The organism is Burkholderia lata (assembly GCF_902499335.1).
In the GTDB taxonomy this organism is placed as follows: Bacteria; Pseudomonadota; Gammaproteobacteria; order Burkholderiales; family Burkholderiaceae; genus Burkholderia; species Burkholderia lata_B.
Genome location: NZ_CABVQK010000004.1, coordinates 397,204 through 454,874 on the forward strand (window position 1 = coordinate 397,204; position 57,671 = coordinate 454,874).

Below are 57,671 nucleotides of genomic sequence, written 5' to 3' on the forward strand. Positions count from 1 at the left end.
GCGCAACGCGTGAACCGCTTCATCGGAAAACAATCCGCGAAGATGGCACACCGCGTTGAGCGCATCCGAGCGCGTGCCGCGCATCGGCACACCGCGATAGCCGAGATCGTCGAGGTTGCGCCGGTATCGCACTTCGTAGCCGTCGCGCAGGCAGGCGCTGGTCCAGCGCATCGGTTCCGTCGCGGCGTCCAGCGAGCCGTCGACATTCGCGCCGCCGGACAGCGACGTCTGCAGCGCAAGCCTCACCCGATCGAACCCTCGCGCAAACACCGGCAATGCATTTCCCTTGTTCATCGCGTGCCTCGTTGTCGTGGTTGCGGCATTCAGCCCTTGAACTGGGCGATCTGGTACACGACGCTGCCGTCGCCGCTGTGCAGCTCGTCGATCACGCGGCAATTGGCGTGGCTGTGGCGTACATGGCGGAATTGCTCCGGCGTGTATTTCAGGCAGACGTTGGTGATCAGATGCCCGTCGGCCCCGGCTTTCGAGACGGGTTGCAGCGTCACCGCCACGTGGAACTGGTCGCCGAGCAGATTGAGCCGGACGATCGACACATGGTGCTCGCCTAGCGGCTCGAAGCCCTGCTGCCGGCTGACGACTTCGGAAAACCGCACCATGTTCTCGTTCTGGTAGAAGTTGTAGATGGGCTCCTCTCTCCCCTCGACCAGCAACTGCATTTCCGACACGACGTAGGTCGACTTGCCGCCGAGATTGCGAATGAGCCGGCCGATCGTCACGGGCAGTTCGTTGCCCTCCTGGAAGCCGAGCATCGTGATGAACGTCACGTCCTGGCCCACGTCGATGTGGTTCCACTGCACGTTCCGGTAATCGTCGGCGATGTAGTTGAAACAGCCGGGCGTTTTCAGGAACGGCATGATCGCGTGCCGCATCGCGTCTTCCGACGACTCGTTGATGTCGACGGCCGTGTAGCGCAGATGATCCGGGCCGCCACCGCTGACGGCCTTCATGAGTTCGGTCGTCTTGACCGGCTCCGGCCCGAGCTCGATGTAATGCACATGGCGGCCGCGCGACAACGTCGCGAGCCGCTCGCTCAACTTGCCGATCGCTTCGCGCAACGAACCGTTGCCGTCGCGGTCCGCGCACAGCGCGGGACTCCGCACGCCCAGCTCGTTCAGGTTGCGCATCAGCGAAAACACCTCGCGCCCTGCTTCCTTTCTCCTCGCATCATCGTCGCTGCGCTTGAGCGTCGAATATTTTTCGTGATTCTCGACCGTCCATACCGATTCGGCCTTCAGCTTCCTGTCCCGCACCAATGCATCTACAACGAAATCATTGATCGACATGAATCATTCCCCGGATACGTGCAACGCCCGGCCGGCTGCCTGCCGTTGTCTGCCTGTTGACCGAGAATATGGGATGCCCAATAATTCCGTCAATCGACATTACCTGAATCACTGATTCGGAAAAACAAAATCATGCCGCGTACCCTGGACGTCGACCTGCTGCGTACCTTCCACGCCGTCGCGAAACTCGGCCGCTTCAAGGATGCGGCCGCCCACGTGAATCGCAGCCCGTCGTCGGTCACGGCGCAGATTCAGAAGCTCGAGGAAATGGTCGCGCAGCGCCTGTTTACGCGAAACAACCAGGCTGTCGAACTCACGCAGTACGGCCACAAGCTGCTGAGCGACACCACCGAGTTTCTGCTGAGCCACGACCGGCTCGTCGAATCGCTGTCACCACAGATGCTGACCGGCAAGTTGCGGCTCGGCATCCCCGATTCGTACGCCGCGCACTTCATGGCGGAATTCCTGCCGCGCTTCGCCGCCGACCGGCCGCTGCTCGAGCTGACGGTCGAAGCGCGCTCCAGCGAAGAGCTGCAGTCGCTGTTCTCCCGCGGCCAGCTGGACATCACGATCGCCGTGGTGCAGAAAGTGCCGCCGCACGGCGAGCTGCTCAGCAAGACGCATCCGGTGTGGGTCGCCGCGCGCACCTTCAAGTTCAATCCCGATGCGCCGCTGCCGATCGCCGTGCAACTGCAGGGCTGCCCTTACCGCGACACCGCACTGAACGCGCTGAAGAAGGCGAAGATCGCGCACCGGATGCTGCTCGAGAGCGCCAGTTCGCCGGCGGTCGAAGCGTGTATCGCCAACGGCCTCGCGGTCGGCCTGATCGAACACGATCGCGTGTCCGGCAACCTGACGAGCCACGTCGCCGGGATCGTGCTGCCCGACCTCCCGCCGCACCTGATCACCATCCTGACGGACGACAGCAATCGCGCCGCGCTGCATCTGCGCGACGTACTGAAAAGCACGTTCAGGATCGGATAGAGAAGACAAGGCCGGGAACCGGCCTTGCATGAGAAGGCAAGAAAGGAAGCGCCGCCGGCCCGTTGCAGGCCGGCGGCTTTCCGGCGTCAACCGCCGAGGTACGCCTGCTTGATCCGGTCGTTCGCGAGCAGGTTCGCGCCCGTGTCCGCCAGCACCACGCGCCCCGTTTCGAGCACGTAGCCGCGATCGGCCACGCCCAGCGCCTTGTTCGCGTTCTGCTCGACGAGGAACACCGTGACGCCTTCCTCGCGGATCGTGCGGATGATGTCGAAGATCTGCGCGATCACGAGCGGCGCGAGGCCGAGCGTCGGTTCGTCGAGCAGCAGCAGGCGCGGCTTGCTCATCAGCGCGCGGCCGATCGCCAGCATCTGCTGTTCGCCGCCCGACATCGTGCCGGCCCGCTGCGTCGCCCGTTCCTTCAGGCGCGGAAACAGCTTGAACACGTGCTCGATGCCGTCGTCGATCTCGTGACGGCTCGCGAAGAAGCCGCCCATCTTCAGGTTCTCGAGCACCGTCAGGCTCGGGAACACGCGTCGCCCTTCCGGCGAGATCGCCATCCCCTGCCGCATGATCTGGTGCGTCGACATCCCGGTGATGTCCTTGCCCTCGAACAGCACGCGGCCCGACGAGGCGCGCGGCGTGCCGCACACGGTCATCATCAGCGTCGTCTTGCCGGCGCCGTTGCTGCCGATCAGCGTGACGATCTCGCCCTTGTTCACCTCGATCGACACGCCCGCGAGCGCCTCGACCGCGCCGTAGTGCGTATGGACCTGTTCCAGCTTCAGCATCACTCTTCCCCCAGATACGCCTTGATCACGCGCGGGTCGTTACGGACCGCTTCCGGCGTGCCGATCACGATCGGCCGGCCGTGCTCCATCACGAGGATGCGGTCGGACACGCCCATCACGAGGCTCATGTCGTGTTCGATCAGCAGCACCGATACGCCGAACTCGCGGCGCAGCTTGTCGATCAGGTGCTGCAGCTCGATCTTCTCCTGCGGGTTGAGGCCGGCCGCCGGCTCGTCGAGCATCAAGAGGCGCGGCTCGGTGATCATGCAGCGCGCGATCTCCAGGCGCCGCTGGTGCCCGTACGACAGCGTGCCTGCCGGCCGGTTGGCGACCGACGTCAGCCCCATCCGGTCGAGCCACACCGCCGCGCGCTCGAGCGCTTCCTTCTCGGCGCGGCGATACGCAGGCGTCGAGAACAGACCCGGCAGCAGCCCCGCCTTCACCTTGCGGTGCTGCGCGACGAGCAGGTTCTCGACGACGGTCAGCGACTTGAACAGGCGGATGTTCTGGAACGTCCGCACGAGGCCCTTCAACGCGATCTTGTGGCTCGGCAGCCCGCCAATCGCGTGGCCGTCGAGCACGACGTCGCCGCCGGTCGGCTTGTAGAAGCCGCCGACGCAGTTGAACACCGTGGTCTTGCCCGCGCCGTTCGGCCCGATGATCGCGAACACCTCATCGCGGCGCACGTCGAAATCGATGCCGTCCACCGCGAGCAACCCGCCGAAGCGCATCTGCAGCCCGGCGACCTTCAACAGTTCTGCATTCGCGCTCATTGCGGCAGCTCCACATGGGGACGGCTCGCGGGCAGCAGGCCCTGCGGACGCCACATCATCATCAACACCATCACGAGACCGAAGATCAGCATCCGGTACTCGGCGAAGCCGCGCGCAACTTCCGGCAGCACGGTCAGCAGGATCGCCGCGAGAATCACGCCGAGCTGCGAGCCCATCCCGCCGAGCACGACGATCGCGAGGATCAGCGCCGATTCGATGAAGGTGAACGATTCAGGATTCACGAGGCCCTGGCGCGCCGCGAAGAACGCGCCGCCGATGCCCGCGAACGCCGCGCCGAGCGTGAACGCCGACAGCTTGATGCGCGTCGGGTTCAGCCCCAGCGAACGGCACGCGATCTCGTCGTCGCGCAGCGCTTCCCACGCACGGCCCATCGGCATGCGGATCAGGCGGCTCGTGACGAACAGCGTGAAGCCGACCAGCACGAGCGCGAGCAGGTACAGGAAGATCACCACGTGGTCGCCGCTGTATTCCAGCCCGATCAGTTCATGGAACGTCTTCGCGCCTTCGACGCTTGCGCTGCGCACCATCTCGTAGCCGAACACGGTCGGCTTCGGGATGCCCGAGATGCCGTCCGGTCCGCCCGTGAGGCTCGTCAGGTTGTTGGCGAGCAGGCGGATGATTTCGCCGAAGCCGAGCGTGACGATCGCGAGATAGTCACCGCGCAGCCGCAGCACCGGGAAGCCGAGCAGGAAGCCGAACGTCGCGGCCGCGATCGCGGCAAGCGGCAGGCACTCCCAGAACGACAGCCCGAAGTACTGGTTCAGCATCGCGTACGTATAGCCGCCGACCGCGTAGAACCCGACATAGCCGAGATCCAGCAGCCCCGCGAAACCGACCACGATGTTCAGCCCGAGGCCGAGGATCACGTAGATCAGCGCGAGCGTCGCGACGTCCACCGCGCCGCGCGAGCCGAAGAACGGCCACACGAGCCCGACCGCGAGCAGCACCCAGACGATCACGCGCTGCTGCTGCGCGCCCATCGCGGGCATCGCCGGCAGCTTCACCGCCGATTTCGCGCGCACGAGCCACGGCTTGAACAGCTGGAACAGGAACACGGCCGCGACCGCGATCCACACCGGCCGCCAGTGCGGCGTGAGCACCACCTGGTAACCCTCGAGCTTCAGCTGCAGCCCGAGCACCGGAATCGTGAGGATCGCCGTCAGGAACGCGGCGGCCACGGCATTTTTCAGCGACTGGCCGACCGACGCGTCGGCGGCCGGGCGGCGAACGGAAATGACTTGACTCATCTGCGTCTCCCTCAAACCTTTTCGATGTCCGACTTGCCGAGCAGGCCGGTCGGGCGGAAGAGCAGGATCAGCACGAGCAGGCCGAACGCGACGACGTCCTTGTACTCGGCCGGCATGTAGCCCGCTGCGAAGGTTTCCGCGAGGCCGAGCAGCACGCCGCCGAGCATCGCGCCCGGGATGCTGCCGATCCCGCCGAGCACCGCGGCGGTAAACGCCTTGATGCCCGCGACGAAGCCGATATACGGGTTCAGCTTGCCGATCGTCAGCCCGATCAGCACGCCGCCGACGGCCGCCAGCATCGCGCCGAGCACGAACGTGAACGAGATCACGCGGTTCGTGTCGATGCCGAGCAGGTTCGCCATCTTCATGTCCTCGGCGCACGCGCGGCACGCACGGCCCATCCGCGAATGCGAGATGAACAGCGTGAGCGCGATCATCAGCACGACCGTCACGCAGACGATCATCAGGCGCGAATACGGAATGGTTACGTCGAAATCGCCGCCGAGATGGATGTCGAACGCGCCGGAGATCAGCACCGGCACGGACACGTCGCGCGCGCCCTGGCCGATCTGCACGTAGTTCTGCAGGAAGATCGACATGCCGATCGCGGAGATCAGCGGCACGAGGCGCGGGCCGCCGCGCAGCGGCCGGTACGCGACGCGCTCGACCGCGAAGCCGTACAGCCCGGTGACGATCACCGACACGATCAGTGCGGCGCCAAGCACGAGCGGCAGCGGATAGCCGGCGGAGATGCCGATTGCGGTAAGGGTAACGAGGCCCACGTACGCGCCGATCATGTAGATCTCGCCGTGGGCGAAGTTGATCATGCCGATGATGCCGTAGACCATCGAATAGCCGATGGCGATCAACGCATAGATCGCACCCAGCGTCAGGCCGTTGACCAGCTGCTGGGCGAATTGAGGAAAGAAGTCAGTCATGTGCGGGAAGCTCCCGTTGGCGCCATGTCGCCTGCCGTCGCCGGATCACGGCGTGGCCGCGCGCAACGCACGGTGTCGTCTCGGGCCGCCCTGTGGCCGCGCAATGGGCAGATGCGCGGACAATACGCAGCCGCCCCGTCCGGGTCTCGGACAGGGCGGGATGCGCGGGCGGGTACTCCGTATTACTTGGCGGCGGTCTTCGTCGCGTCCTTGTGCCACGTGTACACGACGAACTTGAACGCCTTCAGGTCGCCCTGGGCGTCATACGCGACCTTGCCGATCGGCGTGTCGAACGTCGTCTTGTGCATGTACGCGGCGACCTTGGTCGGATCGGTCGACTTCGCACCTGCGATCGCGTCGGCGATGATCTTCACCGCTGCGTACGCGGGCATCTGGAACGGGCCGTTCGGATCGCGCTTCTTGTCCGCGAAGGCCTTCACGAGGCCCGCGTTGGCCGGATCGGCCGAGAAGTCGGCCGGCAGCGTGACGAGCATGCCTTCCGAAGCCGGGCCGGCAATCGCCGTCACGTCCTTGTTGCCCACGCCTTCAGGCCCCATGAACGTTGCCTTCACGCCCTGCTCGCGCGCCTGGCGCAGCAGCAGGCCCATTTCCGGGTGGTAGCCACCGAAGTAGACGAAGTCGACACCTTGCGACTTCAGCTTCGTGATGATCGCCGAGTAGTCCGAATCGCCGGCATTGATGCCTTCGAACAGCACGACCGGAATCTTCGCGGCTTCGAGGTCCTTCTTCACCGACGACGCGATGCCCTGGCCGTACGACTGCTTGTCGTGCAGCACGGCGACCTTCTTCGGCTTCACGTTGTTGATGATGAAGTGCGCGGCGGCCGGGCCTTGCTGGTCGTCACGGCCGATCGTGCGGAAGATGAAGTGGCGCTTCTTGCCTTCCGTCAGCTGCGGCGCGGTGGCCGACGGCGTGACCATCACGATGCCTTCGTTCTCGTAGATGTCGGAGGCGGGGATCGTCGAACCCGAGCACACGTGGCCGATCACGTACTTGATCTTCTGGCTGACGATCTTGTTGGCGACGGCGACGGCCTGCTTCGGTTCGCATGCGTCGTCCATCATCACGACTTCAAACTTGTTGCCGCCCGCACCGCCTGCAGCGTTGACCTGCTCGATCGCGGTCAGCGCGCCGGCCTTCACCATGTCGCCGTATTGGGCGACCGAACCGCTCATCGGACCAGCGATGGCGATCTTCACGGTTTCCGCTTGCGCGGCGGCGGCGCCGGCGGCGAACAGCACGGCGGCGACGGAAATGGACGTAAGACGGGACAGCGTCATCAGGAGCTCCTCGATGTTGTTAGTCATACGGGCAAAGGCGGCATGACTTGCGCAATCGAACAGCACCCGGGGCGAGGACATGGGACACGCCCGAGACACATAGAAGACGGAACTCCAGCGGAATGTTGCGTAGCGGGGCCCGGCTCTTGCAGTCCCCGAAGGGGACGTCTGGTTCGGAAAGACATCGTGATGCGTCTTGCATTGCGCAAGCGTTTCGCCTGCCCCGCTTGCCAAATCGCTTGTTCGGAGGGATGGTCCGACAGCCGTTGGCAAGGCAGTCGAAATTATATGGGCGTTTTTAAATCGTCTGTCAAAAATGCCGGTCGACCGAGGGAAAACACGGAGGGTTTTGTGGGGTGGTGGTGGCGATTGGGGCGCAACCACGTGGGGGCGAGAACGTTTGCCTGGGGTGCAATTGGGTTGCTATTGGGTGCGTCGGATCGGGCGGTTGCCTTGCTGCGCCTGGCTTTCGGCGATCGTTGAATCTGTGCGGTGCGTTTTCGGGCTGCCAAGGGTCTGATCGTCATGAATCAATCGACTGATGATTGGTTTGGTGGGCACCAACTCGGGGCGTTCGGTCGAGGCGGCAAATCCTTCTGTTTACATACAAAACTAAACATCTGGAAGCTGATTGTTATTTTTATGAAATAATACGAATTCGCTTCTGCAATCCAGCCAGCCTTCCTGTGAGTCGCGAACACCGCGCTTCGCAGTCGCTTCAGGGCCGCTTCGACGCCCTCCCGTCGTCCAGCCGCCAGCCAGTGATCTGCCGTTTTTTTCTCATCGCATATCACCTGCTTCGGAACGCTGATGAATCACCCTTTCTGCTTTTCTTTCGCCGCCGCGATCGCGTGTGCGCTTTCTGTTTCCACCGCCGATGCTTCGGGGCGCGATTCGCTGACCGATCGGTCGGCGGGTGCCAATGTGTTTCGTTCGGAGCGGCGGGCTGCTGCTCGGGATGAGGGGCGTTCGGTGCGTATGAGTCGCCGCCAGGTAAAGTACGCGGCGCCCATGGAGCGCACGCCGTTCGATACGCCGGATACGCGGCCGTTGCGGGTGACGGGCAATGCGCTTGTGGCACCGCAGCCTTCGGCTAAGCACGAGCCCGATTTTGTATTGCCATCGAACCGCGTTGCGCTTGGCGCGGGTGGAAGCGATAGTTTTGGTCGCGCGGTGCCTGGCTATGAACAGCGCGCGGAGAACTGGAATGAGTATCTGCGGGCGAACGGCTCTCGGTCTGCTAGTAGCGGGGGGTCGTATGCGCCGCAGCGGCCGTATGATGCTCCGCGCGGTCCGCATGGTGCGCCGAATCCGTTCGACCCTTCAGTGCCGCAACCGGAAACGCGGACGTTCTATGACAACGGCGCGGGGACGAAGTGCACTGCGACGGGTGGTGCGGGGACGTCGCGGTCATCTTGCAATATCGGGTGGTGATGATTGGGGATAGTCGGCAGCGGCTGCTCTACTCGGCACGCTGCGCGACTTCGCGCAATGCACCCGCATCCTGCGGAATTTAACCATCCCGAATGGGGGGGGTACTACCCTTCTCGAAACAGATCGAGATAATCACTCCGAGCGATGGTGTATTTTTTCCAAAATTAAACGACAAAGCCACACCCCGGTTGCCGCGATTATTTACCACATGCGAAATATAGGTTGAATTTTTCTGCAACACGACAACCTTCCAGGTTTCGCTCGGAGTCCTCCACTTTAATTTCACCTTCCGGAAAAATATCAAGCACCCACAAATCAAGCGCACCGAAAAAGAATGGCGCCCGTAACGGAAGCCGTACGACCGCATCGCGCTCATACGTGGCCTGGAATTCCAATGATCGACCGCGCTCTTATTTTCCAAGCGCTTCGATCACGCAATTCACTTTGACGATTTCGCCACGAAATAGGCGAGCGTGTTGTTAGTTAGATAATTCCCATTAGAACCATCGAACTTCGCTGCAGCATCCGGCCCCGCGAAGAATCGAGTTTCCGGCTTCTCTCTAACAGCGCCAGTCTCGCGGTCGATCAAGTATGTCTTTACTGCGAATTTCTTGAATACTTTCCATACCGTCCTAAAAAACTCGTCCGTTGCCTCATCTGTTTCGGGGTCATAGGACGCCGCTAAGCGACCATCCCGCAGGCTACCTGGTGCATATTTAGCATCATTCGACCGTAGAAACTGAATTGCCCCCGGTCCCTCCATAGACCCAATATAGCCCGATCCGCCCGGATGAGAAGCGACAAATTCACGCGTATAGCGCTCCACCGTGCAAATCGCCTCATCGAGAATCACGACATCGGAGAATGGCTGCCCGTGACACTCGGCCATGCTGTCATGCGCAGGAGGAATGGGTGAATTCCAAATGTACGAATCAATAAATTTGACATGAGGAATATGCTCTTTCAGCAAATCAGAAAACACTGCCTCATCAACACTTGTCATGAAGGTCTGCAACGTCGGCATCTTAGTAGTCAAAACTTCCGCCTTTCTTTCATCGGGTAGTGACAGTTCCGAGTGCCATCGTCGCCGTATTCATGTCTCCCGGTAGCAAGGTTGATCCCTTAACAACCGTGATGACAATCGCACTCGGATCCTGTTGAGTGATGCGATTAGCGTTCGCCCACTCCCGTTGAGACATCCCGTTCACTGGCCCCTTATCTACTGTCTGGACATAGACAAGATTGCCTTGAGAATCTCTGAACGTCATGTCTGTATAGGAACTGCCCTTTCGCCCACTTCCACTTAATGGTGGCAAATAGGTTTCTGGGCGCTCTCCTCCAGTGAGAGCGTCACGTCCACCTGTAACGTGTCGGTCAGCTGGATTATCAGCAAGATACTGATCTCTGACGCTATCCATATGGTTCTTAGTCGCTTGGTTACCTCGTCGGCACCATCCCCATGGATCAATCCATACCAGTGGCCTCTCGGCGTACGCATAAAGATTATGCCCGCCGCTCAGGCCAATCGGATCCGGATTAATAAAGCGTCCAATGTCCGGATCGTAGAACCGGAAAGTGTTGTAGTGCAGCCCGGTTTCGCGATCCAGATACTGCCCCTGGAAGCGCAAGTTTTGTGGCCGTGGCATGTGGGCAGATGTCGCGGCAGCCAATTGCACCTCGCCCCATTCCGGCACCGACTGTTGCGGAGCCCGCGCGATCCACTCCTCCTGCACCGCGTTGCCCCAAACCTCGTAACGAGCCTGCCAAATCAACTCGCCATCGGCATTAGTCAACTCCCCCGGCAACCCCGATACATCGTTGTGGAAATAGTAAACCGCATCCCATGCATTGGCGTCGTTAGCCGCCGCCTTACCATGATCGATCCGCGCCAGCGCGCACATAACAGATCAGATGCGTCTTGCGCATCTGCATCGCCACTCATGCTGATGTCGTCCACATCCCATTCTCGGATCTTGAAATCTGAAAGATCCGCAGTCGTTCAAAATTACTCTGAGTGGACGCCCGCAACCATCTATTGAAGCGTCACACCTAGTCTCAGCACCGCTGCGCAACGTGTCACGCGTGACTACCAACCGCCTCGTAACCAACGTGTGGCATGGCTATAAAACTGATCGCTGCCATTTATCCTTAAAATTGAGAAGCTCCTTCTTCTTGATTCTCCACTCTCCACCTTGACGCTTCAATGTGAAGCGGAATTGATTTTTCAGCCCTGCCGTTTGGCGAATAGTAAAAATTGCCACCTCACCTTCCATTTCAGCGCCCTCTTCTACGTCACTCTCTAGATCGTATGACGGTGGCGAAGCACAACCAAGGTCAATTAATCGCCCCTCGCTCTCCTTATCCGGAAACGCCCATCTATTAATAATCTCGATTAAATTACTACGCCCCTCCTTATCGACGCCCTCTGTATCTAGATGCTCTAGCAACGCACTCTGCTTTGCCCGGCAGAACCGAATCTCCCACTGATTCATTTCCGACATAAATGCCTTCAAGGCACTCCGAGCACGCTTTAGTTCTTCATCTACCATTCTGAGCTCTTAGTTGTTAGATATTGCACTCATGACCTCCCACCCACTCTACAGGACATCATAGGAGATCTGCATCGATCGTGCACCACCGTTACCGGAGATGAATTGCGTGCCCACGTCCACCGAGCCGCCCCTTGAACTGCGCTAAGAATCGCATCAAAGCATAGGGATTATAATTTCCATCCAATATGGCAACCCCATCTTTCATTGACGCTGAATCACTGATCCGAAATTCTCCGAAGTCGCTCGATGCATCCAATACCAGAACTGAACAGTATTCCATGACGGTGCACCGCCGTTAGGCAAAGGCTTATCCACCAACTAACTTTCATCCGCTAAACGAGACGCTACTTGCCCCCAAGGGATCGACCCAGGACAGCAGGTTGAGCGCGGATGCATACAAGCCGTATCGTCCGCTCGAAGAGATCGGAGCAGGATATTTCGATTTTTTATGGATTTTTCATCGATCAATTTTACCCAGCCCACCCCAAAATCACCACCACCCCAATCTAAAAATTACTTTTCAGAACATCTCCATCAAACGATTTATTCGAAGATATTTTCTTTCCCAGAATAAAATCAACATCGAGCTCACCCACCCCAATACCATTCTTCTTCGCTGCAAAAACGATGGTCAAAAATGGATATGAATAGTAGCCAGGGTTCTCCATTACATCACGAATCAAACCAGACTTAACCCCCACCACATTGACCACCCTAGGCAAATAAATATTCGCCACCTTTTCACATATCCATCGACACGTCGACTCAACCTCCGCCTCATTCCGCGGAAAGTCGACTGCGCCACCGACATTAGGAGAAAACGACTTTACCGTTTCCATGGATGTATTCATCGCAAGAACAAGACCCGTCGGTATTTTCGGCTTGTATGGCGGGTTACTGATTTTGTAAAAATCTTGCAAATCGGGAGAATCAGCGGAAGCAGAAAGAATATAACCATTAGCATTATTCAGAAATCTGAATCCGATTCGCCCACAGCCCACCCCTTTCCGGCCGACAACAATCTCGCCTTGCGACACTTTACAGTCGCCTTCACTAATATTTTCTTTGAAAGATTCCTGCAGCCTCTTTTCAAATATTCTCTTTAATTCCGCATTCATCTCTCACGTTCCAATATTTCGCTGAATGAAAATTTGCGTCGTGTCAGACACCACCGCGAGTAGTAGACTGCGCCCCTTGCATCGCTATCATTTGCCATCAGCATCACCAGTCGACTCGCGCGCGCGACATGTAGCCGTTGACTCCGACAAGTACGCCGATGTTTCTGTGCCCTGACGGTCCTGATATATCACCGCGCGAACCACATACCGCCTCATCGGAAATCCGTTTCGTCATAGGTGACGTCGAGCCTACGAATACGACAACCACAGGCATCCTAATTGAAGCGCCCAATCAACACTCTGAGTCGATCGCTCATCACGTGGCCCTTGGGCTGGCCAGTCATGGACTCGGGACAGCAGTGACGTTAGCAGTTACGATTTCATCGCTTCTTCTTAATATTTTTCTCTTTGAATCGAAGCGCAACCGCATCTGCTTTGTCATTGCATTCATTTATACCACCCACCCACCAATCCATTCCCTCCTTATCAACAATCGACTTCACCAATCTGGAATTCCATGGCACACCTTTTTTTACGTACCCTGAAAGATATAGATTTACACGCCTGACAAGCTGAGGATTAGAAAATATTGTCATATCCTCCAAATTTCTGCGAACCCCATGCTTCTCAGTAAATTTCTCACCCCCTTTGTAATAGATTCCCAACTCCTCATATGACGTCCCCTCGAACTCAATTTCCGAGAAATAAGATTGATCTGGTGTATAGAGTGGATCAGATGACAAAATAGGCCACTTGACCGCGCAAAAATATTTACCAAAATCAAAAGATGCCAATATCGGATTAAATAATCGGCTTTTCCTTGAAAAATTTATTGACTTCACGCTTGCCGACACGCCCTCAAAATCGACACTAAAATCATCAAAAACCTCAATCCATTTTGTTGCCCCAACAAAAATCACCCTAGACAACACGAACCCCCACTCCCCATTCATCTCGGAAGGAATTGCAACAACATCACCGGGCACCACCTTCAACAAAGCCATACCATTAACCTCCGCAGCGATTCAGTCCGATTTCTTTTGCTTTATCGTTATAGAATTTCACATGAGATAAACCACGCTCATCCGCTCTCAATTTATTGATAGGCTCAATGACATTGCCGGGGAATCCAGTTTTAGTTCTGAATTTTTCTCTATACGCTTGCTCATATCCTTTTGCTTGACTATATGTCAACGTTCCAGCAGGCCCTTCCAGAGAGCGAATTTCGGTCTGCCCGCGAACGGCTCGTCCGGTACCGACATGTTCGGAGAGGCGATCATCGAGTGATTGCCCGGTATGTCCAATGTAGTAGGGCTCGTTTGCTCCGGGCTCGTATAGGCCATACGTAGAGTACCCGGGCGCATCCAGCGGAGTTACCGCCCATCCCCAAGGGTCAATCCACGAGACAGGGTTGGGTGCATATTGATATAGATTGTTTCCACCGGCGATCCCGATGGGGTCCGGATTGATGAACCGTCCAACATCCGGATCGTAATACCGAAACGTGTTGTAGTGCAGCCCGGTTTCTCGGTCCAGATACTGTCCTTGGAAACGAATATTTTGTGGCCGCGGCACGTGAGCAAGCATCGGAGTCACATCATGTGCGTGCCTCCATGCCGGTGTCGGCTGGTTAGGAGCCCGCGCGATCCACTCCTCCTGCACCGCGTTGCCCCACACCTTGTATCGAGCCTGCCAAATCAACTCGCCATCGGCGTCGGTCAGTTCCTCCGGCAACCCCGACACATCGTTGTGGAAATAGTAGACCGCATCCCGTGCATTGGCGTCGTTAGCCGCCACCTTACCCTGGTCGATCCGCGCCAGCGGCACATAGCTGTTGGACTCATACAAGTACGTCAGCGCTTCCTCGCCCTGACGGTCGTGATACGTCTCCTGCACGAGCCGCATGCCGTCCCACAGGAAGTCGGTACTCGCATAACCCCCATTGAGCTTACGAATCCGCCGGCCGAACGCGTCGTATTCGAAGTGCGTCGTCCCGACACCAAGCCGGTCCTTCGTCACGACGGTCTTCAGCTGGTTCCAGTCGTCGTACTCAAGCGCCAGCTCTTTGGCCGGCCCGTGCCCACTCAACTTGCGAACAAGCCGCCCATAAACGTCATACTCGAAGCGCTTGTCCTCGAACATCTTGAGCCGGTTGTGCTCAACAAAGCCTCCCGGGTGGTCGCTCGACACCAGGTTCGCCGCCGCGTCCCAGCGAAACACTTCCGACGGCAATCCCGGCCCGGCCGCCTGTTCGATGCGACCAGTCGGGTCGTACCGATAGCTCGTCGCGCCATAGCGCAGATCCCGCTTCTGGATCACATCGCCCGCAGCGTCGTATTGCCATTGCTTCGCAAGCAACTCGTCCGTCGCCCTGCCTCGCTGCGCAACGTGCCGAGCACGACGGCCAACTGCGTCATACCCAAAGTGACTGGTCAGCTTGCCTTGCGTCCGCAGAACTTCCCGATGCAGATCATCGCGCTCTATGTCCGCAACTGCGGCACCGTCAACGCGAATCTGGTGCACGTGCCCCGAACCGTAATTCAGCCAGTCGATCGTGCGCTCGCCTGAGATCGTCGTGCTAACGCGATTACCAAGCTCATCATAGGTATGCGCAAGCCAGCCCGTGGGCGTGTATTCCTCAAGCACTTCACCGCGCGCGCCGTACTTCAGGCTGACCCGATTCTTCAACGACTGACCACGAGCCGCCAGCGTGTACAACTCGGCCGACGCGATTCGGCTCGCCTTGTCGTACAGATACTCACAACGCTCGTGCGTGGCTTGCTTCGCCGTCAGTCGCCCGATCGCATCGCGCTCATATCGCGTCTCGATCTTTCCATCCCGCACGATCGTGCCTTGGCCGCACACATCGTATTCGTATGTGCGCTTGTGACCGTCGAGCCCGATCTGCGCAGCCACGAGGTCGCGACGGTCATACTGGAAGTGATACGACTCGCGATTTTCGTTGGTCAAGCTCGCGAGCCGGAACGCATCGTCGTAGCCGAACCGCACGACACGATCAGCAGCATCAGTGCGAGACAACAACAATCCACGGGGATTGAGCTCATAACGCGTGCTGCGCTGATTCGCATCAACAACCTCAATGAGACGCCCAGCCACGTCGTAAAAGAACGCCTGACGAGCACCATCCGCCGTCCCGATCCCCGTGACCCGCCCCATGGCATCCGTTTCGTACACGGTCGACTGCCCGGCCGCATCAGTCACACGCGCAAGCGCCCCACGTGCGTCATACGCAAACCGCGTAACCTTGCCGGAACAATCGGTATACGACGTCAACTGCGCACGGCCATTCCACTCGAGGAACTTGTACCCACCCCGCGCATCGCGAATCGTATGCACCAGCCCGCGTTCGTCCCGGTGATACTCGGTCGCGAAACCCGCAGGATCGCGCGTCATCGTCAGGTTGCCGAGATCGTCGTAACGATAAATCCAGCGCGAATTAGCCGGATCGGTTTCCGCCACAGGCAGGTCGTAGTACCCGTTCCACTCGGTCCGCTCGACCTGGCCCAGCGCATCGATGCGCTGAGTCTGACGCCCTCGCTCGTCGTATTCGAAACGGGTCGTATGCCCGGCCGGATCGGTCGTACTGACCAACTGCCGCTTTGCGTTCCACTCCAACTGCCACACATGGCCTTCGGCATCCGTATGGCTCGTCGGCTGCTGATCCTCATTCCACGTCCAGCGCGTCACGCGACCGATCTGGTCGGTAATCGTCACCGAACGCTGCGCGAGATCCGCGTTGAACGTATACGCTTCGCCGTCGTTGGTCCAGTGGCGCACGACACGCGCGTCGCGGCCGACACCCTGCCACGCATAAAAGCACTGCAGGCCGCCACGCAGCGTGTGCTGGACCATCAGCCCATGCTCGTACGCAAAGCGTCGCCCGATATGACCGCTACGATCGGTAACGGCCACCAGTTCGCCGGCGTTGCTATACGCGTACCGCACCAGCGTGTCGGGTTGTTCACCATCAGCGCCACGTGTCAGTTCGATCGCGCCAATTCGTTGCGGATACAACTTGTCGTAGGACAGTGTCAGCAAGCGACCGGCGCTATCGTGCAACCGTACGGGCCGCACAACCTCATCGTGAGCTTCTCGCTCGACCTCGATCCAGTTCCCGTTGCGATCCTCGAGACGCCACAGCTTGAGCGCTTCACTCTCCGCATCGGTACGAGCAAGGCCGAAATCGCGATACACACCGTCGACCGTCTCGACCACATAGTGACCACCCTCGGTGCAGATCAGGTAAATGCCTTCCGGCACGCTGAAATGGCTTTCACCCGGCGACACAGCGGGGAACACGATATCGCGCCCCTGCTCGTCCCAGTAAGTGATCGACACCACCTCGCCATGCTCACGCGCGAGCCGCAACTCGACGCTGATCGGCACGCTCCATCCCGTCCCGAACAGGCTGTCTGCACGATCATCGAGGCTGCTGTAGAAACGCTGCCAAACGATCGGCAGCGCCCCGGGCAATACGAAGTCGGTATCGTCCGTGCCATCGAGAACCTTGCTGCCGGTAATGACGTTGACCGGATGCCCCGCCGAAGGCCGCGCCAGACTACCCAGCCAGGTTCCGAACGCACCCGCCGCAAAATTCACCGCAAGACACGGCACCTTGCTCTTCAGGAAGTCCCCCCAGCTCATCTTCCCGCGGCCGCACACCGCGAGCGCGATACCGAGCGCCGCCCCCAGCCACCCGAGCCGCGTGGCCGACTTCACGTCCCGCACCCGCTGCGTCCCGCCGCCGATGAAAACGTTGTCCGAGCCTTCGGCAATCGTCCCGTCACAGGTCGTCTTGTCGCCGACCCGCGCGGCCGGTTGATCGTTGATATAAACGCTGCCCGACCCGTCGGCAATCATCTGCGGCCCGGGATGATCGGTACACGCAACGGTATCGAGATCGCCCGGCTTCGCCGCCCGTGAAGCCGGCTTGTTGTTGACATAAACGTTCCCCGACCCGCTCGCGATCTTGCCTTTGATCTCGGGCGGCACGATCGAATTGGCCAGTGCCTTCGCGCCGTCGTCGATGGCTTCGTTCATGCCGCTCGCTTCCATCAGCGCGCCCGAGCCGACCGCCACGCCCACACCGATCGCAATCACGAGCGGCGTCGCCAACCCTGCCGTGCCGATCTCGAGCGCGGCGAGGCCGACGAATATCAGCCCCTCCATCGCCTCTGCCACCAACGCACCGACGATGGCCCCGCCGACCACCGACCCGACCGTGCCGACGAGCTCACCCATGAACGACGTGTGCTGGATCGGATCTTCGAAGCGAGCGGCCGCGAAGTTTTCCGCGCTCACGACGCGTCACCCGGCCCGAGCAGGGACGGCCGGGCCGCACGTGGCTGGAAACTGGCAAGCATGCGTTCGGCGATCGCCTGCTGCTCTTCGGTCAGCGGCGCCGCGCTGGTCAATGTCATCACGAGCACGCGGCCGGCGTCATCCGACGGAAACATCGTCTGCACCTGATGCCAGAGCCTGCCGTCCCGCTCGAGCGTGGAATCGATCTGAATGCCCGCCCGGGACCCCACCGTCACCGGCCGACGCGCCTTTTCGGTCAGCATCTTGGCATCGCGCGACGCCACTTCCCATTCGCGCGCGACGAACGCGTCGAGATTCTCCCCGTCGCGCAACCGCCCGCGGGCGATCACGAGATTGAGGCCGCCGGGGCCGGCATTCATCATCAGGATGTTGACCGTGCGGTCGAGCGCCGCGTCCGGCAGTTCGAAGGTGCCTTCGTGGATTGCGTAGTGCATGGCTGGTTTCGTTCGTATTATTTGTTGAGATCGATGCGCGTGCCGTTGACCATCACGCCGTCGTCGGTCATCAGGATCACGGAGCCCTTGTGCTCGAGGCGAATGCCTTCCGGCGCGAGCGAGATCGAGCTGTCCATCACCTTCAGCAGGATGCCGCGCTCGGCCATGTGAACCTGCGTGCCGCCGCCGCCATCCTTGGCCGGCGTCATCACCTCGACCGTGGTCGCGGTCGTGCTGCGTTTCTCGGCGATCGTCTCGGTCAGGTTGCCCTGCGGAATCTGCTTCTCTTCGCTGCCCGTCGCCACCAGCACGGTACGCATCGGCCCCAGCACCTTGTGCGTCTCGCTGTTCTCGACGACGGTGTTCATGTCCTTCTGCGCGTGCATGAAGAATTCCTGCATGCCGTTCGTATCGGTCATGCGGATCTCGTTCGAGCCCTGCCCCTTGTGCGTCTGGCTCTTGATCCCCATCGTCTGGCCCGCCGCACCGTGGTACGGGTTGCCTTGTTCGCCGTTGAACACGCGGCCGACGATCACCGGGTTGTCCGGATCACCCTGGTTGAACGCGACGAGTACTTCCTGCTTGATCCGCGGAATCGCGGCCGCTCCCCAGCCGTCGCCCGCCCACGGTTGCGACACGCGCACCCACATCGAATCGGAGCCGTCCTTCTTGCCGCGCCGGTCCCACGGGAAGTGCACCTTCACGGCGCTCCCGTTGGTGTAGATTTCCTCGCCCTTCGGGCCGACGACGATCGCCGACTGCGTGCCATGAATCACCGGCTTCGGCGTACCACGCGTCGCGCGATACGGCACCTTCTTCGGCAGCAGCGCGAAGCTGTTGCGGTACGGCAGCTTCGCGCTGTGCTGCGTGTAGTCGTTCACCGCCTCGTGACGCACGTGCAGGATCACGTATTCCTGGTTGTTCTCGAGCACCGGGTGATTCGCCACGGTGACGGCGCCCGCCGTGGTCATGCGCCACGCGTAGCCGCCGCCGGTATAGCGGTGGGCCTGCGCCTCCTCGGCCTCCATCGCGAAACGGGCGTAGCGGTTGCCGTCGTCGCCATGGTCGTACAGCGACTGATGCTCGAACCGCTCGGTCGCGTCGAGCCGCGCGTGCTTGAGGTTCTGCGGCCCGGCCTCCACCAGCATCAGCGGCGACGACGGATTCTGGTGGTTGAAGTCGCGGAACGTAACCTTGCCGACACCAAAGCGCCGGCCTTCGTGCAGCTGATCGATGCCGCTGTCCTCACTCGCCTCGGTGGCCGCGAACGGCACGGTAGCAAGCCCATCGATCGGGCGGAACAGCAGGTTCGAATCGCCGATCACCAGGATGTGCTTGTCCTTCTCGTAGCGGTGCGTCCAGACCAGCCCCTCCTGCTCCATCAACCGCGCGCAGAAGTTGAAGTAGCTCTCCTGGTACATCACGACGTACTCGAGCGGCTTCTGGTTCGTCCGGATATCGAACACGAAGTCGGAGAAGCCGTGCTCCTGGAAGATCTCGGTGAGGATGTCCTGCACGGTCTTGTTCTGGAAGATCCGGCAGTCGGTCGAGCGCGTCAGGAACCAGAACCACGGCACCGCCGTCAGGTGATACTGCGTGACGTTGCCGGGATTGCCAGCCCGGTCGAACGACGCCACGTAGCCGTCGAAGTAACGGTCGTTGTCGGCGGCGCCCGATGCGACGACGCGCTCGAGCGTCGACAGGCGTGCCTGCTGATCGAACCGGATCTTGACCTGCTGGCCGATCAGGTCCTCGGGGCGCAGGTCGTGGCGATGCGACAGCAGGTCGAGGTGGATCTCCGGCAACCGGTTCACGTGCTCGTCGACGACGGCGGCGCTGACCAGCAGCACGTCCGGGCCGAGCGGCGTATCGAGCGTCACGTAGCGGTTGAGCTGGGTCAGGCGCGCGGGGTTGGCGGCGCCGTTGATCGCCTCGGCGATCGCGCCGGGCGTCTTGTCCATCAGCGAGAAGCCGGTCTGCGCGAGCTGCATCGCGCGCTGGACGGTGTCGACGTGCCCGGCCAGGCCAGCAAGCGGCCCGAGGCTGCCGGCAACACTCGACGCGACCGGGCCGGCGAGGCCGCCGAGCGCACTCAACGAGCCGAATCCACTACCGCCCAACCCAGTGGGAATACCGCCGTTCGGAGCGAAACTCATTCTTGTTCCTTGCTTGTGATCTCAGGTTCCGTGGGCCGGCTGGCCGGCCCGAAGCCCCGATAATGTAGGACAAAACCCGACCGCGTGAAAGACGCCCGCAAACGTTTCCGTTCAGGCCCCCGATAATGCAGACACCGGCCGGCAACTGGCCGGCCGCGCGCGGCTGCGCACGCCAAAGCACCGCGCCAGCAGGCACGGACCACGACACAATCTGCATGAAACGTGTGACAGATCCGTACGGCGCGAGGCATCGCCTCCCGTCACGATGAAATAGTGGGAACCCTCGGGAAGGAAACGGGCGCAGGCAGGCGCTACGGCGCCGCTACGCTGTATCGATCATCGCGATCGATCGCAAGATTTCCGGCGCTTGCAAGCGCCTTTCACCCCGTCCAGGGAAACCGCCCCCGGTCACCGCGGCGACACCACGATCGCCGCCCGCCGGTTCTGCGCCCGCCCTACCGGCGTCTTGTTGTCGCCCACCGGATCGCTCTTCCCCTTCCCGACGATCGCGATGCGCTTCGTGTCCAGCCCGACGTCGACCAGTTCAATGGCAACGACCTCCGCCCGCCGCCTGGACAACTCGAGGTCATACTCGTCCACCCCTTCCTGGTCCGAGTATCCATAGACCCGTACCCCGTTAATTCCCGCGGACCTGAGCGTGCGACCGATCCTTTCGACGATCCGCCGTACATCGGGCTTGAGGTTGTAGCGATCGAAATCGAACAGGATCGGCCCGGTCGAGCCGAACTCGAAACCCTGCTGGGTTTCCTGGAAACCGGCCGACTTGAGCGCGGTGACCTGCGTCTGCGTCAATCCACGGTGAAGCGGCGGCGCCTTGCAGCCTCCCAGCAGCATGCACAAAAGCAGCGCGCTGCCGACGCACAAGCGCCCAATACCCACCGGAAACGTGTTGTTCATCATTGACCCCTTCGATTGCACCCGCGTCGCGAGCGCTCCTTCAACCCACTGCCGCGGCCTCGCCCGCAGCGTGAAACGATGAACCTCAGGCCGCCCCCGCGACCCCTTCCGCCAGTTGCCACGAGCCTGGCCGGGCGCGCTTGGCACGGTACATCGCGGCATCCGCCGCCCGCAGCAAGCCGCTCGCATCCGACGCGTGATCGGGATACAGCGCAACACCGGCACTCATCATGGTGGCCACCACGCGGCCGTCGGACAGCTCGATCGACGGCGCCATGCCGGACAAGATCTCGTCAGCAATACGACATACGCTACCCGCTTCGCGCACGGCCGGCAGCATCACAGCGAATTCATCGCCGCCCAGGCGCGCGACCAGGTCGGCCTCGCGCACCTGCGTGCGCAGCCGTGACGCGATGCCGATCAGCACCGCGTCGCCGGCGTCGTGGCCGAGACAGTCGTTGATTTCCTTGAAGCGGTCGCAATCCAGATACAGGATCGCGACCCGCTGCCCCGTCACCCCGGCTTCGCCGAGGGCGATCGCGAGGCGCGACTCGAACTGCACGCGGTTCGGCAGCCCCGTGAGCGCATCGTGGGTCGCCTTGTGTTCGAGCGATGCGTTCTCGTCGCGCAGCGTGTTCTGCCAGTCTTCGAATTCGTCGAGCAATGCATTGAAGTCGTCGCCGAGCTGGTTGAGCTCGGCAATCGCCGCGGGCTCGACCCGCTGCGCGAACGCACGTTCGCGCCGCACCGCGTGGGCGACGCCGGCCAGCGCGCGCAACGGCGAAACGATGTTGCGCAGCAGGCGCTTCGAGCTGACATACGCACCGATCACGCTGACGGCCAGGCAGCCGAGAATGCCGCCCACGCCGCCAAGCAGGAATCCGAAGAACTGATGGCCACGGCCGCGCACGACGACGTGGCCGACGATGATGCCGTCGTGCACCACCGGCGCGCTCACGGGCCCGGGCAGCGCGAGGTCGGCGACGACCCGCTCGAGCCGCGCGATCCCGCTGCCGGCGGGCAACTGCCACGTCGCGAACGGCTCGTCCTTGCTGTCCGTGACCACCACCTGCGCGACGTCCTCGTCGCTGGCGATCAGCCCGATCGCCTCGGCCGCTGCGACGCGGTCGCCGAATACGAGCGCCGCCTCGACCGTATAACCGAGCGAGCGGGCCAGCAGGTTCAGGTTGTTGTCGGCATACGCTCGCAATGCGATCACGGCCACGACGATCAACGACACGGCGGCCATCGCGACGGCGACGAACGCGAGGCGCAGGTGCGCGCGACGCAGCACGCTTTGCAGCGTCGGGCGCGACACGCGCGACAGGGAAACGGGCGGGGCGGGCCGTGTCATGGTGCCCCCGGCCGCCGCGCGAGATTGAGCACGTTCGGGTGCACGCGCACCCCGCTGCGTGCGACGGCGTCGAGATTGATGTCGAACGACACACGTTCGCCGTCGACGTTGAGACAGAACATGCCGCCCGAGGTGCAGGATGGATCGTGTTCCGAAATCGTCAGCACCGGATGGCCGGCCAACGCAGCTCTCACGCGCGCTCTCTCATCCGCGCTCAGGTTGCCGAGATAGACGATGTCGCAGGCGATGCCGAGCGCGGGATCGTCGAAGCGCACACGCTGCACGTCGAGCAGCGTCGAGCCGGCCTGCAGCGTGTCGGTCAGACCGCTTGCATAGTCGGGCCGGCCCGTGACGCACAGATGCAGGCGCACGGGTGTCGTCGGCCAGTGGGTGAAGCTGACGATGCCCAGCACGACCTGACGCACGGCCGTGTCGTGTGACACAACTGCGGAATCGGCGGGGGTGGGGCTCGCGGCGGCAACCATCTGCACCATGTCGACCGGATCGACAGCCTCGGCGGAAGCCCCGGCGAGCACGGCCTGTGCGGCCCCCAGAACGCAAACGATTGCGACCAGCGCATGGCGCAGCGGAGCGGTTCGACCGGGACGGCCGGGCGCCGTTCGCGCGGCGATTGCCGCCGCGCCCGCTGGCGTCGCTGCAGTCGCGAGACTGGCAGCCGACGCGCACACTTTCGCATCCATGATGGCAACATCCGCTGGCGTCGCTCCGGCGCTGCCTCCCGCCTCCCTCCATGCGCGTGCAGGCACCGAATTACGCGCATGATGGCTTCATCTTAGGTAAAAATTCGCATCACCAACCAGTGGGAAACACCCGCGAGAAACGGTGGAAAGTATGCGGAATAGGCATCAGGTGTGACGAGATGAGAGACTGCGTTTGCCGACGTCGATCCGGTCCCGACGGCAGCACATTGATCAGCGGATTGGACGCTTACCCGACTCAAAACTTCATATGTTCCTCGCCTGGCGCACGGCGGTACTTATCCGCAAACGCAGGCGATGCCGATCGTGCAAGTTTTCGTCGAACATGCCCCACGACGACAGCGCAGCAACGCATAGCACATCCGTCGCTCACGTAGAATTGCCGCAGACCACCGCAAGTCGATAACGAGAATGACACTCATTGAAAAAATCTTCGGAGCACGGCCGGCTTCGACGACTCCCCAAAAATCGGTTTATCTGGGATACGCCCAACCCGTACCGTTGCACACGGCACTCGAGACGATTTCGAACAGCGCCGATGTCGGGCTCATTTCGAAATGGATCGCGCACTACTCGGGCTATGTCCGGGAAGCCGCGCTAGCACGGGCCGTCGAACTCGGCGACGCAGCGCTGCTCGAACCCATCGCCGCGCGTGTCAACGACTGGGTGCCCGAAGTCCGGCGAGCTGCGACAAGTGCGCTGGTCGCGCTGCTGGCGATCGTACCCGCCGCGCACTTCGTTGCCGTGCTTCCCACGCTTCGCGCCCTTATGTCCGCCACGCGCGAAAACCACCAGCCGTGGCTACACGAATTCGAACAACGGCTCGTGCAGGCAGGTGGCCTCGCCGCGATCGTCGACGCCATGGACGGCAGCGACTTCCGGCTGAAGCGCACGGCCTGCCAGGTGGCGTTCGACCACCAGCTCCTGCCGGTCGCCGACATGGTGGAACGCGGCCTGACGTCCGGCGACATCGTGCTCGCCCGGCGCGCAGTCGAGATGCTCGATCGCGTACCGGCACTCCGGCGCGAACACTGCATCGATCTCGCCTCCCGCTCCCCGTTCGGGCCGGTTCGCTATGCCGTATTCGCGTTCGTTGCCGGTACCCGGGTCGATGCCGGCAACGAGCCGTTCCTTTGGCGGGCGATATTCGACTCTCAAGGAAGCCTGCGGTCCGCCGCGGCCCGACTGCTCGTCGAACATGGCTGCGACGTCGCCGGCAGATGCCGCGCAACGCTGGCAGCAGGCACGCTCTCCTCCGTGCAGATTCGTGCCGGCCTGTCGCTGCTTACTGAGCTTAGCGCGCCTGAAGCGGCCGCCGTGCTTGACGGCTATGGCAACGACGATCGCGCGCACATCCGCGCGCATGCGCTTGCCCTGCTCACCAGGACATCGCCGTCCGACAAGGACGACATCGCGGCACGCGCACTGTTCGACCCCGCGCGCCGGGTACGCAAGACCGGCGTGCGTCTGTGCGAACTGGGCGCATTCGTGACACTGGAACAGATCCGGACCATGCTCGACCGATACGGCGATCGCCATGCAGCGCTCGCGGTGTGCTCGCGGGACCAGTGGGACAGCCTCGTCTGCATCGCGCTGGCCACCGAACAGGACGCGCCTTCCGCCGCTCGCGAAGACGAACTTCGCACGATGCTCGCTCGATGGCTCGCAAATCCCGTCTCCATGTGGACGTCTCCCGGTATCCGTCACCGCGAAATCCTGACCGAGCCGCGCATCCGGTCCCGACTGACCGCAGTCTCGCACGCCGAGCTCGATGAACTACGCAGTCGCCTGGCTGCGCACGGCATCACGCTTTGACACCCGACTGTCGATAACCGTCACCCACGACCGGCGTGCGCACTCGCCCGACGCACGCCTGCACATCGATGCCGGCCGGACTATCTGCATTGCGCGCCATGGGATGCCGCGCTCGGCCCTCTTGGTCCCCCGCCCCACCGCGAGTATCCTTGCAGTTCGAACGATCTCCAACCTGGGTGCACGCTCCGCATCATGGCTGCGCGCACCGCTAACCGTCTTTCACCACCATCGATGGATTTCGACGTCATCGTTCTCGGCGCTGGCATCGTCGGCGTCTCCGCAGCACTCCACCTGCAGGATCGCGGGCGCAAGGTCGCCCTCGTCGATCGCGGCGCGCCCGGCGAAGGCACGAGCTTCGGTAACGCGGGGCTGATCGAGCGCTCATCGGTCGAGCCGTATCCGTTCCCGCGCAGCCCGTTCACGCTGATGCGCTATGCGCTGAACCGCTCGACCGATCTCTACTGGCACAGCGCATCGCTGCCCGCGTTCGCGCCATGGCTTGCACGTTTCTGGTGGGAATCGGCGCCGCTGCGTCACGCGGCCGCGTCGCGCGACATGCTGCCGCTGATCGAGCGCTGCATCGTCGAGCACGACGCGCTGATCGCGCGGGCCGGCGCCGGCGAGCTCATCCGCGCGAACGGCTGGCTGGAGGCGTTCCGCACGCCGGCCGCATTCGAGCGCGGCGTGGCCGAAGCCGGACTCTCCGCGCGCCGCCACGGGCTCGGCATCACGCCGCTCGATGCTGCCGCACTGAGCGCGCACGAACCGAGCCTCGCGCCCGGCTTCTGTGGCGCGCTGCACTGGCTCGATCCCAAAAGCGTCGTCGACCCGTCCGCGCTCGTCAAAGCGTATGCACACCTCTTCGTGCAAGGCGGCGGCACGCTGCTGACGGGCGATGCCGCGAGCCTCGACGCCCTGTCGCCGGGCTGGCAGGTCAGCACGCAGGACGGGATGGCCGCCGCGCCGGCCGTGGTCGTCGCGCTCGGCCCGTGGTCAGACACGGTGTTCGGCAAGTTCGGCTACAAGATCCCGCTGCGCGAGAAGCGCGGCTATCACATGCACTACGCGCCGTCCTCGCGCGGCGTGCCGTCGGCACCGATCGTCGATCGCGAATACGGTTACGTGATCGCACCGATGAAGCGCGGGCTGCGGCTGACGACCGGCGTCGAGATCGCGCGGCGCGGCGTGCCGCCGACCGGCGTGCAGCTCGAACGCGCGGAACGCGTCGCGCGCCCCGTGTTCGGTTTCGGCGAGCGGCTGGACCCGCAACCGTGGCTCGGCTTTCGGCCGTGCACGCCCGACATGCGCCCGGTGATCGGCCCCGCGCCCGCGCATCGCGGGCTGTGGTTCTCGTTCGGCCACAACCATCACGGGCTGACGCTCGGCCCCGTTACCGGCCGCCTGCTGGCCGAGATGATGACGGGCGAAGCGCCGTTCACCGATCCGGCGCCGTATCGCGCGGATCGCTTCTGACCCGGCAACGCGTCAACGCGCGCTCAGTCGAGCGCGCGGCCGAAGATGCGGATCACTTCGTCGAGATGCTCGGCCATCGCGCGGCGCGCGGCGTCCGGGTCGCGCGCACGGATCGCATCCAGGATCGCGCGGTGTTCGAGTTCCGACCGGTGCGGCATGTCGTTCGGCATGTACAGCGACTGCAGCCGCTGAAACATCAGGTCGTACTTGTGCGCGAGCAACTGCTTGATCATCAGCGCATACGCGGCGTTGTCGCTCGCTTCCGCGATGCGGATATGAAACAGCCGGTCGCCCGGATGCGTGAGCGAGCCGCTGCGATTGTCTTCCTGGTTGCGCAGGAACGCCTCGTGGATCCCTTCGATCTGCTCGTCCGAGCCGTGCTTCGCGGCCAGCGACGCCGCTTCCGGCTCGATCAGCCGGCGCGCCTGCAGCAGCGCGAACGGCGGGATTTCGGTATCGAGGTCGAGTGCGATGCCGAGTTCGGGATCGATCTCGATGATCGTGAACGGCGTGGCCTTCTCCGCAAGGTCGGGCGCGGGTTCGGGCGCGGCGGCCGGTTCGGGGTGGCGCACCTTCACGCCGTCGCCGACGCGCACGCTCACGAGCCCGCTCACTTCGAGCGCGATCAGCGCCTCGCGCACCGACGTGCGCGACACGCCGAACTGTTCGGCCAGTTCGCGCTCGGGCGGCAGGTAGCTGCCCGGCGGAAAATCGCCGGACTCGATCATCGCACTGAGCTTGTCGGCGATCTGCTGGTAGAGGCGGCGGTTCTGAATCGGCTGGATGGACATACGTTGAGGCAGGTGATCGGTTTCGTTCCGGACGGTCTGACGAATCGGACAGACCGTTCGCGCCTATTTTATATGCCGCGCTTCATCGCGCCCGGCACCGCATAGCATCGCGCGGCGGTACCGCCCCACAGCGCGTTGCGCTCGGCCGCCGACAGCCGCGATTCGGCCCAGCGTTCGATGATCGACGCGACTTCGTCATACGACGCGGCCAGCAGGCACACGGGCCAGTCCGACCCGAACATCAGCCGCTGCGGGCCGAACGCGTCGAGCGCCGCGTCGAGACACTGCTCGATATGCCGGACGTCCTTCCCGCGCAGGCCGCGCTTCCAGTCAGCCTCGGTCACGAGCCCCGACAGCTTGCATGCGACATGCGGCAGCGCGCCCAGCTCGCGCAACGCGGCGCGCCAGCGCGCGAGCGCGGTGTCGTCGCGCTCGAAATCGGCGAGTGCTGGCTTGCCAGCGTGATCGAGCACGAGCCAGTGCGCGTCGTGCCGCGTACAAAATACCCACACGTCCCGCAACTGGCGCTCGAACACGAGCACGTCGTACACATAGCCGTTCGCCTGCAGCCACGCGATGCCGCGGTTGAAGCCCGGCTCCGCGACGAACGCACCGGCATCGGCTTCGTCCTGCACCTGGTGACGGAAGCCGCGCAGCTTCGGGCTGCGCCATTCGGCAACACGATCGGCGAGCTCCGGCGCGGCGAGATCCTCCCAACCGACCACCGCCGCGATGTGCGCATCGTCGCGCGCGAGATCGAGCAGGAACGCCGTCTCGTCGCGCCCGGCGCGCGCCTGCACCGCGATCGACGCGCCGAGCGCCTGCGCATGCATCAGCGGCCACAGCGCGTCGGGCAGGTAGTCGCGCGCGAGCACCCCCATCCCGGGGCCGATCCACGGGTAATCGGCGGCGCGATAGCGCCAGAAGTGCTGATGGGAATCGATACGCACTGCGCCCATGATGCCCTCGTGTCCGGTCGCCGCGGCGGCGGCGACGCAACGTTCAGTCGTACAGCACCGCCGCGATCTTCGGATCGTCGATATTGGTCTTGTCGTACCAGTAGAAACCGGTATCGATGACCTTCGGCAGCTTCTCGCCCTTGATCGCCTTCACGGCTGCCTCGACCGTCTTGTAGCCGATCCCGATCGGGTTCTGCGTGATCGCGCCGGCCATCAGCCCGCTGCGGATCGCGTACTTCTGCTGCTTGCCGGAATCGTAACCGACGATCACGACCTTGCGCTTCATCTCGCGCACGCCGTTGACCACGCCGATCGCCGAGCCCTCGTTGGTGCCGAACAGCCCCTTGAGCTTCGGATACGCCTGCAGGATCGACTTCGTCACCTCGGTCGACTTCAGCTGGTCGCCTTCGCCGTACTGCACGGTCACGACCTGCACCTTCGGGTGCGCCGACTTCATCCGTTCGAGAAAACCGTCGCGGCGGTCGATGCCGGTGCGGCTCGTCTGGTCGTGCGCGACCACGGCCACCTCGCCTTCGTCGCCGATCAGCGCGGCGAGCTTGTCGGCTGCGAGCGACGCGGCGGCCTTGTTGTTGGTCGCGGCTGTCGTCACCGGGATGTCGCTGTCGACGCCCGAGTCGAACGCGATCACCGGAATCTTCTCGGCCTGCGCCTTCTTCAGCAGCGGCAGCGCGGCCTTGCTGTCGAGCGCCGCGAAGCCGAGCGCGGCCGGTTTCTTCGCGATCGCGGCCGACAGCATGTCGATCTGCTTGTCGACCATCGCCTCGGTTTCCGGACCCTCGAACGTCACTTTCACCTTGTAGTCCTTCGCGGCCTGCATCGCGCCCGATTTCACGGCCTGCCAGAACTGATGCTGGAAGCCCTTCGAGATCAGCGGGATGTAGGTTTCCTGCGCCTGCGCGCCGGCCGTGACGCCGACGGCGAACGTCAGCCCGACGATCGCGTTCAACACCTTGCTCCTGATCACTTCGCGTCTCCTTTTTTCGTATCGACTAAAACGACTGGAACGACTGGAACGCCGGCCGGAACCGGCGGTGAAGCACATGCCCGCGTGACTGCATGTATCAACGGCGCCGTCGGCGCAGGATATCGACATAGACGGCGAGGATGATGATCACGCCCGTCACGACCGTCTGCCATTCCTGCGCGACCGACATGATGCGCAGGCCGTTCGTCAGCACGCTCATGATGAACGCGCCGATGATCGTGCCGACGATGCTGCCCGCGCCGCCCGACAGCGACGTGCCGCCGATCACCACGGCCGCGATCGCATCGAGCTCGTAGCCCTGCCCGAGCGCGGGCTGCGCGGAATTCAGCCGCGACGCGATCAGCAGCCCGGCGATCCCGCACACCGCGCCGCTGAACGTGTAGACCGCGATCTTCCACGCATCGACATTCACGCCCGACAGCCGCAGCGCTTCCTCGTTGCTGCCGAGCGCGAACGTGTAGCGGCCGAAGATCGTGCGGTTCAGCACGACCGACGCGCCGATCGCGACGAGGAACAGGATCAGCACCGCGTTCGGAATCGGCAGCGCTGGAATCAGGTTGCCGATCAATGAATCCTGCGCGATCGACGTGAAGCCCGGCGTGTCGTTGAAGTAGATCGGCCGCGTGCCCGAGATCACGAGCGACAGCCCCTTGAGCAGCATCATCATGCCGAGCGTCGCGATGAACGGCGGCACCTTCATCTTCGCGATCACGAAACCCGATACGCTGCCCGACAGCGCACCGAAGAACAGCGCGGCCAGGATCCCGAGCGGCAGCGGCATCCCCCACTTCGTCAGCACGACGCCGGTCATCACCGCGCAGAACGTCATCAGCGTGCCGACCGACAGGTCGATGCCCGACGTGATGATCACGTACGTACAGGCGACGGCCAGCACGCCGTTCACCGCGGTGGCCTGCAGGATCGTGACGAGGTTGTCGACTTCGAGGAAGTTCGGCGACGCGATGCTGAAGAACACGATCAGCAGCACGAGGCTCGCGAACGCGAGCAGCTTCTGGCGCGCGGCCGGGTTGAAGAAGCGCGCTCGGAAGCCGGATGCGCCGGGCGGTGTGTCGCCGGTAGCGAGAGGTGGAACGGGATGCGTATCGTTGGACATGATCGTAGGGGCTGAATCAGGACAATACGGTCGACTCGCGCTGCGTCGCGAGCTGCATGATCTTTTCCTGCGTGGCGTCGGCCGCGCGCAATTCGCCGGTCACGCGCCCTTCGCACATCACGAGAATCCGGTGGCTCATGCGCAGCACCTCGGGCAGTTCCGACGAGATCATCACGATCGCCTTGCCGTCGGCGGCGAGCGCGTCGAGCAGCTTGTAGATCTCGATTTTCGCGCCGACGTCGATGCCGCGCGTCGGCTCGTCGAAGAACAGGATGTCGCAGTCGCGCAGCAGCCATTTCGCGATCACGATCTTCTGCTGGTTGCCGCCCGACAGGAGCCGCGCCGGCTGCGCCACCGACGGCGTGCGGATCGCGAGCTGCCGGACGTACGACTGCGCCGTGTCGCGCAGCGCACGCGCATCCAGAAACACGCCGCGGCGCACGAAGCGGCGCATGCTCGACAGCGCGATGTTGTTCTGTACGTCCATCCCGACCGCGAGCCCGAAGTGCTTGCGATCCTCGGACAGGTAGCCGATACCATGCTTCACCGCGTCGGCCGGCGTGCGGATCGTCACGGTCTTGCCGTGCACGCGAATCTTGCCCGCGTCGACCGGGTCCGCGCCGAACACCGCGCGCGCGACCTCGGTGCGGCCCGCACCCATCAACCCGGCGAAGCCGAGAATCTCGCCGCGCCGCAGCGTGAAGCCGACATCGCGAATCGCGCGGCCGCGCGACAGCCCGCGCACTTCGAGCGCGACGTCGTTCGAGGACGTATCGGGCGGCGTGCGGGATTCGGTGGCGAGCTGGCGGCCGACCATCATCGCGATGATCGCGTCCATCGACGTGTCCGCCATCGGCACGGTCGCGACGTACTTGCCGTCGCGCATCACGGTCACGCGATCGGCGATCTGGCGCAGCTCGTCCATCTTGTGCGAGATGTAGACGATGCCGACACCGTGCTTGCGCAAGTCGCCGATGATGCGGAACAGCTCGGCGATCTCCGCGTTGTTGAGCGCGGCGGTCGGCTCGTCCATGATCAGCACGCGCGAGTCGAACGACAGCGCCTTCGCGATCTCGACCATCTGCTGCTTCGCCACCGTAAGCCGGCCAACCGGCGTGCGCGGGTCGAGATCAAGGCGCATCCGCGCGAAGATCGCAGCCGCGTCGCGGTTGAGTGCCGCTTCGTCGACGAACACGCCGAAGCGGCCGCGCGGCTCGCGGCCGATGAAGATGTTCTGCGCAACGCTCAGGTGGTTCATCAGGTTCAGTTCCTGATGGATGATGCCGATCCCGAGCGCCTGCGCCGCGCGCGGATCGGCGATCTCCACCGCGCGGCCGTCCATCCGGATCTCGCCGTCGTCGCGCTGGTAGACGCCCGCCAGGATCTTCATCAGCGTCGACTTGCCGGCGCCGTTCTCGCCCATCAGCGCATGCACTTCGCCGGCACGCAGGTCGAAACGGCAGTCGTCGAGCGCCTGCACGCCCGGAAAGCGCTTGCCGATGCCGGTCAACGCAATCAGCGGCGGCGCGGTGTTCGGGTTCAGGTCGGGTTGCATGGATCGCTGCCCTCAGCTGATCGCACGGTCGAGATGCGTGTAGCCGCCGTCGACGAACAGCCACTGGCCCGTCGTGTGCGATGCGCGTTCCGACAGCAGGAACACGGCCGTATCGGCGATTTCGTCGGCCGTCGTGAAGCGCTTGCCGAGCGGCACCTTGCCCGCAATGCCGGCCAGCTTCGCATCGGGGTCGTCGAAGCCGGCGAGCCAGTTCCGGTACAGCGGCGTCATCACCTCGGCCGGAATCACCGCATTCACGCGCACGCCGTCGTCGCGCAACGCGACGGCCCATTCGCGCGTCAATGCGAGCTGCGCGCCCTTCGATGCGCAATAACCGCTCGTGTTGCCCTGCCCGGTCACGGCCGTCTTCGACGAGAGATTGACGATCGCGCCGCGCGTCGACTTCAGGTGCGGCACGCAGTAATGCGCCATCACGTAGTAGTGGATCAGGTTGCGCTCGAGCGATGCGACGAACGCGTCGCGCCCGGCATCGAGCCCGATGCTGTCGTTGACGCCCGCGTTGTTGACCAGGCCGTCGAGCCGGCCGAAGCGCGTGATCGTTTCCGCAACCGCATCGCGGCATTGCGCATCGTCCTGCAATTCGACCGAGATGCACGCGGCACGCGGCTGCTTCTGCACGAGTGCGCGCCAGAACGCATCGTCGGGCGCGTGGCGCGCGAACACCACCGGAATCGCGCCTTCTTCGGCAAGCCGCATCGAGATCGCGGCGCCGATGCCGGACGCGCCGCCGGTCACGATCACGACCTTGTGTTGCAGGTTCAAATCCACTTCACGTCTCCGTCGTTCATGTTGTCGGCACGCTCAACGCGTGTCAGCCGCGGAACCGGTATTGCTCCAGCGATTCGGGTTTCATCTCGATCGAGAAACCGGGCGCCGTCGGCGGCATGTACGCCGCGCCGCGCACGACGCACGGTTCGACGAAATGCTCGTGCAGGTGATCGACGTATTCGGTCACGCGCCCTTCCTTCGTGCCGGCAATGCAGATGTAGTCGATCATCGACAGATGCTGCACGTACTCGCACAGGCCGACGCCGCCCGCATGCGGGCACACGGGCAGCCCGTACTTCGCGGCCATCAGCATCACCGCGAGAATCTCGTTCACGCCGCCGAGCCGGCACGCATCGATCTGCACGACGTCGATCGCACCGCGTGCGATGAACTGCTTGAACAGCACGCGGTTCTGGCACATCTCGCCGGTCGCGACCTGCACGGGCGCGATCGCGTCGCGGATCTTGCGATGCCCTTCGACGTCGTCCGGGCTCGTCGGCTCCTCGATGAACCACGGCCGCGCGAACGCCAGCTCGCGCACCCAGTCGATCGCTTCGTCGACTTCCCACACCTGGTTCGCGTCGATCATCAGCTTGCGGTCCGGGCCGATCACTTCGCGCGCGATCGTCACGCGGCGAATGTCGTCTTCCAGGTTCGCGCCGACCTTCAGCTTCACGTACTCGAACCCGGCTTCGACGGCTTCGCGGCACAGGCGCCGCAGCTTGTCGTCGCTGTAGCCGAGCCAGCCGGCCGACGTCGTGTAGCACGGGTAGCCGTCGCGCTCGAGCAGCGCGATCCGCTCGGCCTTGGCCGGAGCCTGCCGGCGCAGCAGGTCGAGCGCTTCGTCCGGCGTCAGGCAGTCGGTCAGGTAGCGGAAGTCGATCGCGCGCACCAGCTCCTCGGGACTCATGTCGGCCACGAGCCGCCACAGCGGCTTGCGTTCGGTTTTCGCCCACAGATCCCACACCGCATTGACGACGGCGCCCGTCGCCAGGTGGATCGCCCCCTTGTCGGGGCCGATCCAGCGCAACTGGCTGTCCGACGTGACGTGCCGCCAGAAGCGGCCCATGTCCGCGCGGATCCAGTCAAGGTCGAGGCCGACGACGAGGTGACGCATCGCGTCGATCGCCGCGCAGCAGATCTCGTTGCCGCGCCCGATGGTGAACGTGAGCCCGTGACCTTCGAGCCCGTCGCGGTCGGTTTCGAGCACGACGTAGGCCGCCGAATAATCGGGGTCCGGGTTCATCGCATCGGAACCGTCGAGCTGGCGCGAGGTCGGGAAGCGCACGTCGAGGACGCGCATCGATCGAATGATAGGCATGGCGAATCGTCCGCGAAAGGAATTCAGGCCTGCACGGTGCGCTGGCGTTGCTCGCCGAGCCCGTCGATGCCGAGCGTGATCACCTGCCCGGCGCGCAGATAGACGGGCGGCTTCTGCCCGAGACCGACACCCGGCGGCGTGCCGGTCGAAATCACGTCGCCCGGCTGCAGGCTCATGAAGCGGCTCAGGTAGCTGATCAGGTGCGGCACGCGGAACACCATCGTCGCGGTCGTGCCATTCTGGTAGCGATGGCCGTCGACGTCGAGCCACAGCCGCAGCGCGTGCGGATCGGGCACTTCGTCGGCCGTCACGAGCCACGGGCCGAGCGGGCCGAACGTGTCGTTGCCCTTGCCCTTGTCCCACGTGCCGCCGCGTTCGAGCTGGAATTCGCGCTCCGACACGTCGTTCACGACGCAGTAGCCGGCGACGTGCGACAGCGCGTCGGCTTCCGCGATATAGCGGCCGCCCTGGCCGATCACCACGCCGAGTTCGACTTCCCAGTCGGTCTTCTCCGAGCCGCGCGGAATCTCGACGTCGTCGTTCGGCCCCGAGATCGCGCTCGTCCACTTGCCGAACACGACGGGCTCCTTCGGCACCTCCATCCCCGATTCGGCCGCGTGGTCGGAATAGTTGAGCCCGATGCAGATGAACTTGCCGACGCGGCCGACGCACGCGCCAAGCCGCGGCGTGCCTTCGACGAGCGGCAGCGACGACGGCGGAATGTCGCGCAGCCGTGCGAGCGAGGCTGGCTCCAGCGCGGCGCCGGCGATGTCGTCGATCACGCCGGACAGGTCGCGAATGTGGCCCTGCGCATCGAGCAGGCCCGGCTTTTCATGGTGTTTGTCGCCAAATCTCAGCAGTTTCATGTCGTGTCGTGCGGAAACGGAAAGTGAAGGAGAAAGTGTGGTCAGTTCGACCAACCGCCGTCGATCAGGTGGATCGCGCCGGTCGTGAACGACGCTTCGTCGGATGCGAGGTACAGCGCGAGCGCGGCCACTTCTTCCGCGCTGCCGATACGGCCGATCGGCTGGCGTGCCACGAACGCCTGGCGCACCTCGTCGGTCGACACGTGGCGCGTGCGCGCCTGGTCCGCGATGCGCTGCTCCAGCGACGGCGATTCGATCGTGCCCGGGCAGATCGCGTTGCAGCGGATGCCCCGCTCGACGAAATCGGCGGCCACCGCCTTGGTCAGGCCGATCACGGCCGCCTTGGTCGTGCCGTAGACGAAGCGGTTCGGCACGCCCTTCACGCTCGACGCGGCCGACGCCATATTGATGATCGACGCGCCGCCTGCCTCGAGCATCGCGGGCAGCAGCGCGCGGATCAGCCGGTACATCGACGTGACGTTCAGGTTCATCGAGAACGCCCATGCGTCGTCGTCGCAGTCGAGGATCGAGCCGTGATGCACGAAGCCCGCGCAGTTGAACAGCACGTCGAACGCGCGCTCGCTTGCGGCGAGCGCCGCGACGTCCTGCGCATCGGTCACGTCGAGCCGCCGCGTGGTCAGCCGGCCGCCCGCGCGTTCCGCGTCGGCCTCGAGCCGCGCGAGCGCGGCTTCGTTGATGTCGGTCGCCAGCACGTCGGCGCCCTCGCTCGCGAACCGCAGCGCGGTCGCGCGCCCGATACCCTGCCCGGCCGCCGTGACCAGCGCGCGCTTGCCCTGCAATCTCATGAGCAACTCTCCCGAAAAAGCCGGCCACCCGTCGGCCGATTGGCACAAAGGACTAAAGGTCCAACCAATCATAGGAAGTGAATTCGCTTTTGTCACGGAATCGGGATTCAGTATTTACCCGGGTGGGGAAATCGGGCGGTCGAGCAAGGATCTAGCGCTCGACGGCGCCCGAGAGCGTGTCCCGAGATCCGCGCACGCCCAATACCGGCGGGCCATCCAGCCGTTCATTCGCATACGTCCGGGCGCTACGCCGCACCAAACTGACAAAAAAGTCATGTTCACGTCAGGGTCTCAACGGGATGCGCGCGCCATCATGGCGTACCGGACTGCGCTTCCGGTCCATCGCCTCCCCGCCCGCGTTCGGTCCCTGCGGGCACCTCCGTCCCCCGGCGATGGGCTCCGTGACTGGGCGAGCAGACACGGCGCGCAGGCCGATTTCCCGCCCCGGACTTCGCGTCCGGGGCGTTTTTGTCTGTGGTTTCCAAGAAAATAAGCTTGGATTGTTTCTAAATCGGCAAAAGGTAATTTGAGCCAGACAGGATGTTTTTTCCGGTCACAGACGCTTACATTTAGCGCACCACTCATGGAAACCGCTACGGATTCGCCATCGGGTAGTGACATCCACTGCCACGGCCGAACCGCACGAGCTTTAGGAAACGGCAAAATGAAGGCCTCCAAATCCCTGCCTGCGCTCGATCCCGCCGACGTCCACGTCGAAATCCTCGAACGTTCCGATACGCTGCTCGTCGTCCGCTGGGTCGAACCCGGCCGCTGCCACTACGGTGAACAGCGCTGGCGCCGCCGCTTCGCGCAACGCACCGGCACCTGCGCGCTGTCGCGACAGGTGATCCACCGTGGCGACGAAGTCTTCCGCCCGGCCGAACGCCCGGCGCCCGCGAACGCGGCCGCGATGATCTCCGCCGCCGAAGTGCTCGCGCTGGCCGGCGGCAGGTAAATCCTGCCGGCCGCGCGTCACGGCACGCGGCACCCAACGCTGCACCGGCCTAGAAGCGCCGGTCTAATTCCCCCGCTTGTCTGCCACGCCTGCGCGCACTATCGTTACACCACTCAATGTAATGATTACGTGCCGCGGCCGCCCGGTCGCGCCGATGGAGGCAGACATGCATGCATGGAGCGCGCGCCACGTCCCGGCGCAGGGTGGCAAGGTCGCGGTCGTGACCGGCGCCAACAGCGGGCTCGGCTGGCAGCTCGCGGAAACGCTGGCCGCGAAAGGCGCGACGGTCGTGATGGGCTGCCGCGACGCCGCCCGTGCCGAGCAGGCGGCCGACGCGATCCGCAGGTTCCATCCCGATGCTCGCGTCGAAGTCGACGCGCTCGACCTCGCCGATCTCGCATCGATCGCACGCTTCGCGGCCGATGTGGCCGAGCGCCATGGCCGCGTCGATATCCTCTGCAACAACGCCGGCGTGATGTTCCTGCCGCTGCGCCATACGCACGACGGCTTCGAGATGCAGTTCGGCACCAACCATCTCGGCCACTTCGCGCTGACCGGCCACCTGCTGCCCGCGCTGCGCGCCGCGCGCCGTGCGCGTGTCGTGACGATGTCGAGCGGCTTCAACCGCGGCGGCCGGATCCGCGTCGACGACCTGCGCGCCGAGCACCGCTACAACCGTTATCTCGCTATTGCGACAGCAAGCTCGCGAATCTCGTATTCGCGATCGAGCTGCAGCGCCGATTCGAGCGCGCGGCATTCTCCGGGATCAGCGTGGCCGCGCACCCGGGCTACGCGGCGACCAATCTGCAGTTCGCAGGCCCGGCGATGGACAGTTCGCCGGCCCGTGCCGCGCTGATGCGCGCCGCGAACCGTTATCTCGCCCAGCCGGCCGACCAGGGCGCGCTGCCCGCGATTCTTGCAGCGACCGCACCCGATCTCGCCGGTGGCGCCTATCTCGGGCCGTCCGGCTGGTTCGAGTCGCGCGGGCTGCCGGCGCCCGCGAGCGTACCGCGCGCGGCAAGCGACGTGGCTTCGGCGGCCCTGCTGTGGGAAGCATCGGAAGCCGCGACGGGCGTGCGCTTCCTCAGCTCGGGCGCGCCGGCCGGACGCTCACCGGGCCGGCCGTTCGACACGGCGGCCGAGGTGCGCTGAACCGCGCTTCGCCCTCCGCAATATTCTTCATACTTGTTGCGCCAACCGAAAAGAAAGCCGGTTGAAAGCCTGATTCGACGCGCCACTGTTACCACCCAGGAAACAATTTATCGTCAAAATCAGCGTTTACCCTCAACCCTCCGATGACTAAGATTTGGTCAATCGCTTAAGACATGGTGTCGAGAGCGAACTCAATAAAACACCGGAGGTCATCATGAAATCGCTCGTTTCCGCAGTCGTTGCCGCTGCCGCCCTGTCCGCTTCGTTTGGCGCATTCGCTCAAAGCACCGTGACCCGCGCTCAAGTGCGCAACGAACTGGTTCAGCTCGAACAAGCCGGCTACAAGCCGGGCGTGTCGAGCCCGTACTACCCGAACGACATCCAGAGCGCCGAAGCGCGTGTTCATGGTGCCGACACCAGCGGCTACGGCGCGCAACCGGCTCCGGCCGTCCACTCGGGCGCCCCGGCTGCATCGTCGAACGCACGCGACTCGATCTTCTTCGGCCAGTAAGCCGATGCGCCCTCGGCGGGCGCCGCGCGTCGCGCGATGAAGCAGGAAAGTCCGAACGAGCCCCCTTGCGGGGCTCGTCCTTTTTTATGAAACGCATACCTCCGCCGCCCGGCAACGGGTGGCTTCGCCCGGGCGCCTGGCGTCCGGGCGCTTTTTCGCATGCGCGCCAAAATCGCTCGTCGGTTGAACGATCAATACTGCGCGTTCAGTTGGAAACCAAGCGTCAAGCGCACCGTGTCGAATCCCGACGGCTTATAGACCGGCGCGCCGACAAACAGGTCGTAGGCGTACATGCCGAAGCGTGTGCCGACACGCCCCTTGATCCCGATTGCCGCGCCCGCCAACTGCGTCCCGACCAGCGCAACGGGTTGCGGGCCCCACACGCGACCGTAGTCGAGACCTGCATAGACCGCGTGCCCGGTCTGCCTGATCGGCGCCTGCAACTCGTTACGCCAGTAGAAGCCGCGGGCGGCGGACAGCATCGTCTCGCCATCGAAGCCGCGCACCGTGTAGCGGCTACCGATCGACAGGTTATCGATGTAGTACAGCGTGTTGCCGGTATGTTGACCGTGAACGGTCGTCACGTAGCGGAACGGCCGCCGCGCAATCGCGAACGGCACCGACAGGTTCGCGTCGAGGACAGCCATCTTGTAGCGATACGTCGGGCCGCCGTCCAGCGCGAGAATGTCGTCCTGTGCGCCGAACGCGCCGAGACCCTGGCGGTAGGCGAGCGTGCCGTCGAACTGAGCGCCGCCGAAGTAGTGGCGATCGGTCAGGCCGATTTCGACGAACGTGTTGTTGCGGCGCTGCTGCGGGATCTCGGTGTCTTCGATGAAGCTTCGACCAAAACGACGCGACAGGCGGATTTGCATACCGAGTACGTCGTTCTGGCTGCGTGCGAGTACGCGGTGCAGCTTTACGTCGACCGTCTTCGAGTTGCCGCTTGCGACGAACGTCTGGTTCACGCCTGCGATCTGTTGATAGTAGGTGCTTGTGTAGGCGGAGAGCGTCGCCGTCCAGAAGCCCCACGGAATCGAATGGAAGCCGTTCCAGCCATGCGAGCCGAGGCCCTTGTCGCCGAGTTCGAGATCCTGGCTCACGCCGATGTTGAAGATGTCGTTGAGCCCCAGCGGGTTGTCGATGCCGAGCGACAGGTTGCCCTGCAGCCTGCCGGTCGCGCGCGTGCCCGAGTTGTCGACCGACGCGACCACCGTCCACGGCTTGCCGCGCTTCACGTCGAGCACGACATCGCTTTCGCCGGGCGTGTCGGCGGGAACGATCTGCATCGAGACGTCCTGGCTCGACACGCGTTTCATCTGTTCGAGGCCCTGTTCGAGATCACGCAGGCTCAGGAGGTCGCCGTCGCGGGTCGGGAAGGCGGTTTTCCACGTGCCGCGCAGTGTGTCGTCGGCGAAACGCACGCGACGGATCACGCCGGGGATCAGTACAAGCGTCAGCGTGCCGAATGACAGATCCTGTTCCGTCAGCAGCACACGCGTCGTGACGTAGCCGCGCGCCAGGATGATTTGCGACAGGCTTTTGACGAGCGTATCGACGCCTTGTTTTCCAATGCAGGCGCCGGTGTAGTGATCGAGCCAATCGCGTGCGAACGCGAAACGGTCCTGGGGGAGCGCCGATGCGGCTTGGGACTTCACTGGATCTGGTAGGGAATCAGGCACTTCCAGCACGAATCGGTCAATCAGGAAGCATGGCGTTTCTTCCGGCAACGTGGAATAAGTTTCGACGCGTGAAACTTCCAAACGTACCGTCGGCGCATCGACTGCCGCCTCGCGCTGCTGCGCGTCGCGTTGCTGTTGCAACTGCTGTTGTTGTTCCGCGTTGGCACGCGCGGCGGCTGCGGCATCGGCCGACGTCGGCGTATGCTGCTGTGCGCTCACAGCGAGTGAGGCCAGGGCCAGCGGCAGCGCCGCCACCCGAAGGAATGTTTTCACTTCGTATCCTCGTCGCCATCTTTCGTCTTGTAGCTGTCGTGTGCTTTTCTGTAACTGTTGCCGAAAGGCTTTAAATGCAGGAGATTTGAGCGCTCTGCGTATGTTCCGGTGACTATGACTATCATTCCTACGACAACACCGAAGAACATGTTTAACCCAGACAGAAAAAAATATGACCCAGCCGCAACGGCTATACCCGTTGCCAACAAGACAATGCGAAACCAGGGTGCAAAATTACCGTTATCTATAATCTTCATTTTCGATTCCGAACTGCTTCATTGAGTTTGGCGCCAACGTCATTAAACGTGCCAGTGCTCTTGATCCCGTTCCCGAGTTCAGTAAAGAAAATTCCAGCCAGAGGGTACTTGTTTGCAGCGCCTCCAAGCGTCACATCCACAACGCCGCCCACCACATAAGCCCCCAGATTGGGACGAGCCATCTGCGCAACAAAATCTGCGGCCCACCCCGCAACTGTCGATCCGAATGCAATGAATTCGAAAGCCGGTGCAAGCGGTGTTGGGAGCACGGCACCCGTGGCCGCCGTCGCACCGAGTCGTCCAGCATTTGACGAAACTGCTGACGCTGCGTCTGCTGTCGTGTTCCTCACGTATTTCGCATCCGACGGGTCGAACTTCGTCAACGGCCCGGTCAGATTGGAGCCTGAACTGCTTTTGCCAGCTTGGCCATAAACGATGTTCGGCACACCATTCAGTGCCGATCCGCAATTTTCCAGAATATAGCTTTGCAAATTCGAGTTCGGCTGCAGAACCATTCTGCACCTGGCGATTCGCTTGCGTATAAGATCGCCGGTTGCCTGATCGACCGAAATCCCTTTCTGTTCCGCATATTTGGCCGCGCTGCCCTTGATCCACTTTAACTACCGATTAAACCGATCCGTATGTAGCGTCCATCGCCTCTGTTGACTTCCCCGCACTACAGCATTGCAAGAAAATATGAGCGCCCGAAGGTGAAGGCAGCAGCAAGACCCACGCTCACTAACGCACCAATCGCACTAAGCGCAGTTGGTTCGTTGTAAGCGAACCATGCAAACAAAAGCGGAGCCATCATCATTGTTGATTTTAGCCAATATAGAAATTTCGCCCCAAACGAATCCTCCAAGCCTCTCCCAAAGAGAAGAAAGGTGACCAATAGAGCTGCGATGGAAATTATTATCGCACCAATTTCCAGCATCATTTCTTTGACCCGTTAAATTAATCTAAAGTATCCCCCTCCACCAAGGATTGGTGGATGGATCAAAAACAGATCCCACCAATCGAGATAATTCTGTCGCATTACCCAATGAAACACCTGCTTGCTTTCCGGCAGCAATCGTTCACGTCTTTGTCCAAACCGTCTGACCGGCCTTGTTCGCGCCGTATTGCGTCCACTCCGTCCCGTCTTGCGGCTTGTCGCCCGATGCAACGCGCACATTGCCCAGCAGTACACCTCCGTCGCTCATTACCAGATCCATTTGCGCCATTTACTCTTGAATCTGCTGCTCTGTATATTTCCCACCGCTCTCAGCTGTTAGCTTCTCCGCAAGAGTTTTGTCCTTTCGCTTTTTATTCCTCATGAAACCACCAATTGAACCGATCAATTTTCATTACGAATGGCCAGCGCTTTCAGGCACCTAGAAATACTTGCGGCATCGAAAGTCATTCCTATCGATCCATTCCTATCAGCAGACGGAGGCACCACAGATGCGAAAGCACCATCTTTGCAAAAAGATAGCTCATTCCCCCTCCTCGAAATTATCACCCATCCACGTTTTAGCAACGTATTTTCGTAGGAACACTGCAAATTCATGGTCCAAATATTCCGATCAATGCTTAGCATAAGATAGACTCTTTAAATAGTCGCTTTCTCATTATTATCATAATTAACAATACGTCTACCACCACCAACGACAGCATTCATATCGCTACGCATCATCGATAATCGGTCGAACAATTGCGTTTGTGCAGGTCCATACTGACACGAACGCACAAGAGACCCAACTGCAATAATAAAAATCAGCAGCACTGCAAATTGCAGCCACGTTTGATATTTCACCATTTTGAGCCTCCGACAGGTTTCGACACGGTAGTGCCGCCTGAAATTCCCGGCATACCGATTCCAAACTCAATAGATGTTCCCCCTCCGATCGAATGATTCATTCCTACACAAGCGCCACACATGCAGCCACCAAATGGAATTGACGCTCCGTTAAGGAAGTTATTTGTTTCGATCGTTGCGTTATCGCCTGGAAATAAAAGATATCCAAACACAATATTTCCAGACGGCACAAGAGGATTGGCCTTCCCTCCTCCAAGGTATATTTGGCCATCATGCAAATTCACCGAGGATCCGTAAGCTAGACTCATGCCAGAACCGTTTGCCGCTGAATAGTCCGGTGCCCGCAATCCCGGGCCTGCTGGCGTGCCGGAATTTTTTGATAGTGCAGTCTGTTCAGGCGACGAGGATCCATCCTTGTTTCCGAACATAAGTGGATTGTTAAAGTACTGATCCTTTGTAAGCAGGCTCCCCCCATTCTGGTTGATGTAAGCTACCGCCGTTGTATCCCCGCCCGGCCCCTTGCTCGCCGCAGCATCAACCAACCTATAACCGTTCACCAACAACATGTTCTGCGCCTGAGCCACCGTGATCGCCTGACCAGTCCTTTCCTCATAGAACTACTTCGCATTGTCCTTCGCCCACTTCAGCTCATCCGGGTGAAGCTGCCTATTAAACTGATCAGTGCATTCTCCGACGACAGAAATCCTCAGTTCCCGCATTGAATTCCATACTTACCGAAAAGGTTCTCCTTTCCAATCCGTTCACAACTTCTTTATTAGGCACACTAGAAATAGAAAACTTCATTCCGCTCTTACACATCACGTATACGCCATCGCCTTCGCCCGCAAACGTCCATCCCCTTTCTTTCAGAGACTCTTTGAGTGCGATTGATTTTTTATCGCTGAAAGTTGAAGCATCCACATCATAAACTGCAAGAGCCGCGCCCGATTTTGCGTTCTCATGCCGAGATAAAATTGTCGAATTCCCGAACAAATAACCCATATCCACAACCATAACACCCAACCTCTCTTTTGTGACGGAACCAGTTGGAGTCCGGGAAATTACCCAAAGCGCCAGCACTGCCCACAGGAGGAAAATAATAATTTTCTTTGCTGAGAATTTCTTCATGACCTTGCTCGATCATTTCCCAAATGGATTGGGAATCTCGCCAGAATAACCGGCCGCAGAATTTCCATTGACATTGGGAATCTTCGTAAAACCACCGAAGCCAACCCCGAACTCGAACGCAGTCGATCCACCGATGGCGTGATTGACGCCTACACACGCCCCAAAGGCGCATCCACTTCCGCCGACCGATTGACCAGCAAGAAATGCATCGGTCAGCTTCCCTTTGTCGACTGAGGACTGACCAACGTTATCTGTAATAACCCCTGCTGTAATTGCTCCACCTGCCGAACGAGAGGCAGCAATAGATGCGCCATAGTAAATGTTTCCATTATGTGCATTGATGGTCAATCCACCACCAATTCCCGCACTGTATTGAATGCTCACGTAGTCAACAGATCCCGGCCGCTGGACCGCCATTCCCGACGACCACGATTTCTGGTCCCTCTGCACATCAGTCATACTGTACTGGAACAAGCTGCCGCCCGGCGTTTGCTTCACCATGCCGCCGTAGCTAGCAGTCGCGAAGTACGTCCCGTTGTAATTCTTCAGTTGCGCCTGTTCGATCGTATAACCTGCACCTTCCTGCTCCAGTGCTGAATACTTTGCGTAATCAGCCGTGCCAGGTGCGTATCCCGCTGCACAGTGGACTAATGCGCATCCCGCCGCTTCCAGACGATGTTCTTTGTTGGTGTCGCCGTTGGCCAAATCATGTATGACTTTCTTTTCTTCGGGGTGAAGTTGGCGATTAAACCGATCAACGTTGTACCCCGAAAACGCCCCCGACTCACCGCCCACAACCCCACCAGCCCCCGTCGCGATGACGTTCGCCACGATATTGCCCAGCGCCTCATTCATATTGGCGTTGCCAGTCGGATCGCTTTTCTCGATCGCGCTACTCAGGTCGTTCAGCTTGCCTGCTGCGATCGACGCAATCGCTGCACCCGCAGCACCGCCGACTGCATTCCCACCCGCCAGCCCCGTCACCAGCGCTGCACCGGCGCCTTGCATCAGCGCGCGGTTCGCGCCGCCTTCCTTCCACGCGTCGACGCCGGCCTGATCGCCATTCTCCGTAGCCTCCTTCTTCATCTGGTCAGCAAAATCGCCGATCCGACGCGATACCGCCTCACCTGCCGCACTGGCCGCCGACATCATCTCCGCCTGCTTGCTCAGCAGGTTCTGCATGTCCGGCAGCCTGGCTACCGTGCCATTCGTATCGGTCGTATCGCGGTTCAGGCTCGCCACATCCTGCTTCTGGTTCGCCGAATCCGTAATCGTGACGGCCCCCGCGCTCACACCGCTCTTCGTCGTCGCGCTATCGCTGCCGCTCTCGTGCTGACCGAGCATGGGTGACGCGCCGCCCATGTTCTTGCCCGACCCACTGCCGTGCGTGCTGTAGTTCATCCCGCCGTCGCCCGTCGTCGCGCCCGCGCTGAACCCGCTCGACTTCGCGTCGTAGCTCGACTGGTTCTGAACATCCGAGAAAGACAACGAACCGGTCGTCAGCGAATTCTTCGACGCATCCGCATCGCTCGCGATCACCGCGCCCTTCAGGTCGGTGTTGCCCTTGACGTTGAGATTGAAGCCGCCGTCGCCCGCCTGAATCCCGGCCTGCTCGGCGACGCCCACATAGCTGCCCGTCGCGTTGCCCTTGCTCTGGCTAAAGTTCGCACTGGCGCCACCCTGACTGACACTGAAGCCGCCACCCGAACTCGACTGATGCGCCGCGCTCGACAACGTGTCCTGCACGCTTGCGATGTTCAGGTTCCCGCCCACGTCGGCATTCACCTGATTCCCGCTCACGTTCGAGCTGATGATGTTCGTATCGCCGCCCGAGATGATCGTGACCGTGTTCGCCGCATTCACGTGGCTGTTGTTCTGCGTGGCCAGATCGCTGTTGCCGTCGCCATTGGCCTTCGACATCGCCGCCGACACGCCAAAGCCGCCCGTGCCCACCGACACGCCCACACTCGCGCTCTTCGATTCGTTCGTGCTGCGCGTCGCATCGGTATCCGTCGTATTGACGATATTGACCTGGTTCTTCGCGGCCAGGATCACATCGTTCGCGTTCACGTCCGAACCGGCGATCGTCACATTGCCGCTCCCCGGCTGCCCGTTGCCGGTCGCGGCAAACGCCACAGTCCCGCCCGCGTTCACGCTCGAGCCGCGGTTCGTCACGCTGTCTTCGCTGAAGGCACTCTTGCTGTGACTGCTGCCGATACTGGCCTCCACCTTGAACTGCGGCGTCTCGCCCGCTCCCAATGCCTTGACCAGATCGCCGGCAGCCATGTTCGCGTCCCAAGCCGCACTCGCCGCAGCCATCCCGTGCAATGCCGCCGCGCGGCCATCCTGGCCCTGGCTCGCCGCACGCGACTGGCCGACCGCGTTCGACACCGCATCGATCACGGGCGCCTTCAACGCCAGCGTCAGCCCGCTCTTCGAAATTTCCTGCGTCTGCGCACGATGGCCGAAGTCCTGTGCCGCGTCGATCGTCACGTTCGCACCGGTGCCGCTGATGTTCTGTGCCGCAATCAGATCACTGCCCGTCACGTACAGATCGTTCCCGGCTGTGATTTTCAGGCTGCCGTTCAATGAGCCGATCATGCTGGCGTTGTTCAACACGTCGCTCGTCTGGCTGGTCGTCTTGAGCGAACTGCTGCCGACCGACACCGACAGCCCGCCGCCCGACATCAGCCCCGTTTCCTTCTTCTGGTAGTAGCTCGACGACGTCAAGGTATCCTGCGACGCCGTGATCGTCACGTTGCGCACCGCGCCGAGCGCAACATCGTTCGTGCCGACGACCGTGCTGCCCTGGACGATCAGATCCCGGCCGGCAGCGATCGTCACACCATCAGCCGACACCAGGCTGCCCTGATTCAGCGTCATCGTCTGGTCGATCCCGCTCGCAATCTTCGTTCCACTTAATATGCCGCTGCGGCTGTGCATTTCGTGCGCATTCAGTTCGTGCGTCTCGGTTGCCGCGCCGATGTTCACGTCGCCGGCTGCGGCCAGCGAGGCATTGCCCCTGTCCAGGCTGATCGCGCTGCCGATCACGTTCAGGTCCTTGCCGGCGACGATCGCCACGTTGTCGCCACCCGTCAGCGTCGTGCCCGTCAGCGCTTGATCCGACGAGTGGTAGGTTTCCGCATAGCTGCGGTTCCCTTCGTTGCCCGAGCTGTTGCTGTTCACGGTCGACGTCGCGCTCGCCGCGCCGAGCGTCACGGTGCCGCCGGCCACGATCGCGCCACCGCCGCCCAGTTCGATCTGCGCACCCTTCGCCGTCAGATCGCCACCGACCGCGATACCGGAAACACCCCCGACCTTGACCGAACTGCCCGTGCTTCGGTTGATGTCCGTATCCGACACGCCGTTCGCGCGCTCGACCACCTTGTGCTCGCCGGCCTGCTGCGCGCCGAGCATCCAGTCGCCACCTACCTGCATGCCCAGATCACCGCCGACATTCAAACTACCGGCGTTCTGCAGGAAGTTGCCACCGGTCACGATCGCCGCATTGCCCACTACGTCGATACTTGCCTTCGGCCCGAGCGTCGTCGATACCCGCGTTGCGCCATCGGCATTCGTCTGGTTTCGCGTCTGCGTCGAGGTATCGAGGATCAGGTCGCCGCCCGCCACCAGCGCCAGGCTGCCGGCCTTCACACTGGCCGACGTCAGATCGACCGTCCCGGTCGTCGCAAGCGTCATCTGGCCGCCGCTTTGCAGCGTGCCGAAGCGGTTGTCGATACTTTTTCCGTCGATTGACAGCTTGTTCGACGCGCTGATCGTGCCGCTGTTCGAGAACGACTGGACGTTCTTCAGATCGATGTTGCCGGCCGCGATCAACGGGCCACCGCTCATGTCCTGCTGGCTTGCCTGCGCCAGATAGACCACCGGCACCAGCACCGGCTGCCCATCGACGACTCGCGTCTCCATCAGCACCACGTCGCCCTGCAACTGCGCGACCTGATCGGCCGACAGCCCCATCCCAAGCGGTAGATCGAGCGATTTCGAAAGTTCCGCCCCGGACGACAGCAGTGCCTGATACATCGACTCGATGTCGGTGTACGGCCCCAGCATCGCCTTGCCGGTCAACGCCGTGATCTGGTTGCGCACCAGCCATTGCTCGTAGAAGCCGTCGCCCAGACGCTTCTCCGTCTGGTCCGGGTTCAGCCCGAGCTGCCGCAGGTAGTAGTCGCTCGACATGAACGAGCGCGTGTTCGTAAATGCCGGATTCGACTCAATCAGGTAGTTGGCATTCGGCGCGGGATTCGGATGGAACAGGCCGCCCTGCGGAATCGCCAGATTCTTCAGCACGTCGACCGCCGTCGCGCTGGCGATCACCCAGTCGATGCCGCCGCCGACTGCTCCGACGTCAACACCCGGCGGCAAGCCGATCGGCGGAATTTCGGCGTTCCCAGCCGGGTTGTCGACACCCACGCCCGTCCCGCTCAGCGTGCCATTCGCGACGAAACTCGATTCGTAGCTCGGCAGCGCGTACTCGCGCACGTCCGACGGCGCATTGCAGCCGGGCGCATCGCAGAACGAATAGCTCCAGATCCTGCCTTTGTAGGTGCGGTACCAGTACTGACCTGTGTACGTCACCTTGAGCTGGGGCGCGAGTTGCCCCTTCCAGCTATCCTGATCGAGCGTGCCGGGCATCGCGATGTCACCGGCCGCCGTGACGCGGCTCCAGTAGTTCTGGAGCGTGTCGACCGACGAGGCGTCCAGATTGCCGCCCACCACGATCTGCGCCGCCGGACTGATCTTCGAGATCAGGTTTGCAAGCGGCGTACCCGTGTAGGTCGTGTACAGATAGTCGCTGTTGTCCTTGCCGCCATGCGGCGGCTCGACATAGACACCGCCGATGTTCGCGGGGTCTTTTACGTTCGCTTCGCCAACCTGCCCGCTCAGACTGATACCCAAGCGCTCAAGCAGGGCCGAGTCGACCTGCGAGGTCCATACCGTCTGCATCTCGCGTCGCGTGTTCGTCACGAGACTGGCATGCAGCGCCATGTCACCATCCGACTGGATCAGCCCCGACTGATTCAGGATCCGCCCGGCCTTCGTGTATTGGCCTGCCGCATCCTTGCCACCGGCCAGCACCACGCGACCCAGGCCGTAGATCGCGGTCAGCGCCGGGGTATCGGTCGCGGTCGTATCATCGCGGTTCTCGATGTTCTGCGCGAGCAGTTCGAGCAGCCCGTCGCTGTCCGACGCGCCGATCAGCGCGGTCGGGCCGACATTCGCGAGCGTCGACTCCGCTGACAGCGATACGCTGCCGCCGACCAGGGTGCCGGTATTGATCAACGTGTTCGACTGCGTACGCAACAGACCACCGGCCGCAATCGCGCCGCTGTTGGCGATGTCGCCGGCGTCGATGCTCAGGTTGTTCACGCTCATCAGGCCGGCGGCATTGCTGAACGTGCCGGGTAACGTGAATGCCAGATTGCGGCCCGCATTGAAGCGGTACATCGACGTGTTCGTAAAATCGCCTTGCAGCGTCAGCGCCAGATCGTTCGCCGCGCTGTACGCGCCACCGCCGGAGAGCGTACTCGCGTTCACCGATAAATTGCGCGTCGCGCCGATCCTGCCGCCTGCGTTGGACACCACACCGGTCGTTGTGATGCCGACATCGCCGTCGGCACCGGTAATCCGGCCGCCGTCGTTGTCCAGGCGATCCGCCCGAAGCTGTACGTTCGCGCCGCTCAATTGGCCGCCTTGCGTATTGATCACTGAACCTGCATCGAGCGTCACGCCGCCGCTGGCTGCAAGCGAGCCGCCCGTGTTGTTCAGTTCGCCGCCGATCCCGGCCGACACCGAACCGAGCGCGGACAGCCTGCCGCCGATGTTGTCGAAAGCGCCCGCCGACAACGCCACCGTTCCGCGGCTCGCGATCGAGCCGCCTACGTTCGCCAGCAGACCGGAACCGAGGCCGGGCATCAGGATCATCGAGCCCGTACCGGCGTGAATGATCGAGCCACTTGCGTTATTGAGCGTTGCCGGCGCCAACGTCAGGTTCGCACCGTTCGTCTGGATCGTGCCGCCGTTCGAGTTGTCCAGCGTGCCACTGATGTCGAGTGTCGTGTCCCGACTGCCGTACTGTGTGAGCGTACCGTGTGCGTTGTGCAGATCTGCTGCCTTCACGTTCAGTCGATCCGCCGCGATCGCACCGTCGCGGTTGTCGAGCAGCGCCGTCGTGACCTGCAGTGCCTGCTGCGCCGTCAGGCTACTGTGATTGACGACCGTGCCCGCGTGTACCGATACGTCGCCGTTGCCGCCGATCACGCCACCCTGTGCGCCGGTCGCCGTCTTGCCGCCGGCATTCGTCAGTTGGCCACTCATGGACAGCGACAGACCGTCCGCGCTCACTGACACAATCCGACCCGCCGTGTTGTCGATCGAGGCGCCTGTCACCGACAGGGCACCACCGCTTTGCATCGTGCCGGCGTTGTTCGCGATATCGCCTGCCTTCAACGTCAACGCATCGTCCGTGACCAGCGTGCCACCGTGGTTCGCGACCTGCCCGGACGTGTCGATCGCCAACGACCCGACTGCGGAGATCTGCCCGCCCTGATTCGACAGACTGCCCGCCTGAATCGTCATGCCGGCCTGACTCGACAGCGTGCCGCGATCATTGCGCAGCATGCCCGACGCGCGCGCGTCGATCGCACGTTGTGCGCTGATCGTCGCGTTCGTCAGGTCAAGATCGCCTGCCTGGACAAGCAGCGAAGCGTCTGCGTTCGCGGCTGTCTTCGAGCCCGACAGATCGACACCGCTGCCCGTCAGCGCAAGGTTACCGCCCGCGACGTTCTGGCCCGTCGCTGTCAACTGACCGGTTGCCGCGACGGTCAGGTCACCGCTACCGCCAACCGCGCCATCCGCCTTCACGCCTGCGCCCAGCGAGCCCGTCGATGCGATGTTGCCCGCAGCGATGTTCAGGTTCTGGAGCGCCGCTAGCGCGCCGCTATTCGCCAGCGTACCCGCGGTCGATACCGAGACGTTCTGCTCACCGTAGGTCGTGCCGCTATTCTCGATGCCGTCCTGCGCGGCGATCGTGAGATTGCCGGCCGCGTTCGTCTTGCCGCCCAGCACGAGCTGGCCATTCGATTGCAGCGTCAGGTCGCCCGACTGCGCGGCAATCGTCCCCGCGTTGGCCACGCCCACGCCATGTTCGTTCGAGACCAGCAGGATTCGGTCGGCATACATGCCGCCCAGTTGACTGACGTCGATGGCCACGCTCGGTGCTGCACCTTCGCCTTGAGTCAGCGTGGCCGCGAGCGTATTGCGATCAACCTGATTGGCACCGCCGACTACGTTCAGGTCCTTCGCATAAATCGCCGCATTGACCTGCACGGCACGGGAGATCAGGTCCACCTGATCGACGTTCGAGGCATTCAGACCCGCACCCTGGACCGTGATCAGTCCACGGTCGACGTGATAGCCTGCCAGCGAACCATCTGCACCGTAGTACGGCTGGCCGGTCGTCAACGTGGCGCGACTGGTATTGATGAAACCGCCGCCATCGACCACGATGCCGGCCGGGTTCGCCAACACGACTTCCGCGCGGTTGCCGGCGACCTCCACATAGCCTCGAATCTGGCTCGCGGACGTGCTGTTGACCTGGTTGACGATGATGCGAGCAGACTGGCCGGGGCCGAAGTTCGGGTTGCCGTTGATCATCCCCGCCTGCTGGGTCTGGACCATCGCCGGCGAGTTATTCAGGATCGCGCCGTTCTTCCGAACATCGAACTGGTTGTACGTATTCACCGACACGCCTGCGCCAGACGGCTTCGCGATGTCGACTTGCGGCAATCCGCTCGGCGTCTGGATCACGTGCGTCGGTGTGCCGGGCGTTGGTACGATCTGCGCGTGGATGATCGCTGGCGCCGCGCCGAACATCGCGGCCATCGTCGTCACGACGGCGCCGCGCGACACGCCGCGCCGTTGCGCACGCGTCTCGCCACCGGCCGATTTCCCCGCAGTGGTAGCCGTTTCCCCTACAGCCACCACCATCTCCCGGAGCCTGGAATACACCAAGCGGTAGGTCTTTCCGTTCATCGTTATTTTGCTGGTACTTTTCAGATCGATGAACCATATTCGAAACAATTTCGAGAAACGGAAGGCGTTTCATAAATACTACGAAGCAATAAAAATCTGACACGTCCGATTGACGCGTGTTGCGCGATGATCGTGCGCGAAGGTGAACGGCATCGCCGATTCGCCTGCGTGGCATTGGCATCGGCGAAAATGAAAAAAGCCGACCCATCGGGTCGGCTGTCATGTTTCAGCAACTGTCTCTATGCAATAACCGATCCGCCTATCCGGCCACTGCAGCTGCCGAACGCGACAACACACGCCACCGCGACAACAGTTCGTCGCGATCGACATAGCAGCCCTGCAGGTGCCGGCGGCCGGTAGACGGATCGAACTCGGTGCGCGCATGCAGCACGCGCCGGTTGTCGAACGCCCACATGTCGCCCGCCCGCAGCCGGCGCTGCACGCGAAAGCGCGGCTCGCGCGCCAGCGCGAGGAACCGCCGGTACGCACGATAGACGGCCGCGACCGAGCCGGCCGGCGCATCGAGCGGCCCGCGCAGGAAGTTCGCGACGCGCACCTCGGTGACGTTGCCGCGTGCATCGAGCCCGATCACCGGCGCCGAGCAGCGATAGTCGCTGTTCGCACTCTTGTTCCAGAACTCGAACGGTGTCGACGCGAGCTGTTCAAAATCGGCCGGATGCTCGCGCCGCAGCGCATCCGCCAGCGCGAAGCCGTCGAGGAATACGCTGTCGCCGCCGGTCGCGTCGTTCGCGAGGCAATGCAGGAACTGCACGCCCGGCTGCAACTCGCGGGTCGGCAGATCGGTATGCGGCGGCAGGTTCAGCGACGTATACGCATTGCTGTCCGGGCGCGGCTTCGATTCGACGTCGAACAGCACGCCGAAATTGCTCTCGCGGATCAGGCCGATGCGGCGCGCGATCTCGTCGACACGGCCACGCTCGGCCGGCACGCCTTCGACGAGCGTCAGCCCCGTGCGTTGCAGCGCGGCGAGCCACGCGAGCAACGCGTGGTCGTCCTCCATCACGTCGCGCCACGCAAACACGCCGATGGCCGTCGCGTCGTCGCCGGCCCACACGTGCCGCCCGTGCGCGGCCTGGCGCTCCGCTCGGGACGCATCGTCGTACGCATGCGCGCGCAGCCAGCCTGGCGACCACGCGCTGCGATGTCCGTCGTTCCACTCGACATGCAGCGCGCCGTCGGCTTCGACATGCACCGTGAGCGCGGAGAGATCCTCGCGCGCATCGGCGATCTCGAACACCTGTTCACGCGTGACGGCATGCACGCAGGCTGAACACGCGCAGTTGTCGCGTAGCCAGTCGAAATGAAACGGCGATCGTCGCGTGTCGCTCCATTCGACGTCCACCGCGCCGTCGCCAATCGTCGCCGCCGCAATGGCCGCCTCGGCCGAAAACGTCCGCCAGTCCTCGATACGGTGTTGCACTGCCTGCATCGTTGCCTCCCGGAAACGCCCGCTACGCGTGTGGTGCGAGCAGAAACCCGCCGACCGTCCGGTGCATCCGTGCCGCCTGCGGACTCGTTCCGAGCGCGCGCCAGCAGCCGTGCACCAGCCCCTCTCCCATCCAGTAGTGCGCGGCACCGCCGGCCGCGCGAATCCGTTCGACGTACACGCGCGCATCGTCGCGCAGCGGATCGTGTTCCGCGCCGATCGCGAGCACGGGCGGCAGGCCGTCGAAACGCGAAGCCGCGAGCGGCACCGACGCGCGCAGCAGCGGGTTGCCGTCTCCCAGCGCATCGAGCAAGCCGCCTTCCCAATACAGCGCGCGATAGCGATGGACGTCGTCGAGCGTCAGCATCGGCGCGTGCGCTTCCGTTTCGCGCGCGGGCGATTGCGGTTCGAACCCGAGCATCGGATAGACGAGCGCGATGCCGTCGACACCGCCTTCGCCCGCATCGCGCAACGCGGTGGCCACGGCCGCTGCGAGCATGCCGCCCGCGCTATCGCCCGCGAGCGTCAGCGGATGCACACACGGCCCGAACGGCCAGCGTGCGTCGCGCGCGGCGCGCGTGACTTCCAGGCAATCCTCAAGCGCGGCCGGCGCGCGATGCTCGGGCGCCAGCCGGTAGTCGACCGCGATCACGTCGAGCCCCGTATCGGCCGCCAGTTGCGCGGTGATCAGCGAGTGACTGTCGAGCGAGCCGACAACGAAGCCGCCGCCATGAAAGAACAGCACCGTGCCGCGTGGCGTGCCGTGTGCAGACGTATAGCGCCGCAACGCGATCGCGCGGCCGTCGGGTGCATGCCAGACGGCGTCCTGCTGCACGATGCCGGCCGGCAGCGCGGCCGGCGTCCATTCGGCCGCGAAGCGGTCGTACAGGCGGCGCTGCTCGCCGGGCGAGCGCGCCGCCGCGTTGGCCGGATACCACGCGTCGACGGCTGCAACGAACGTCGCGATTTCCGGTTCGAGCATCGTGTGCGCTCCGCGGTTGAAGGTTCGCGCCGGCTATCGGCGCGGCGGCAGCCCGATCACGCGGCCCGCATACGCGGGTGCCGCGCAATCACGCTGCAATGCATGCAGCTCGGCCACGCGTGCGGCCACGTCGTCGTCGAACGGCGCCGATTTCGCGCCGTCGCGCGTGTCGACGTGCAGCAGCATCTGCTCGCTCGCCGATACCGCATCGTCATGCCCGTCAGCGAACAGCTCGAGATACAGGTGCAGCCGCTTCGCGTCATGCGCGAGCACGCGCGCATCGACGCGCACCCGCGTGCCTTCCTTGATCTCGTGCAGGTAGTTCACGTGCGCTTCGAGCGTATAGACCGAGCGGCCCCGCTCGCGACGCGCGGCGTCGTCCAGGCCGATGCGATCCAGCAACGCATCGGTCGCGAAGCTGAAGATCAGCAGGTAGAACGCATCGCGCAGGTGGCCGTTGTAGTCGACCCATTCGGGCCGCACCACGTCGCGGTAAATCGTCAGCGGGGTATCGCCGGTCATCGTCTCTCGTCCTCAGTCTTCGAATCGCATCCCGTGCCGCGCCTTCACCGCTGCAATCGACTTCAGCACCTCGGTGATGCACTCGTCGCGATAGCGCTCGAGTTCCTTGATGCTGCGCGTGCCCTGCTGTTCGGTCGTGCCTTCGACGACGCTGTCGATCAGCGCATCGGTCAGCGTGGGCGCGACCAGCTTCGTCCACGGCAGTTCGAGCGCGGGGCCGAACTGCTGCATGAAGTGTCGCATGCCCGCGTCGCCGCCCGCGAGCGTGTAGGTCAGGAACGTACCCATGAACGACCAGCGGATGCCCGCGCCGAAACGGATCGCGTCGTCGATCTCGCCGGTCGTCGCGACGCCTTCGTTGACGAGGTGCAACGCCTCGCGCCACAACGCTTCGAGCAGGCGGTCCGCGATGAAGCCCGGCACTTCCTTGCGCACGTGCAGCGGCCGCATGCCGAGCTTGCGATAGATCTCCATCGCGCCTTCGACCGCTTCCGGCGACGTGCGGGCGCCGCCGAGCACTTCGACGAGCGGCAGCAGGTAGACGGGATTGAACGGATGGCCGACCACGCAGCGCTCCGGATGCGTCGCACGTGCGTAGAAATCCGTCGGCAGCAGGCCCGACGTCGACGACGCGATGATCGCATCGGGCTTCGCCGCGCGGCTGATCTGCTCGTGCAGTTCGAGCTTCAGCGCCTCGCGCTCGGGCGCGCTTTCCTGGATGAAATCCGCATCGGCGACGCATTCCTCGATCGTCGATACGAACCGCAGCCGCGCGGGATCGGCGCCCGGCGCGAGGCCAACGCGTTCGAGCGCGGGCCACGCGTTCGCGACGTTCGCACGCAGCCGCTCTTCCGCGCCCGGCGCGGGGTCCCAGACGACCACGTCGAGACCGTGCGCGAGCGCGCGGGAAATCCATCCGCTGCCGATCACGCCGGTGCCGATGGCGGCGAACGTCTTGATGTCGGTCTTCACAGCCATGTCAACGCATCCTTCAAATCAGGGGAAATCGGTGGGCGGCCGCGCCTGTGCATGCCGCCGCGTCATATCAATCAGTCAGTGATACCGTTCACGCGAACTCGGCGACCGCACGGCGTTCGAGCAGGCGCTCGCCGCGTGCGGGCAAGCCGAGCTTGCGGCGGCCTTCGGCCGGCGTCAGCACACGGGCGCCCAGCCGTTCGATGATCTCGCGCGCACGCTCGACGAGCGTGCCGTTGGTCGCATGCACGCCGCGATCGAGCCAGATGTTGTCTTCGAGGCCGACGCGCACGTGGCCGCCGAGCAGCATCGCCTGCGCGACCATCGGCATCTGCATGCGGCCGATCCCGAAGCCGGCCCAGTGCGCGCCCGGCGGCAGGTTGTCGACCATCGCCTTCATCGTGCCCGTGTCGGCCGGTGCGCCCCACGGAATCCCGAGGCACAGCTGGAACAGCGGCGGATCGTCGAGCAGCCCTTCCTTCAGCAACTGCTTCGCGAACCACAGATGGCCCGTGTCGAAGATCTCCAGTTCCGGCTTCACGCCGAGTTCCTGGATGCGCTTCGCGCCGGCGCGCAACTGCGCGGGCGTGGATACGTAGATGTAGTCGCCATCGCCGAAATTCAGCGTGCCGCAGTCGAGCGTGCAGATTTCGGGCAGCAGTTCCTCGACGTGCGCGAGACGCGTGAGGCCGCCAACCAGATCGGTGCCCTTGCCGAAACGCATCGGGTCTTCGCCCGGGCCGATCTCGAGATCGCCGCCCATGCCGGCCGTCAGGTTGATGATCACGTCGACGTCGGCCGAGCGGATGCGGTCGACCACTTCGCGGTACAGGTTCGGGTCGCGGCTGCCGCGCCCCGTGTGCGGATCGCGCACGTGGCAGTGCGCCACCGTCGCACCGGCCTTCGCGGCCTCGATCGCGGCGGCCGCGATCTCCTTCGGCGTGACCGGAATCGCCGGATGCTTGCCGACCGTATCGCCCGCGCCGGTGACGGCGCAGGTGATGATGACTTCATGGTTCATGCTGGTTGCCTCGCTTGAATCGGGTTGTGTCGCAATGCGGATGTTTCGTCAGGGCGCGCCAGGTGATGCGCGCAAGCCGTCACAGGCCGAGATACGCCTTCACGGCCGGCAGCCCGTCCTTGCCGTCGAACGTCTTGACGCCCGCGAGCCACGGATCGAGCACCTGCGGATTCTTCTTCAGGTACGCCTTCGCGGCCTCGGCCGGCTTCGTCTTGTTCATCACCGACTGCATCAGCTGGTTCTCGAGCTGCGTCGAGAAGCGCAGGTTCGTGACGAGCTTGCCGGCGTTCGGGCAGCGTGAAATGAAGTCGGGCGCCGTGAGCGTGTACACGCGCGCTTCGCCGTAGTTGGGCCCGAACGACGCATCGCCGCCGGAGAGGTAGTTCATGCTGAGCTGGATGTTCATCGGATGCGGTTCCCAGCCGAGGAAGACAACCCACTTCTTCTCGCGGATCGCGCGCTCGACCGTCACCAGCATCCCGGCCTCGCTCGATTCGACGAGCTTGAAGCCGCCGAGCCCATACTGGTTCGTGTCGATCATCTTCTGGATCGTCGCGTTCGCGCTGCTGCCCGGCTCGATCCCGTAGATCTTGCCGTCGAGTTCCGCGCGGTGCTTCGCGATGTCCTCGAAGGTCTTCAGGCCGGCCTGGTATTCATAGCTCGGCACCGCGAGCGTCGCCTTCGCGCCCGACAGGTTCGGCGTTTCGACGACGTTGATCGACTTGCTGTCGAGGAACGGCTGGAGCTGCTTCTGCTGCACGGGCCACCAGTAGCCGAGCGACACGTCGAGCTGCTTGCTCTTCAGGCCGGCGAACGAGATCGGCACCGACGCGATCGTCGTGGTCGGCTTGTAGCCCAGCGCCTCGAACACGGTCGACGCGAGCGCCGTGGTCGACGTGATGTCGGTCCAGCCGATATCCGCGAAACGCACGGTGCGGCAGGTCGCGGCTTCCGTTTCGGCAAGCGCCGTGTGCGTGAACGCGCCCGTCGCCAGCACGGCCGCGGCAAGCGCGGCGATCTTCGTCGACTTCATGGTTCGT

General features: G+C 62.9%; 46 protein-coding genes and 2 pseudogenes (1 of these 48 running past the window's edge). 7 read left to right on the forward strand and 41 right to left on the reverse strand.

Annotation, left to right across the window (positions count from 1 at the left end; all coding sequences use genetic code 11):
* Together BCO18175_RS12385 and BCO18175_RS12390 are read right to left on the reverse strand one after the other, a co-directional pair.
* Nucleotides 1-294 carry the 5' portion of a 2OG-Fe(II) oxygenase gene (locus tag BCO18175_RS12385; RefSeq protein ID WP_174981016.1) on the reverse strand. 693 nt of this gene lie to the left of the window's left edge, so 294 of the gene's 987 nt are visible here — the first part of the coding sequence; it begins with the start codon at nucleotides 292-294; the stop codon falls past the left edge of the window.
* Nucleotides 295-323: 29 nt separating this feature from the next.
* Nucleotides 324-1,304, reverse strand: coding sequence for a hypothetical protein (locus BCO18175_RS12390; protein WP_174970170.1), 981 nt, complete (start codon nucleotides 1,302-1,304; stop codon nucleotides 324-326).
* Between the two features lie 132 nt (nucleotides 1,305-1,436).
* On the opposite strand from BCO18175_RS12390, the gene BCO18175_RS12395 reads away from it, so the two are divergent.
* On the forward strand, nucleotides 1,437-2,288 hold the full coding sequence (locus tag BCO18175_RS12395; protein ID WP_174915961.1) for a LysR substrate-binding domain-containing protein: 852 nt from the start codon (nucleotides 1,437-1,439) through the stop codon (nucleotides 2,286-2,288).
* A gap of 86 nt (nucleotides 2,289-2,374) precedes the next feature.
* Here BCO18175_RS12395 and BCO18175_RS12400 read toward each other — a convergent pair whose 3' ends face one another.
* The 5 genes from BCO18175_RS12400 to BCO18175_RS12420 form a co-directional block, all read right to left on the reverse strand.
* On the reverse strand, nucleotides 2,375-3,076 hold the full coding sequence (locus BCO18175_RS12400) for an ABC transporter ATP-binding protein (protein WP_174981018.1): 702 nt from the start codon (nucleotides 3,074-3,076) through the stop codon (nucleotides 2,375-2,377).
* On the reverse strand, nucleotides 3,076-3,849 hold the full coding sequence (gene livG, locus BCO18175_RS12405) for a high-affinity branched-chain amino acid ABC transporter ATP-binding protein LivG (protein ID WP_174915963.1): 774 nt from the start codon (nucleotides 3,847-3,849) through the stop codon (nucleotides 3,076-3,078). Before livG ends, BCO18175_RS12400 begins: the two co-directional genes overlap by 1 nt.
* Nucleotides 3,846-5,117: a high-affinity branched-chain amino acid ABC transporter permease LivM gene (locus tag BCO18175_RS12410; protein ID WP_174915964.1), complete on the reverse strand. Its 1,272-nt coding sequence runs from the start codon at nucleotides 5,115-5,117 to the stop codon at nucleotides 3,846-3,848. Before BCO18175_RS12410 ends, livG begins: the two co-directional genes overlap by 4 nt.
* A gap of 11 nt (nucleotides 5,118-5,128) precedes the next feature.
* A complete protein-coding gene (livH, locus tag BCO18175_RS12415) occupies nucleotides 5,129-6,055 on the reverse strand; it encodes a high-affinity branched-chain amino acid ABC transporter permease LivH (RefSeq protein WP_085038717.1) in 927 nt (308 codons plus the stop codon).
* Between the two features lie 182 nt (nucleotides 6,056-6,237).
* Complete coding sequence (locus BCO18175_RS12420) at nucleotides 6,238-7,356, reverse strand: branched-chain amino acid ABC transporter substrate-binding protein (protein WP_174981020.1); 1,119 nt, start codon at nucleotides 7,354-7,356, stop codon at nucleotides 6,238-6,240.
* Between the two features lie 810 nt (nucleotides 7,357-8,166).
* Here BCO18175_RS12420 and BCO18175_RS12425 point away from each other — a divergent pair.
* Complete coding sequence (locus BCO18175_RS12425) at nucleotides 8,167-8,790, forward strand: hypothetical protein (protein ID WP_174981024.1); 624 nt, start codon at nucleotides 8,167-8,169, stop codon at nucleotides 8,788-8,790.
* Between the two features lie 439 nt (nucleotides 8,791-9,229).
* On the opposite strand, the gene BCO18175_RS12430 is transcribed toward BCO18175_RS12425, so the two are convergent.
* The 11 genes and pseudogenes from BCO18175_RS12430 to BCO18175_RS12480 all read right to left on the reverse strand — a co-directional run bounded on the left by BCO18175_RS12430 (nucleotide 9,230) and on the right by BCO18175_RS12480 (nucleotide 23,366).
* The gene (locus BCO18175_RS12430) at nucleotides 9,230-9,793 is read right to left on the reverse strand and encodes a hypothetical protein (RefSeq protein ID WP_254608051.1); all 564 of its coding nucleotides are present in this window, start codon (nucleotides 9,791-9,793) and stop codon (nucleotides 9,230-9,232) included.
* Between the two features lie 49 nt (nucleotides 9,794-9,842).
* Nucleotides 9,843-10,682, reverse strand: a pseudogene (locus BCO18175_RS12435) (RHS repeat-associated core domain-containing protein); the annotation flags it as partial.
* 228 nt (nucleotides 10,683-10,910) lie between these two features.
* Nucleotides 10,911-11,339, reverse strand: a complete 429-nt coding sequence (locus BCO18175_RS12440; protein ID WP_174981030.1) for an NTF2 fold immunity protein — start codon at nucleotides 11,337-11,339, stop codon at nucleotides 10,911-10,913.
* Between the two features lie 509 nt (nucleotides 11,340-11,848).
* Nucleotides 11,849-12,460, reverse strand: coding sequence for a hypothetical protein (locus BCO18175_RS12445; protein ID WP_174981033.1), 612 nt, complete (start codon nucleotides 12,458-12,460; stop codon nucleotides 11,849-11,851).
* Nucleotides 12,461-12,840: 380 nt separating this feature from the next.
* A complete protein-coding gene (locus BCO18175_RS12450) occupies nucleotides 12,841-13,464 on the reverse strand; it encodes a hypothetical protein (protein WP_174981036.1) in 624 nt (207 codons plus the stop codon).
* 4 nt (nucleotides 13,465-13,468) lie between these two features.
* Nucleotides 13,469-17,782 (reverse strand): RHS repeat-associated core domain-containing protein, encoded by a 4,314-nt coding sequence (locus tag BCO18175_RS12455; RefSeq protein ID WP_254608053.1) that lies wholly within the window; start codon nucleotides 17,780-17,782, stop codon nucleotides 13,469-13,471.
* Complete coding sequence (locus BCO18175_RS12460; protein ID WP_174970179.1) at nucleotides 17,779-18,237, reverse strand: DcrB-related protein; 459 nt, start codon at nucleotides 18,235-18,237, stop codon at nucleotides 17,779-17,781. Before BCO18175_RS12460 ends, BCO18175_RS12455 begins: the two co-directional genes overlap by 4 nt.
* Nucleotides 18,238-18,254: 17 nt before the next feature.
* Nucleotides 18,255-20,393, reverse strand: coding sequence for a type VI secretion system Vgr family protein (locus BCO18175_RS12465; protein WP_174981039.1), 2,139 nt, complete (start codon nucleotides 20,391-20,393; stop codon nucleotides 18,255-18,257).
* 408 nt (nucleotides 20,394-20,801) lie between these two features.
* Entirely contained in the window at nucleotides 20,802-21,311 is a 510-nt protein-coding gene (locus BCO18175_RS12470; protein WP_174981434.1) for an OmpA family protein, read from the reverse strand.
* Between the two features lie 85 nt (nucleotides 21,312-21,396).
* Nucleotides 21,397-22,665, reverse strand: coding sequence for a diguanylate cyclase domain-containing protein (locus tag BCO18175_RS12475; protein WP_174981041.1), 1,269 nt, complete (start codon nucleotides 22,663-22,665; stop codon nucleotides 21,397-21,399).
* Entirely contained in the window at nucleotides 22,662-23,366 is a 705-nt protein-coding gene (locus BCO18175_RS12480) for a YfiR family protein (RefSeq protein ID WP_174981043.1), read from the reverse strand. The genes BCO18175_RS12475 and BCO18175_RS12480 overlap by 4 nt, the downstream gene beginning before the upstream one ends.
* A gap of 429 nt (nucleotides 23,367-23,795) precedes the next feature.
* On the opposite strand from BCO18175_RS12480, the gene BCO18175_RS12485 reads away from it, so the two are divergent.
* A complete protein-coding gene (locus tag BCO18175_RS12485; protein ID WP_174981045.1) occupies nucleotides 23,796-25,199 on the forward strand; it encodes a hypothetical protein in 1,404 nt (467 codons plus the stop codon).
* Nucleotides 25,200-25,430: 231 nt separating this feature from the next.
* The gene (locus tag BCO18175_RS12490; protein WP_174981047.1) at nucleotides 25,431-26,672 is read left to right on the forward strand and encodes an NAD(P)/FAD-dependent oxidoreductase; all 1,242 of its coding nucleotides are present in this window, start codon (nucleotides 25,431-25,433) and stop codon (nucleotides 26,670-26,672) included.
* 23 nt (nucleotides 26,673-26,695) lie between these two features.
* Here the strand turns inward: BCO18175_RS12490 and BCO18175_RS12495 are convergent, their stop codons facing one another.
* From BCO18175_RS12495 to BCO18175_RS12535, 9 genes are all read right to left on the reverse strand, one after another.
* Entirely contained in the window at nucleotides 26,696-27,463 is a 768-nt protein-coding gene (locus BCO18175_RS12495) for a FadR/GntR family transcriptional regulator (protein WP_174981049.1), read from the reverse strand.
* A gap of 68 nt (nucleotides 27,464-27,531) precedes the next feature.
* The gene (locus tag BCO18175_RS12500; protein ID WP_174981051.1) at nucleotides 27,532-28,422 is read right to left on the reverse strand and encodes an amidohydrolase family protein; all 891 of its coding nucleotides are present in this window, start codon (nucleotides 28,420-28,422) and stop codon (nucleotides 27,532-27,534) included.
* Nucleotides 28,423-28,465: 43 nt separating this feature from the next.
* The gene (locus BCO18175_RS12505) at nucleotides 28,466-29,407 is read right to left on the reverse strand and encodes an ABC transporter substrate-binding protein (RefSeq protein ID WP_174981053.1); all 942 of its coding nucleotides are present in this window, start codon (nucleotides 29,405-29,407) and stop codon (nucleotides 28,466-28,468) included.
* A 97-nt stretch (nucleotides 29,408-29,504) separates the two neighbouring features.
* A complete protein-coding gene (locus BCO18175_RS12510; protein ID WP_174981055.1) occupies nucleotides 29,505-30,542 on the reverse strand; it encodes an ABC transporter permease in 1,038 nt (345 codons plus the stop codon).
* A 16-nt stretch (nucleotides 30,543-30,558) separates the two neighbouring features.
* On the reverse strand, nucleotides 30,559-32,097 hold the full coding sequence (locus BCO18175_RS12515) for a sugar ABC transporter ATP-binding protein (RefSeq protein WP_174981058.1): 1,539 nt from the start codon (nucleotides 32,095-32,097) through the stop codon (nucleotides 30,559-30,561).
* A gap of 12 nt (nucleotides 32,098-32,109) precedes the next feature.
* Nucleotides 32,110-32,886 (reverse strand): SDR family oxidoreductase, encoded by a 777-nt coding sequence (locus BCO18175_RS12520; RefSeq protein ID WP_174981060.1) that lies wholly within the window; start codon nucleotides 32,884-32,886, stop codon nucleotides 32,110-32,112.
* Nucleotides 32,887-32,929: 43 nt separating this feature from the next.
* Entirely contained in the window at nucleotides 32,930-34,207 is a 1,278-nt protein-coding gene (locus tag BCO18175_RS12525) for an L-fuconate dehydratase (protein WP_174981063.1), read from the reverse strand.
* A gap of 23 nt (nucleotides 34,208-34,230) precedes the next feature.
* The gene (locus BCO18175_RS12530; protein WP_174970190.1) at nucleotides 34,231-35,073 is read right to left on the reverse strand and encodes an ureidoglycolate lyase; all 843 of its coding nucleotides are present in this window, start codon (nucleotides 35,071-35,073) and stop codon (nucleotides 34,231-34,233) included.
* A gap of 41 nt (nucleotides 35,074-35,114) precedes the next feature.
* Nucleotides 35,115-35,879, reverse strand: coding sequence for an SDR family oxidoreductase (locus BCO18175_RS12535; RefSeq protein WP_174981065.1), 765 nt, complete (start codon nucleotides 35,877-35,879; stop codon nucleotides 35,115-35,117).
* 664 nt (nucleotides 35,880-36,543) lie between these two features.
* Here BCO18175_RS12535 and BCO18175_RS12540 point away from each other — a divergent pair.
* The 3 genes and pseudogenes from BCO18175_RS12540 to BCO18175_RS12550 all read left to right on the forward strand — a co-directional run bounded on the left by BCO18175_RS12540 (nucleotide 36,544) and on the right by BCO18175_RS12550 (nucleotide 38,497).
* Complete coding sequence (locus tag BCO18175_RS12540) at nucleotides 36,544-36,834, forward strand: DUF3331 domain-containing protein (RefSeq protein WP_039366241.1); 291 nt, start codon at nucleotides 36,544-36,546, stop codon at nucleotides 36,832-36,834.
* Nucleotides 36,835-37,000: 166 nt separating this feature from the next.
* A pseudogene (locus tag BCO18175_RS12545) lies at nucleotides 37,001-37,986 on the forward strand (oxidoreductase).
* Nucleotides 37,987-38,200: 214 nt separating this feature from the next.
* Nucleotides 38,201-38,497 carry a DUF4148 domain-containing protein gene (locus tag BCO18175_RS12550; protein ID WP_039366237.1) on the forward strand — a complete coding sequence of 99 codons (297 nt, stop codon included), beginning with the start codon at nucleotides 38,201-38,203 and terminating at the stop codon, nucleotides 38,495-38,497.
* A 191-nt stretch (nucleotides 38,498-38,688) separates the two neighbouring features.
* Here BCO18175_RS12550 and BCO18175_RS12555 read toward each other — a convergent pair whose 3' ends face one another.
* From BCO18175_RS12555 to BCO18175_RS12620, 14 genes are all read right to left on the reverse strand, one after another.
* Nucleotides 38,689-40,449 carry a ShlB/FhaC/HecB family hemolysin secretion/activation protein gene (locus BCO18175_RS12555; RefSeq protein WP_174981068.1) on the reverse strand — a complete coding sequence of 587 codons (1,761 nt, stop codon included), beginning with the start codon at nucleotides 40,447-40,449 and terminating at the stop codon, nucleotides 38,689-38,691.
* Nucleotides 40,446-40,706 carry a hypothetical protein gene (locus BCO18175_RS12560; protein ID WP_174980586.1) on the reverse strand — a complete coding sequence of 87 codons (261 nt, stop codon included), beginning with the start codon at nucleotides 40,704-40,706 and terminating at the stop codon, nucleotides 40,446-40,448. Before BCO18175_RS12560 ends, BCO18175_RS12555 begins: the two co-directional genes overlap by 4 nt.
* Nucleotides 40,703-41,221, reverse strand: coding sequence for a hypothetical protein (locus tag BCO18175_RS12565; protein WP_174981072.1), 519 nt, complete (start codon nucleotides 41,219-41,221; stop codon nucleotides 40,703-40,705). The genes BCO18175_RS12560 and BCO18175_RS12565 overlap by 4 nt, the downstream gene beginning before the upstream one ends.
* Nucleotides 41,222-41,382: 161 nt before the next feature.
* The gene (locus tag BCO18175_RS12570) at nucleotides 41,383-41,643 is read right to left on the reverse strand and encodes a hypothetical protein (RefSeq protein WP_174981074.1); all 261 of its coding nucleotides are present in this window, start codon (nucleotides 41,641-41,643) and stop codon (nucleotides 41,383-41,385) included.
* Nucleotides 41,644-42,297: 654 nt separating this feature from the next.
* The gene (locus tag BCO18175_RS12575; RefSeq protein WP_174981077.1) at nucleotides 42,298-42,504 is read right to left on the reverse strand and encodes a hypothetical protein; all 207 of its coding nucleotides are present in this window, start codon (nucleotides 42,502-42,504) and stop codon (nucleotides 42,298-42,300) included.
* A complete protein-coding gene (locus tag BCO18175_RS12580) occupies nucleotides 42,498-43,070 on the reverse strand; it encodes a hypothetical protein (protein ID WP_174981080.1) in 573 nt (190 codons plus the stop codon). Before BCO18175_RS12580 ends, BCO18175_RS12575 begins: the two co-directional genes overlap by 7 nt.
* Before the next feature lie 112 nt (nucleotides 43,071-43,182).
* Entirely contained in the window at nucleotides 43,183-43,632 is a 450-nt protein-coding gene (locus BCO18175_RS12585; protein ID WP_174981083.1) for a hypothetical protein, read from the reverse strand.
* 12 nt (nucleotides 43,633-43,644) lie between these two features.
* Complete coding sequence (locus BCO18175_RS12590; protein WP_174981086.1) at nucleotides 43,645-51,684, reverse strand: two-partner secretion domain-containing protein; 8,040 nt, start codon at nucleotides 51,682-51,684, stop codon at nucleotides 43,645-43,647.
* A 259-nt stretch (nucleotides 51,685-51,943) separates the two neighbouring features.
* A complete protein-coding gene (locus BCO18175_RS12595; RefSeq protein ID WP_174981089.1) occupies nucleotides 51,944-53,134 on the reverse strand; it encodes a TauD/TfdA family dioxygenase in 1,191 nt (396 codons plus the stop codon).
* 22 nt (nucleotides 53,135-53,156) lie between these two features.
* Nucleotides 53,157-54,113: an alpha/beta hydrolase gene (locus BCO18175_RS12600; protein WP_174981093.1), complete on the reverse strand. Its 957-nt coding sequence runs from the start codon at nucleotides 54,111-54,113 to the stop codon at nucleotides 53,157-53,159.
* A gap of 33 nt (nucleotides 54,114-54,146) precedes the next feature.
* The gene (locus BCO18175_RS12605; RefSeq protein ID WP_174981096.1) at nucleotides 54,147-54,635 is read right to left on the reverse strand and encodes a thioesterase family protein; all 489 of its coding nucleotides are present in this window, start codon (nucleotides 54,633-54,635) and stop codon (nucleotides 54,147-54,149) included.
* A gap of 12 nt (nucleotides 54,636-54,647) precedes the next feature.
* Nucleotides 54,648-55,613 (reverse strand): L-carnitine dehydrogenase, encoded by a 966-nt coding sequence (locus BCO18175_RS12610; RefSeq protein WP_174970197.1) that lies wholly within the window; start codon nucleotides 55,611-55,613, stop codon nucleotides 54,648-54,650.
* 88 nt (nucleotides 55,614-55,701) lie between these two features.
* Nucleotides 55,702-56,631 carry a 3-keto-5-aminohexanoate cleavage protein gene (locus tag BCO18175_RS12615; RefSeq protein WP_174981099.1) on the reverse strand — a complete coding sequence of 310 codons (930 nt, stop codon included), beginning with the start codon at nucleotides 56,629-56,631 and terminating at the stop codon, nucleotides 55,702-55,704.
* 79 nt (nucleotides 56,632-56,710) lie between these two features.
* A complete protein-coding gene (locus BCO18175_RS12620; protein WP_174981102.1) occupies nucleotides 56,711-57,664 on the reverse strand; it encodes a choline ABC transporter substrate-binding protein in 954 nt (317 codons plus the stop codon).
* Nucleotides 57,665-57,671 lie beyond the last annotated feature (7 nt).

What these genes read in the sequence shown, in the direction of transcription:
- BCO18175_RS12390 (WP_174970170.1), bottom strand. Translation starts at nt 1,304, where the DNA reads ATGTCGATCAATGATTTCGTTGTAGATGCATTGGTGCGGGACAGGAAG.
- BCO18175_RS12395 (WP_174915961.1), top strand. Translation starts at nt 1,437, where the DNA reads ATGCCGCGTACCCTGGACGTCGACCTGCTGCGTACCTTCCACGCCGTC.
- BCO18175_RS12400 (WP_174981018.1), bottom strand. Translation starts at nt 3,076, where the DNA reads ATGCTGAAGCTGGAACAGGTCCATACGCACTACGGCGCGGTCGAGGCG.
- livG (WP_174915963.1), bottom strand. Translation starts at nt 3,849, where the DNA reads ATGAGCGCGAATGCAGAACTGTTGAAGGTCGCCGGGCTGCAGATGCGC.
- BCO18175_RS12410 (WP_174915964.1), bottom strand. Translation starts at nt 5,117, where the DNA reads ATGAGTCAAGTCATTTCCGTTCGCCGCCCGGCCGCCGACGCGTCGGTC.
- livH (WP_085038717.1), bottom strand. Translation starts at nt 6,055, where the DNA reads ATGACTGACTTCTTTCCTCAATTCGCCCAGCAGCTGGTCAACGGCCTG.
- BCO18175_RS12420 (WP_174981020.1), bottom strand. Translation starts at nt 7,356, where the DNA reads ATGACGCTGTCCCGTCTTACGTCCATTTCCGTCGCCGCCGTGCTGTTC.
- BCO18175_RS12425 (WP_174981024.1), top strand. Translation starts at nt 8,167, where the DNA reads ATGAATCACCCTTTCTGCTTTTCTTTCGCCGCCGCGATCGCGTGTGCG.
- BCO18175_RS12430 (WP_254608051.1), bottom strand. Translation starts at nt 9,793, where the DNA reads ATGACAAGTGTTGATGAGGCAGTGTTTTCTGATTTGCTGAAAGAGCAT.
- BCO18175_RS12440 (WP_174981030.1), bottom strand. Translation starts at nt 11,339, where the DNA reads ATGGTAGATGAAGAACTAAAGCGTGCTCGGAGTGCCTTGAAGGCATTT.
- BCO18175_RS12445 (WP_174981033.1), bottom strand. Translation starts at nt 12,460, where the DNA reads ATGAATGCGGAATTAAAGAGAATATTTGAAAAGAGGCTGCAGGAATCT.
- BCO18175_RS12450 (WP_174981036.1), bottom strand. Translation starts at nt 13,464, where the DNA reads ATGGCTTTGTTGAAGGTGGTGCCCGGTGATGTTGTTGCAATTCCTTCC.
- BCO18175_RS12460 (WP_174970179.1), bottom strand. Translation starts at nt 18,237, where the DNA reads ATGCACTACGCAATCCACGAAGGCACCTTCGAACTGCCGGACGCGGCG.
- BCO18175_RS12465 (WP_174981039.1), bottom strand. Translation starts at nt 20,393, where the DNA reads ATGAGTTTCGCTCCGAACGGCGGTATTCCCACTGGGTTGGGCGGTAGT.
- BCO18175_RS12470 (WP_174981434.1), bottom strand. Translation starts at nt 21,311, where the DNA reads ATGAACAACACGTTTCCGGTGGGTATTGGGCGCTTGTGCGTCGGCAGC.
- BCO18175_RS12475 (WP_174981041.1), bottom strand. Translation starts at nt 22,665, where the DNA reads ATGACACGGCCCGCCCCGCCCGTTTCCCTGTCGCGCGTGTCGCGCCCG.
- BCO18175_RS12480 (WP_174981043.1), bottom strand. Translation starts at nt 23,366, where the DNA reads ATGGATGCGAAAGTGTGCGCGTCGGCTGCCAGTCTCGCGACTGCAGCG.
- BCO18175_RS12485 (WP_174981045.1), top strand. Translation starts at nt 23,796, where the DNA reads ATGACACTCATTGAAAAAATCTTCGGAGCACGGCCGGCTTCGACGACT.
- BCO18175_RS12490 (WP_174981047.1), top strand. Translation starts at nt 25,431, where the DNA reads ATGGATTTCGACGTCATCGTTCTCGGCGCTGGCATCGTCGGCGTCTCC.
- BCO18175_RS12495 (WP_174981049.1), bottom strand. Translation starts at nt 27,463, where the DNA reads ATGTCCATCCAGCCGATTCAGAACCGCCGCCTCTACCAGCAGATCGCC.
- BCO18175_RS12500 (WP_174981051.1), bottom strand. Translation starts at nt 28,422, where the DNA reads ATGGGCGCAGTGCGTATCGATTCCCATCAGCACTTCTGGCGCTATCGC.
- BCO18175_RS12510 (WP_174981055.1), bottom strand. Translation starts at nt 30,542, where the DNA reads ATGTCCAACGATACGCATCCCGTTCCACCTCTCGCTACCGGCGACACA.
- BCO18175_RS12515 (WP_174981058.1), bottom strand. Translation starts at nt 32,097, where the DNA reads ATGCAACCCGACCTGAACCCGAACACCGCGCCGCCGCTGATTGCGTTG.
- BCO18175_RS12525 (WP_174981063.1), bottom strand. Translation starts at nt 34,207, where the DNA reads ATGCCTATCATTCGATCGATGCGCGTCCTCGACGTGCGCTTCCCGACC.
- BCO18175_RS12530 (WP_174970190.1), bottom strand. Translation starts at nt 35,073, where the DNA reads ATGAAACTGCTGAGATTTGGCGACAAACACCATGAAAAGCCGGGCCTG.
- BCO18175_RS12535 (WP_174981065.1), bottom strand. Translation starts at nt 35,879, where the DNA reads ATGAGATTGCAGGGCAAGCGCGCGCTGGTCACGGCGGCCGGGCAGGGT.
- BCO18175_RS12540 (WP_039366241.1), top strand. Translation starts at nt 36,544, where the DNA reads ATGAAGGCCTCCAAATCCCTGCCTGCGCTCGATCCCGCCGACGTCCAC.
- BCO18175_RS12550 (WP_039366237.1), top strand. Translation starts at nt 38,201, where the DNA reads ATGAAATCGCTCGTTTCCGCAGTCGTTGCCGCTGCCGCCCTGTCCGCT.
- BCO18175_RS12560 (WP_174980586.1), bottom strand. Translation starts at nt 40,706, where the DNA reads ATGAAGATTATAGATAACGGTAATTTTGCACCCTGGTTTCGCATTGTC.
- BCO18175_RS12565 (WP_174981072.1), bottom strand. Translation starts at nt 41,221, where the DNA reads ATGGTTCTGCAGCCGAACTCGAATTTGCAAAGCTATATTCTGGAAAAT.
- BCO18175_RS12570 (WP_174981074.1), bottom strand. Translation starts at nt 41,643, where the DNA reads ATGATGCTGGAAATTGGTGCGATAATAATTTCCATCGCAGCTCTATTG.
- BCO18175_RS12575 (WP_174981077.1), bottom strand. Translation starts at nt 42,504, where the DNA reads ATGGTGAAATATCAAACGTGGCTGCAATTTGCAGTGCTGCTGATTTTT.
- BCO18175_RS12580 (WP_174981080.1), bottom strand. Translation starts at nt 43,070, where the DNA reads ATGTTGTTGGTGAACGGTTATAGGTTGGTTGATGCTGCGGCGAGCAAG.
- BCO18175_RS12585 (WP_174981083.1), bottom strand. Translation starts at nt 43,632, where the DNA reads ATGAAGAAATTCTCAGCAAAGAAAATTATTATTTTCCTCCTGTGGGCA.
- BCO18175_RS12590 (WP_174981086.1), bottom strand. Translation starts at nt 51,684, where the DNA reads ATGAACGGAAAGACCTACCGCTTGGTGTATTCCAGGCTCCGGGAGATG.
- BCO18175_RS12595 (WP_174981089.1), bottom strand. Translation starts at nt 53,134, where the DNA reads ATGCAGGCAGTGCAACACCGTATCGAGGACTGGCGGACGTTTTCGGCC.
- BCO18175_RS12600 (WP_174981093.1), bottom strand. Translation starts at nt 54,113, where the DNA reads ATGCTCGAACCGGAAATCGCGACGTTCGTTGCAGCCGTCGACGCGTGG.
- BCO18175_RS12605 (WP_174981096.1), bottom strand. Translation starts at nt 54,635, where the DNA reads ATGACCGGCGATACCCCGCTGACGATTTACCGCGACGTGGTGCGGCCC.
- BCO18175_RS12610 (WP_174970197.1), bottom strand. Translation starts at nt 55,613, where the DNA reads ATGGCTGTGAAGACCGACATCAAGACGTTCGCCGCCATCGGCACCGGC.
- BCO18175_RS12615 (WP_174981099.1), bottom strand. Translation starts at nt 56,631, where the DNA reads ATGAACCATGAAGTCATCATCACCTGCGCCGTCACCGGCGCGGGCGAT.
- BCO18175_RS12620 (WP_174981102.1), bottom strand. Translation starts at nt 57,664, where the DNA reads ATGAAGTCGACGAAGATCGCCGCGCTTGCCGCGGCCGTGCTGGCGACG.